This is a genomic window from Rhizobium sp. R693 (assembly GCF_002211315.1).
Classification (GTDB): domain Bacteria; phylum Pseudomonadota; class Alphaproteobacteria; order Rhizobiales; family Rhizobiaceae; genus Rhizobium.
This window is the reverse complement of record NZ_LOKY01000022.1, coordinates 1-42126: the sequence shown is the minus strand read 5'-3', so window position 1 is coordinate 42126 and position 42126 is coordinate 1. Positions and strand designations below refer to the sequence as shown.

The following is a 42126-nucleotide window of genomic DNA, read 5'->3' as shown; positions in this document are numbered from 1 at the left end:
GACTGGTACATGCAGGGCAAGATCGAGATCGATCCGATGATCACCCACACCCTGGCCCTCGAAGACATCAACAAGGGCTTCGAACTCATGCATTCCGGCGAAAGCATCAGAAGCGTGGTACTGTATTAGGCGTGTCGTAGTCTCGGTCCACAAAGACTGAGCTTCCCTCGCAGCACCAGAGCGCGCCTGCAGCAATGGCGCGCCCTGGCTATGCCACAACTCTCTCGCCGGCCCGGCCACTCCCGCCATCGCGGATGAAGTCTTTTCATCAGGAGCAGATCCCGTTCCGCATCCAGCTCTCCGAGGCACGCTATCGACACTTGAGGTTTTTTGATCATTTTTTCTACCGCGCGAAAGCGCGTTTTGGCCTAGCCTCAATCAAGCAATGCAAGCTTGGGAGGACCTGATGAGCGCGTGGATTAAGGCCTGTGGGATCGATGACATCGACAATGAGGACGTGATCCGTTTTGATCACGAAGGCAAGACCTTCGCCATCTACCGGAGTCCTGATGACAGCTTCTATGCGACCGATGGAATGTGCTCCCACGAAAAGGTGCATCTCGCCGACGGATTGGTGATGGACAACATCATCGAGTGTCCAAAACACAATGGCAGGTTTGACTACCGCACCGGCGAGGCGCGCGGGGCCCCTGTCTGTGTCAATCTCAGAATCTACCGAACAAAGGTGGAAGACGGCAGCGTCTACCTCGGCCTGGAGTGACGCGCCATGCAGGAGTTTGTCATTGTCGGCGGCGGTCAGTGTGGCGCCAGAGCAGCGCTCGCGCTACGCGATCACGGATTTGCCGGTCGCATCACCTTGATTGGCGAGGAACGGCACCTTCCCTATGAGCGTCCGCCCCTATCGAAAGAGCACCTGATGTCGTCGGAAGGCATCGAGCCTCCCTTCATCGTCAGCAGCGCCGTGCTCGCGGAGCGGTCGATCGAGATGATGACGGGTGACACCGCCGTCATATTGGAGCGCGAGAGCCGTTCGGTAGAACTGGCGAGCGGACGCCGCGTTGCCTATGATAAACTGCTGCTCGCGACAGGTTCGTCACCACGCAGGCTCCCCTCTCTGGAAGGCATGGAGCATGTCTTCTATCTGCGCACGCACGACGATGCACAGCGGCTGTCGCAGCGTCTTGTCCCCGGTGGACATCTGGCGATCATCGGCGCGGGCTTCATTGGTTTGGAGCTCGCTGCAGCGGCAAGGCAAAGAGGTCTCGAGGTCACGGTCATCGAAGCTCAGCCCCGCATCCTGATGCGGGCAGTACCGGAAGCGATCGCTTCGCGCGTTCATGCGCTCCACGAGAGCCATGGCGTGCGCATCCTTTGCGGTACAAGCGCCGGGCGAATCGCGGCGCACGCCGCTGGCATCACTCTATCCCTTAACGAGGGTGAAGTGCTGGACGCAACGACCCTGGTCGTCGGTATCGGCGCCGAACCTCGCTGCGAACTCGCGCAACAGGCGGGCCTTTCGGTCGAGAATGGTATCGCCGTCAACGCCGCGCTGCAGACGAGCGATCCGGCGATCTACGCCGCTGGAGATTGCTGCTCCTTCCCCTACGGAGACAAGAGGATCCGTCTGGAGGCGTGGCGCAACGCGCAGGATCAGGGGGCACATGCATCCGCCAATATGCTGGGCGCGGAAAAGCCTTATGAGATCATTCCCTGGTTCTGGTCGGACCAATACGATTTCTCGCTGCAGATCGCCGGCTTGGCCAATGAGGCAACGAGCACGATCACTCGGCAAATCGACGAGGAGGCGGTGATTTTATTTCACCTCGCCGATGATCATCGGATCCTTGCGGCGAGTGGCTGGGGACGCGGCAACCGGATTGCGCGGGACATCAAAGTGGCCGAGATGTTGATAGCGCAGCGCGCAAGGCCCGCGCCGGACGCGTTATCGTCGGCCGCAGTGAGCTTGAAATCTCTCCTGTCACGGTCATAGACTTGCCGATAGGCAGCGATTTTTCGAATGGGAGGGGCAATGAAAGAGGCCGGGATCGGCATCATCGGAACCGGCGTCATGGGTGCCGATCACGCCGCCATTCTCGCGGACGGCGTCGCAAACGCTAGGCTGGTCGCCGTGCAGGATTTCGATCGCGGTCGCGCCGAAAACATTGCCGCATCCCTGGGCGTGCGCGCAATCGCGAATGCAGATGCGTTGATCAGCGATCCCGACATCGATGCCGTGATGGTCTGCTCGCCTGATGGCACTCATGCAGCGCTGGCGCTGAGGGCGATTGCCGCGGGAAAGCCCGTCCTCGTCGAGAAGCCGCTGGCGGCAAGCCTGGAGGATGCCGAGGCGATCATTCGAGCGGAAGTCGCAGCCGGAAAGCGTCTCGTGCAGGTCGGTTTCATGCGGCGCTTTGATGCCGGTTACGTCGAGATGAAACAAGCGCTCGCCTCCGGTGAACTTGGGCGACCGCTTTTCCTCCATTGTGTTCACCGAAACGCCGTCGGCCCGGACTACCTCACATCGGAACTGGTGATTGCCAATTCTGCCGGCCACGAATTCGACATCGCTCGGTATCTTCTCGGTGAAGAGATCACCTCAGCGATCGTCGCCAGCCCACCGGCAACGCGAAACGCCCCGAACAGACAACCGCAGTTCATCTTGCTGCAAACTGCGTCCGGTGTCGTAGTCGACATCGAGGTCTTCACTGACGCGCAGTATGGCTACGACGTCCGGGCCGAACTCGTCTGCGAGGACGGAACCGTCGCTTTGGACCCCAGTCCGGCGACGACGCTCCGCGCCAAAGGCCACGATGGCTTTCGAACGCCTGCCGATTGGCGGCCACGGTTCCGGCAGGCCTATCGCGCGCAGTTGGAAGCCTGGACGGCGGGCATACTCACACGGACGCCCTCAGGCTCAAGTGCATGGGACGGCTACATGGCAATGCTGGTGACAAAGGCCTGCCTGCATGCCTGGAAGACGGGAAACCGTGCGGCCGTCGAGCTCCCAGAAAAGCCGTCCTTGTATCGATGAAACGAACAGCTGGGGGAGAGTCTAGCTTGCAGCTGGCTCCCGATCGGAGGGGCGGCAAGCTATCAAACGAGAAGTGCCTCGCTTTACGCGAGGCTGTTCCCTATTCGCAAACCGTTCTGTACCTGGTGATGTAGTGGTTATGACTCCGGTGCTGGTAAGGCACCCGCCAGCATACGTCGCGGTAAGCGTAACGCGGCCGATCGTAGTCACGGTATCTTGGACCGTATCGGTAATAGCGAGGTGGTGGCGGATCGTCATAGTACCTTGGGCCGCCGGAGCCGAATTCGAAATAAACACCTTGCGCGCCGGCAGGAGCACTCACCAGTACTGCTGCGAGGCCGGCCACTGCGATAATCAACCGTTTCATGGTCAGTCTCCTTTCTATGGAGACTTAACGCGTTGACGTGGCGGTAGTTCAGCATTTTTTGGTCTTGTAGGACCTAAGTCCTATCACCATCAGACATCTGAAACGCAAGAGAGCCCCGCGGTGTCGGCGGGGCTCTTGAAAATCGTGACATCTCAAAACGACGTGCCTAGGGCGGCACGGCCTGAACTGAAAACGTCCTCGTTCCGATTCGGTTCCCGAGGATCTTTCGTTGCCTATGCCGGCCGTGGCGTAAACCCACGCGCGGTATCGATTAATGCACGCAATTGCTTCTCGTCGCGGACACCCTGGCGGTAAAACTCAATGATGATCGAGGCGATCCGCTCGGATTCATCCGAAGAGGCGTCGATTTCCTGCTCGTTGCGGATGTGATCAAGCACGCGGTGGCAGACCGACAGGTCTGTCGAATGCAACGGCTCGTCGCGGCGACTGTAGCGCTTGTGAGACATAGTAGTTCCTCCCTCCTCCGGAGGCAGAAAGGAGCCCCGCAGGAAGCGGGGCAAATGACAGGGACGTTTGGAAAGGCCAACGGGTCGCCTTGGAACTCTACTGAGAACGCGACGCCGGACTGTTGGTTCCCATTGTCTTGCGACGTCTTTCTGCTAGCCTCCCCAATGCCGGCGACACCGTCGAGCGATTGACAGTTTGCGGATACATTTGATCGACCGGTTGGAGAACGAATTGAATGTCGCGATTGGCCTCATCCTGTCGAGAAAGATGGAGGCTGAGCGCCTCCAAACGACTGAGAAAGTCACACGCGGCGTTGAAGCGATGCCGTTGCGGCCCGAATCCGCCAGTTGTTCCAACTCTCATGAAACCCAACAGCGGAGAGCTCCGGCGCTATGGGACCGAGAGCAACGGCAGCGGCGTCACGTTGGTGATTTGGGAGGAAGCCGCGACTTGAGAGCTTCCTCTTAAATCTTTGATATATAAGAAAAATGGTGGGTGATGTAGGGCTCGAACCTACGACCCGCTGATTAAGAGTCAGCTGCTCTACCAACTGAGCTAATCACCCGTAACCGCCGTGTTGCGCGGTGTGAGGGGGCGTATAAACAGGATCGTTCGGCTTGTCTAGCACCTGCCCGAAAATTCTTTGGTTAAAGACGAAGATTTTTGCGCATGGCTGAAATGCAATGAAATCAAAGGTCCAGCGTTCCGCTGGCGATACGCACCGCCTGCCCACCAATCCGGGCATTCGAGATCGCTCCGCCTTCGACATCCATATGCAGATGGATCAAGGACGGCCGCCCCATTTCCACGCCCTGCTCGATCATCACCCCGTGGTGTCCGTCCGTCAGGCGGTCGAAATGGTGAATGGTGCCGGATAGTGCGGCCACTGCCGCCCCGGTTGCCGGGTCCTCAACGATCCCCATGCCGCTTGCAAACATCCGCGCATGGAACTTCGCGGCATGATTTACACCACCCCGACAGTAGATATAGGCCGAGGCAAGTGCGCCATCGACGAAAGGAACGGTCGCTTCCCAAAGTTGCGGGTCGAAATCCATTCGCTGCGCCGCGCCAACATCGTGAACGGGAATCATGAGGAACGGCACTCCCGCACTCCAAAGCGACGGTACGTGGTTCTCAAAGCCAATTTCCGTCGTCTTCAGCGACAACGCATTGGCGATCCCGAGCTTGTCGAGCGGCATGGTGATCTGCTGCGACTTCCGCGGCAGATCGAATTCGGCAAAACTCGCCTCCCCCTCCCGAAGCCGAACCGCGCAGCGCACCGGCCCGACATTTTCCTCCAGCACTGAAACGAGATCGATGGTCGACTTGCCGTGCGCATGCTCGGCAAGAGCAATCGCGGTGCCGACCGTCGGGTGTCCCGCAAAAGGCAACTCACGACCAGGCGTGAAAATACGAATCCGAGCCGTATAGGCTGGATTGTTTGCTGGTTGGACGAAGACCGTTTCAGAGAGGTTCATTTCCTTGGCGATCGCCTGCATGGCGTCGCCGCTGAGCTCGTCGCCATCGAAGATGACGGCGAGCGGATTTCCGGCGAGTCTGCGGTCGGTGAACACGTCATAGACGCTGTAGCTTCGCGCCACATCGGCCTCCTGTCTCGGTCCTCGTTTCGCCAAACTGCCCGACCGGGCGACCGAGCGCAAGGCGTTTAAGAGCCGTGCTTTTCTCCAAAGTACCAGTCGATCACGGGGAGCATTGCAATATTGTAGGGATGCGCTTTCGGATCGGCCGAACGGATCGCAACCGCGCCGGCAATCTCCTTGTCATCAGCAACCAGCATGTGTGCTTCGATCTTCTCAATCATCTCCTCGGCAGTCAGATCGAAGCGGAAGAGCCGCAGCACTGTCACCGTGCGCCTGACATGGCTTGCATAGTAGCGGTCACCGGCTTCGGCCTCGTTGAGGTCGAGGCCCGTTTCCTCCCTCACCTCGCGACGCATGTTCTCTTCGACGTCGCAGCGACCACCGGAGATGTCCTGAGGTTCCAGCGAGCCGGCGGCAAAATACACCTGACCCGGATTGGCCGTGTGGCTCCCCATGCGGATAGCCACGAGCGCACCATCGGAGGTTTCAAGGACGGGATAGGCGAACAGATGGATGCCCCCGCGCCTATCCGCTTGACGACGCCACCACATGAACGTCGAAAACGGTATGACGTGCCCCTCGCTCGCTATACCAGCATCGGTCAGCGCCAGGCGTTTTTGAAAAACCATCCGGCCATCGAACAGCGCCGAGTTTGCAGTTGTCTCCTTCTCCCAATTTTCCCGGATTGCTTCGCGCTCCGCGACATAGAAGGGGTGGTCCCCGGCCAGGACCCGAAGATCCAGCCCGGCAATCGGAAATACGGTTTGTTCCGGCGGCCAGCCGGCGAAATCCTCGGAAAAATGAAGGTTCATATCAAATCCAATGTCATGACAACGGGGCAATGGTCGGAAGCCTTCGGTCGATCCCAGCCAGTGCGGGGATAACGCTCGACCTCCTGGCCGGGTGGGAAGACCGTACGGTAAGGCTGTCCATGTCGAATGAGCTCGGGCAGGCGACCGCCATTCGCTCTGGCGAGGGCAGCCGAGAGCCAGATGTAATCAAGCTGGCACAGCCATTGCTCTTCGGGGCCGCGGGCGTGGTAGAGCGTCCAGCGATCGAGCGGATCACGGCGGCGGACGACGTTCTCCGCAAAGCCATCATGGCTGAAAACGTCGAGTGCGCTGATGCTCTCGTCCTGATGCTCGAAGCGGTATCCCGTGCGGCGGCGCCCGATGACGTCGACGCGCTCCTGATAGTCGTTCATGTCGCCACATATAACGAACCGCTTGTCATCGGTGTGACCGCCGAAGCGGTCTTCGATGATGCGGCGTACCGCCAACGCCTCGGCCCGCCGCACGGGCATCGTGCCAAGCCTACTGTCGACGCCATTCGTGCGCGGCCCGTCCATCGATTTGAAATGGACCAAGTAGAGCAACAGTGGGACGCCACCGATCTCGAGCTCGAGTTCCAGGCAGTCCCGCTTGAAGATCTTGTCGTCGATGCGGTTGGTCAGCGCCAGTTGGTCGTTGAAGAGCCCCAGATCGCGATAGGTGAGCATCGCATGGCTCTTGATCTGCTTGAGCTCGATCTTCTGCCCATCGCGTGTCTCTTCACGCATCAGGACCGCAACATCGATCCCGCGGCTGTCGTTGCCCTCGACGAGATACTTTTGCCGGTAGCCGTTACCGACCATCCTGAAGAGATAACCGTATTCGAAAGCCTGCAGCGCTTCCATGTTATCGACTTCCTGCAGGCAAAGAATGTCGGCATCGGCGTCGGCAATCGCCAGCGCCGTCATCTGTCGGGTATCATCTGTGGAAGCGATCACCCGCGCCTGCTCGAGCTGCTGATAGACGCCTTCGCTGCGCACTTCGAAAAGCTTGATCACCCGGTCTTGGCGCAGCTGGTTGCGGAAACCGGTAAAATCGAAACGCGTCATCAGATTTTCAACGTTGAAAGTAGCAAGGCGGAGCGACATCGAGCATTTCCGATTGGCGTTATGCCATTAGTAGTGGCTAAGTCCCGCTTCGGAAAGACGTTTCGCGATCAGAGACGCCAAGCGGCGTGCACCACGACCCGCACGGCTTCACCGACCTCAAGGCGCTTCCGGCTGAAAGCCCGAAGCGCCTGCCCGTCGGCAAGCAGCAGCCTCACTGCATAGCGCTCGCCTTCATAGAGGATGCCGTCGACGCGGGCAGGAATGCCCTCCCCTACGATCAGGACATCCTCCTGACGAACCAGTATGTCTGCCTTCGGAAGATGGTCGGGCTCTCTGGCGAACAACGGTTCGAGTGCGCTCCAGTCGAATTGCCTGATGTCACCAGCCGGAGATGGAAGCGAGAGAATTGCACCGCGGCCAATCAACCCGCCAACCAGTCGCCCCTCCGGATGGGCATAGATTTCCGCCGGCGGTGCAGCTTGCAGAAGGCGGCCTTCGGACATGACAGCGACATCGGTTGCCAACGCCATTGCTTCGCTCTGATCGTGCGTGACGTAGATCATCGTCGCGCCCGAGCGCTGGTGAAACTCGCGAAACGTTTCCTCCATCTCCTGCTTCAGGTGACGGTCGAGATTGGCGAGCGGCTCGTCGAGCAGCACGACGTCAGGTGCCGAGATAAGGCAGCGTGCCAGCGCCACGCGCTGTCGCTGGCCACCCGAGAGATCGGCGGGGCGGCGCTCGGCGTAATCGGCAAGTCTTACCGTCGCCAGCGCCTCGCCTACTTTCTGTCTGTAAGTTTCGCCGGAGATACCGCGCACCTTCAGGGGATAGCCGACGTTGTCCGCGACACTCATATGCGGCCAAAGCGCATAGGATTGGAACACCATCGCCATGTTGCGCCGTTCCGGCGGCAGCGAGCGGGAAGCGTCGGCGAGCAGCCGCTCCCCGAGATGGATGGAACCGTCCGTCGGCGCCTCGAAACCGGCGATCATGCGCAGTACCGTCGTCTTGCCACAACCCGACGGTCCGAGCAGTGCCAGAAAGCCGCCGTGCCGCACCCTCAGGGAAAAATCGGCCACCGCCGCACGACCGGTCCCGAAATCCTTCGCTAGGTGGTTGAGGATCAGTTCCGCCATGGGACGACCCCTCTCGGCAAGCGCTTTGCCATCAGTTCCAGAAGCAGCATCATGAGCACGACCATAAGGACCACGAGCACAGACAGGGCCGATGCCAAATCGGAACTGCCGCTGTCGTCGAGATTGTAGATCGCCACGCCAAGCGTCTGTGTTCCCGCAGACCAGAGGAGTGCGGAAATCGTGAGCTCATTGCAGGCAATGAGGAAAACCAGAATGACCGACGCTCCCGCAGCCGGAGCAATCAACGGCACGGCAATATCGAAGAGCCGCCGGAAGAAGCCTGCCCCAGAGAGCCTTGCCGCCTCCTCAAGCGCAGGGTCGAGCTGGTGAAACGCACTGACGATCGGCTTCAGGCTCACGGCGAAGAAACTGGAAAGATAGGCGATCAAGATGATCCAGATCGTCCCGTAAAGGGTCACGTGCAGGATAGGAATCGGCGCGGCAAACACGAGAATGAAGGACACGGCCATGACGATGCCGGGCAGTGAATAGGGAATCTCGATCAGGCTTGAAACAATGCGGCTGAAAAGGTCTTTACGTCGCGTCAGCGCGTAGGCCGCAAGCACAGTCACCACAAGGAGACACAGCGCCGTCCCGGCAGCAAGAGAAAGAGAATTGACAAAGGCCGTACGCGTAACAGCTTGCCGAAAGAGGATTTCATGGAAGGCATTTGCCGACATCGTCTTGAAGGTGAGCGGCACACCATAAGCGGGGACGAGCGCACCAGCGAGGAGCGCAAAGAACGGTGCTGCCAACATGAAGAAAAGGCAGAGCCAGAGCAGCGGCTGCCCGACAAACTTCCAACCTCCCAACTCGAAGGCCGTGGTCGGGCCCAAAAGCCCAAGCACGCGGTAGTCGCGACCACGCAAGGCACGGTCCTGAATGGCAAGTCCGGCAACGGAAATGATAGCGATGATCGCCGAAAGCACCGCCACGTCGCCGAAAGTCCGGCTTGTGAAGGAAGAAAACTTGATGAAGATCAGCGTTGGAAGCGTGTAGATCGAGGCTGGTATGCCGAGAATGGCAGGAATGCCGAAGTTGCCCGTGCAGGAAACGAAAGAGATTGCGGCGCCGGCAATGATGCCCGGCAGCGAGAGCGGCAGAATGATATCGCGGAAAACCCGAAAGCTGCCGGCGCCGGCAAGACGGGCAGCCTCGACGCCATCGCGGGGTAACGCCATCAAGCCGGCGCGAAGCGCGAGATAGACGAGTGGCGCATGCTGCACTCCATAGAGCAGCGAAATGCCGCCAACCGAGTAGAGAGGCTGCGGGGATCCGAGCGGAGGCGCAATGTGCAATGCCTTAAGCAGCGGGCTTGAAGGCCCGGACATTTGCACCCATGCCAGCGCTGTCACCTGCGGCGGTATCATCATCGGCAGCACGAACAGGAAACTCAGCACGCCCTTGCCACGGATATCCGTCAGCGTCAGCAGGAACGCGAAGGTGCAGCCGATCGCAAGCGAAATCAGTGTGCCGAAGACGGCCGTGACAAGTGTGTAGTAGGTGGCCGACCAGAGCGCAGGATCGCTCAGCACGGCGCCAATACCATCATTTGAGAGTGCGGCGATGCCTGTCATCGCAAGCCGTGCCAGCGGCAGCACGCTCAGGATCAGGACAATGATAACAACAAAAGGAAACAGCCAGCCGGGCTGGCTGCTTCCGGAACGAACATATCCGTGCATCAGCAACGATCAGTTCGAGCTGTAAATGCCGGAGAAGGTCTTGAGGTCCTGATCGGTGTTCTTCAGTGCCTGGACGGCATTGATCGGCAGCACTTTGATGCTGTCGCGTGCCGGGAAACCCTCCGGCAGCTTCATCCCGTTGCGAGCCGGGATATAGCCGAGCTTGAGGAAACCTTCCTGTCCCTTTTCAGAGAGGACGTAATCAACGAATTTCTTTGCAGCTTCGACATTCCTGGAGCTGGCGAGAATGCCGACCGGCTCCGTTACTGCGGAGACGCCTTCCGTCGGGAATACGAACTCGACCGGCGCGCCCTTGGCCTTTTCGCGGATCGGCATGTAGTCGACGATCATGCCGAATGCCTTTTCGCCCGAAGCGACCGACTTAAGGACCGCACCGTTGCCGCCGGCAGCCGTCGCGCCGTTGGCGGCGAGATCCTTGTAGAAGTCCCAGCCGAGGCCGTCGACGCCGGCCAGCGTCTGCGCGTGAATGAGGGCGGCGCCCGACGTCAGCGGGCTTGGCATGGTCATGAGACCCTTGGCTTCAGCCTTCGTCAGATCCTTCCAACTGGTCGGCTTGAACGCAGCCGATGTGTTGTAAACAATGCCGGTGGTGATCAGCTTCGTGGAATAATAGTAGCCGTCAGTATCATAAAGCGAAGCGTCGTAGCTCGCCGCTTCCGGCGACTTGTATGCAAGCAATTTGCCGGCTTCCTTCAGGCGCTCGAGCGTCACCGTGTCGGCAATCAGCAGGACGTCGGCAACGGGATTGCCGGCTTCGATTTCCGCCTGCAGCTTTGCCATGATCTTCGGCGTGCCATCACGTACCCAGTCCACCTTGATGCCGGGATTGGCGGCCATGAAGCCATCGACGGTCGCCTGCGCATCTTCGTTCGGCTGGCTCGTGTAGAGAACGAGATTGGCGGCGGATGCCGGAATTGCAAGCAAGCTCGCTGCGAGCAGCGCGGCGGCGGAAACGATCGTCTTCATGGCGGATCCTCGATGGTGGGAGAGCTGTTCCTTAGCCATCGCGGATAACATGATTGTGACAGTCGGCTTCGCGACGCTAACGTGCAATCGTGCTCTTGACCCGCCTACCCCGCCCCTATCTTCTACCACACGTTTTGACTCATGCATTTTTGGAGGACGCAAATGGAATACCGGCTTCTCGGTCGCTCCGGCCTCAAGGTTTCGACTGTGACGATGGGCACGATGACGTTCGGCGGCCAAGGCTGGGCGAAGATGGTGGGCGATCTCGGGGTCACCGAAGCGCGCAGGCTCGTCGACATCTGCCTCGACGCCGGCGTCAACCTCATCGATACGGCTGACGTCTACTCACAGGGCGTCTGCGAGGAAATCCTGGGCGAGATCATTGGCGGGCCGCGAAAGAATGGCGTGCTGATCGCGACCAAGGCCCGCTTCCCGATGGGAGAAGGACCGAACGACGTTGGTTCCTCCCGCTACCATCTCATCAATGCTTGCGAAGCCAGCCTGCGACGCATGAAGACTGACGTCATTGATCTTTACCAGCTTCACGAATGGGATGGCCAAACGCCCCTCGAAGAAACCATGGAGGCGCTAGACACGCTCGTCCGTCAGGGCAAGGTCCGTTATGTCGGCTGCTCGAATTTCTCAGGCTGGCATATCATGAAGGCCCTTGGCGTCAGCGAGAGGGAAAAGCGCGAACGCTTCGTCAGCCAGCAGATCCACTACACGCTCGAAGCGCGCGATGCCGAGTACGAGCTACTCCCGATCAGCATCGACCAGGGGCTCGGCGTGCTCGTCTGGAGCCCGCTCGCGGCCGGCCTGCTTTCCGGCAAGCATCGCCGCAACCAGGCAGCACCGGAAGGCTCGCGTCAGTTCGCAGGTTGGACCGAGCCCCCGATCCGCGACGAAAACCGTCTCTGGAATATCGTGGAAACGCTGGTGGCGATCGCCGACGACCGTGCTGTGTCGGCAGCCCAGGTGGCGCTTGCCTGGTTGATAGGCCGCAAGGCTGTCACGTCAGTCATCATCGGTGGCCGCACCGAAGCCCAGTTCAAGGACAATCTGGCAGCCGCCGAGCTGAAGCTGACCGAAGACGAGCGCAAGCGCCTCGATGCGGTCAGCCTGCCACCTGTGCTTTATCCGTATTGGCACCAGCTCAACACCGCAAAAGACCGGCTGAGTGAGGCCGATCTGGAATTGTTCGGCCCGCACTTGAATCGTTAGTTGGTTCTGAAAAGTCGGCGGCCAATCAGCCGCCGATTTCACCGGCGATCAGCGCACCAAGGCGGCTGATCCCCTCCTCGATCATCTGATCATTGGCGCAGGAGAAGCTGACGCGGAACGTGTTCTCGCCGGAGCCATCGGCGAAGAATGCTTTGCCGGGGACGAAAGCGACCTTGGCCGTTTCAAGCGACTTGGCGAGCAGCGTGGCACCATCCATGCCATCAGGCAGCGTCACCCAGATGAACATGCCGCCTTCCGGCTTGGTCCAGCTCGTACCGGCAGGCATGTACTTCTCAAGCGCAGCCAGCATGACATTCCGGCGATGACTGTAGACAGACTTGATCTTCGCGACCTGAGCATCAAAACCGCGTTCCGCGACGTGCGCAATCGCCATCTGATTGATCGTCGAGGAGTGCAGGTCGGCCGCCTGCTTCATCAGCACCAGCTTACGGATGACGGGAGCATTGGCAACGATGAAGCCGACGCGAAGACCTGGAGCCAGCGTCTTCGAGAAGCTGCCGCAATAGATCGTGCGGGTATCGTTGATGTGACCCTTCTTGGCAATTTCGGTCGCAAGGATCGGCGCGATCGGCGTCCCGTCGTAACGCAGTGACTGATAGGCTGCGTCTTCAATGACCGCGATATCGAGATCTTCTGCCAGGGCGAGGACGTTCTCTCGACCCGCCTGATCGACTGTCTCGCCAGTTGGGTTGGCAAAATCGGCCGAGAGATAGGCGAATTTCACCTTGCCGCCTACAGCCGACGCCTGCGCCTTATAGGAGTCCGGCGTGCGGTTGCCGTTCGGCGTCAGCTGGTCGTAGCTCGGCTCGTAGGCGTTGAAGGCCTGGAGGGCGCCGAGATACGTCGGGCAGGTGACAAGTGCCGTATCATTGGGCGACAGGAAAAGCTTGCCGAGATAGTCCAAGCCCTGCTGCGAACCGGACACGACGAAGACGTTCTCAAGCTCGCACGGAATGTTGAGCGCGGCCATTTGCTTGACCAGCCATTCACGAAGCGGCTTGTAGCCTTCGCTGACCGAATACTGCAGCGCCGAGTTCACGGCTGAACTGTTGAAGATATCGGCGTAAGCCGCCTTGAATTCCTGATCGGGGAAAAGTGCCGGATCCGGAATTCCACCTGCAAAGGAAATGATGTCAGGGCGGTCAAGAAGCTTCAGGAGTTCGCGAATCTCCGATGCGCGCATACGTGAAGAACGCGTCGCGTATATGCTTTCCCAATTCAACATGGGCATTTCCTCGTAATTTTTCGTGTTTACGCGACAGAACCACGCAACAAAAGATAAGTCAACATTGCTGACCTATTTGTTTGCTACCGTGAGAATTTCAGGAAGAACCGGCCGAAATCGATCTTTTCAAGACCCACTCTGTGGCGGTAGTGTCGCCGCCACTATCCAACATGCTATGAAGGTGCCAGTAATGCCCGCGTCGTTGAACACTCCTGAAATCAAGATCGAATTCCACACGTCGCCGGTCTCGGAGGCCGATCGAACTCAGGCCCTGGAGTCGCCCGGCTTTGGAAAGGTCTTCACGGATCACATGGTTCTGGCACGGTGGACTCCCGAGCACGGCTGGCACGATGCGAAGGTTACGCCCAGACGGCCTTTGGAACTCGATCCTGCCAGCGCGGTGCTGCACTATGCTCAGGAAATCTTTGAGGGCATGAAAGCCTACAGGGCGGACGATGGTCGCATTCTGCTCTTCCGGCCTGAAGAGAACGCCCGCCGTTTTGCGCAGTCGGCGGCCAGGATGGCGATGCCCGCCGTTCCGACAGAGCTTTTCCTCAAGGCGGTCGAAGAACTTGTCCGTGTCGACAAGGAATGGATTCCATCAGGCGACGGCAGCCTCTACCTGCGCCCATTCATGTTCGCCAACGAGGCATTCCTCGGCGTCCGCCCCGCCCAGGAGTATATCTTCTGTATCATTGCCTCCCCTGTGGGCGCTTACTTCAAAGGTGGAGCGAAGGCGGTCTCCCTGTGGGTCGAGACTGAATATACCCGTGCAGCGGCCGGCGGCACCGGTGCCGCCAAATGTGGCGGAAACTACGCCGCCAGCCTCGTGGCACAGGCCGAAGCGGCGAAGAAGGACTGCGACCAGGTTGTGTTCCTTGATGCAGCGGAACATCGCTGGGTCGAAGAACTCGGCGGGATGAACGTATTCTTCGTCATGAACGACGGATCTGTCGTAACCCCGCCTCTCGGCGGCACGATCCTGCCGGGCATCACGCGCGCCTCGGTGATCGTTCTCGCCGAAGAAAGGGGCTTGCGCGTCGAGCAGCGTCCCTACTCGTTCGCGGAATGGCAGAACGATGCGGCCAGTGGCAAGCTCGTGGAAGCCTTCGCTTGCGGAACCGCAGCAGTACTCGCGGGCATCGGCCTGGTGCGGCACGCGGGCGGCGAATTCCTGATCGGAGACGGACAGACCGGCAAGCTGACTAGCGAGCTGCGTCAGGAGCTCGTTGGCCTGCAGAAGGGCGTAACGAACGATGAGCGCGGCTGGACACGTCGCATCCTGGCCTGAGGTCAACGGGGCGGCGAGCAGCCGACCACCAGTAAATTCAGAGATTTAGAAACCGGGCGGCGCCCGGTTTTTTTGGCAGGACGGGAGCAAAGGTCATGGCTTGCGCCGATAGGCGCTATGCTTCAGCCGTTGGCAAAATCAAGGAGTTTCGGGGTGGTATGGGGAAAACACTCCTTCACCCCCGCTTCCCGACGGGAAACGGGGAAGATCTTTTCCGAGACCGCAGCTCGAACGTGCCGAGCTCAGGAATGGAACAGGGCCGCGATCTGCTCTTGCGTCGGCAGCTGGCCGCGCGGCGTCAGCTTGTCGACCACTCCAGGCAGAACGGTCGACAATTGGTTCAGTAGCTCCTGCTCACTGATTCCCGCCTGACGTGCGAGATCGCTGATCGTCTTGGAGCCCAGCGCATCATTGAGACTGCCAGGTGCGATCGGCCTGTTCTGCCCAGGCTGGACCCAGGAGTCGACCGTATCGCCCTGCCCGGCTTCCGTCAGCTTGCCGAGAAGGCCGCCGAGACCCCCGAGCCCACCGAGAAGCCCGCCGTCACCGGTCTGCGGGTTGGCCTGCTGAGCGGCTGGATCCGTCTGGCTTCCTCCGCCGCCGAGGAGCTTCCCCACCAGCAACGCGCCAAGTGCGATCATGATCGGCTTCGATATATTTCCGCCTGGAACAGCGTCGTCGAAGATACCCATGCCATCCTCCTTTTCGATTTCTTCATTTCCATGAACAACAACTGTAGAATGAAAGCATAAGGTTCTCGCGAACCTTGAATTCCCCGACGAGCTCTTTAGCTTAAACGGGAAGATGGTCTGAATATTCAACCAATCAAGGAGGGGAATGGCAGATGTCAGTAATCGGTTGGATTATCCTTGGACTGATCGCCGGGTTCATCGGCAGCAAGATCGTCAACAAGTCGGGCGCGGGCATGTTGATGGACATCGTCCTCGGGATCGTCGGAGCGATCGTCGGCGGCGTCATCTTCAGCTTCTTCGGCGCATCCGGCATAACGGGCTTCAATATCTACAGCCTCGTTGTCGCCGTCATCGGTGCCGTCGTCGTTCTCTGGCTGTACCACGCCGTCAGCGGGCGCCGTTCCATCTAGCTCTGTTTTTATGTCGACGGGATGAGCGCCGCCTCAAAGGCGGCGACTTTGTGCGTGTAACTCCGGCCTTGGGTCATCGGGCGAACGATCATGGCAAACGAGAGTACATCTTCATTCTACCACGACAACGCGGCCACCTATGCCGCGCGGCAACGCACGCTGCCGGTTCGACGGCTGGACGCCTTTTTGTCGCTGCTGCCGCCAGGTGCAGCCATTCTCGATCTGGGCTGCGGCGGCGGCCAGGACAGCGCCTACATGCTATCGAAGGGCTTCGACGTGACGCCATCAGATGGATCGCCGGCGATCGCGCAGCAGGCGGAAACCCTTCTGAAGCGTCCTGTCGCCGTTCTGCACTTCGAGGATTTGGATGAGGAAGAAGCCTTCGACGGAGTATGGGCCGAGGCGAGCCTCTTGCACGTCCCGCGAGCAGCCCTCCCTGATGTGCTGGAACGTATCCGCACCGCGCTGAGGCCCGGCGGCACCTTTCACGCCACCTTCAAGGCGGGCGAGGCCGAAGGGCATGACGGCTTTGGACGCTACTACAACTACCCTTCGGCGGAACTGCTCTCGGAAATGCTGAGCAACGGCGGCTGGCACAACATCGTCATCAGCGAGGGTGATGGCACGGGCTACGACGGAAAGCCGACCCGGTGGCTCGCGGTACGGACGCAAAAATAAAGGCCGGAGCTTTCGCCCCGGCCTCGTGAGCCAGCAGTTTGAAACCGCTTAGTTGACGGACTTGTCGACCAGCTTGTTCTTGCCAATCCAGGGCATCATGCCGCGCAGCTTGGCACCGACTTCTTCGATCTGGTGGCTGTCGTTCATGCGGCGGATCCCCTTGAAGCGCGAACCACCTGCCTTGTATTCCTGCATCCAGTCGGACGTGAACTTGCCGGTCTGGATGTCGTGCAGGACGCGCTTCATTTCAGCCTTGGTTTCAGCGGTGATGATGCGCGGACCGGTGACGTATTCGCCCCACTCTGCCGTGTTCGAGATCGAGTAGTTCATGTTGGCGATACCGCCTTCATAGATCAGGTCGACGATGAGCTTCACTTCGTGCAGGCACTCGAAGTAGGCCATTTCAGGCGCGTAGCCAGCCTCAACCAGCGTTTCGAAGCCGGCGCGGATTAGCTCGACGAGACCGCCGCAGAGAACGACCTGTTCGCCGAAGAGGTCGGTTTCGCACTCTTCGCGGAAGTTGGTTTCGATGATGCCCGAACGGCCGCCGCCGACGCCGCAAGCGTAGGAGAGAGCGAGTTCGAGAGCGTTGCCCGAAGCGTTCTGGTGAACGGCAACGAGGCAAGGAACGCCGCCGCCCTTCTGGTATTCGCCGCGAACCGTGTGGCCCGGGCCCTTCGGCGCGATCATGACGACGTCGAGCGAAGCCTTCGGCTCGATCAGGCCAAAGTGAACGTTGAGGCCGTGTGCGAAGGCGATTGCAGCGCCGTCACGGATGTTGCCGGCGATATCAGCCTTGTAGATGTCGGCCTGCAGCTCGTCAGGCGTCGCCATCATGATGAGGTCGCCCCACTTGGCGGCGTCGGCAACGGTCATGACCTTGAAGCCGTCGGCTTCCGCCTTCTTGATGGTTGCCGAACCGGCCTTGAGAGCGATCGCCACGTTGGCATGGCCGCTGTCCTTGAGGTTCAGGGCGTGTGCGCGACCCTGGGAACCGTAGCCGACGATGACGACGTTCTTCGACTTGATGAGGTTGAGATCTGCATCACGATCGTAATAGACGCGCATTTGAATGTCCTTCCCTTTGCTTGTCCTGTGACTGTTGTAAGTGGGATTAGCCGACCAGCGGCATCTCCACCAAAACCTTTTCCGTGCCATACAGGCGCAGGAAGGCGGAAACGGCCCTCTCCGCCTGACGCGCGGTATCCTTGAGGCCCGGCTCGCCGAGCAGCATGCGAACATGCAGATCGGAAACGATCAGGCCGTAAAGCGTGTGATATGCCTCGTCGGCATCATGGAAACGAAGCAACCCGGCGCGCTTGCCGGAATCGATCAGCCCCATGGCGCGGCGATCGATCTGGCGGCGACCCCGCTCCAGAAGCAGTTTGCCGAGCTTGGAGCCGTCGCGATGCGACTGACCGATGGCAAGACGGTTGAGCGCCAGTGAGACGTCGCCGGCGAGAACTTCCAGCAGATCCTTCGAGAAGATGACGAGGTGGTCGTGGAGGCTCGCCGAGGTCAGCCGCTCGCCATTTCGCTCGAAGGTGCGTACCTTACTCGCCTGGTAGGCGATCATGGCAGATAGCAGCCCGTCGCGGTCACCGAACCACTTGTAGAGGCTTTCCTTGGAGCAGTTCGCCGCACGGGCAACGCCCGATGTCGTCAGCGCCTTCTCGCCGCCATCGACAAGCAGCTGCAACGCTTGCTCTAGAACGGCATTTTGGCGCGGCGAAAACTCGCTGGGCTCCAAATTATCGACGGACACGGCCTCACTCCCGATAAGTACCGTACGGTACGGTTCGCAAGCTTTATGGTGCAAACCACTATGCGCGTCAAGCGGCACAAAGGGAAAATTTCATGCTGCAGGGCAGCGCCGAATCTCAATACAACTCCTGCCCCGACCAAATCCAACAACGCCGACAGGCGCCTCACGCACCATCAAGCGGTTCGCGTGCCGCCTCGACGTCTCGCACGGGCGACAGACCGTAGACCCGGCTGTATTCGCGACTGAACTGCGAAGGACTTTGATAGCCGACCCGATGCCCGGCCGTGCCGGCATCCAGCCGCTCGACTAGCATCAGACGACGTGCCTCATGCAGCCGCAGCTGCTTCTGGAACTGCACCGGCGTCATCGCCGTGATGGATTTGAAATGATGATGGAAGGACGACACGCTCATATTGACCTGCTCGGCGAGGTCCTCGATGCGCAGCGGGCGCGCGAAGTTCTGCCGCAGCCAGGCAATGGCCCGTGCGATGCGGTTGCCATGACTATCGGCGACCGCGATGTTGATAAGCCGGCCGCCATCGGGGCCTGTAAGCACGCGGTAGAGGATTTCCTGTTCGATCAGCGGCGCCATCGCAGCGATATCCTTCGGACTATCGAGCAAGCGCAAGAGCCGCACGGTCGCGTCCAGAAGCTCCGGTGTCGCGACATTAACTGCAATCCCACGGCCTCTCCCCGGCATAACCGGCCGCGGCATATCGGCCCGGCTCAGCAATTCAAGGACCTTTTCGCTGTTGATCGCAAGCGTCAGACAGATATGCGGAACCTCCGCGCTCGCCTCGACCACCCGCCAGATGACAGGCAGATCGAGCGACGTCAGAAGGTAGTCGCCGGCGCCGTAGTTGATGACATCGGTGCCGAGACGAAGGCTCTTGGCGCCCTGGATGACAATGGCGATGCAAGGTCGATAGCTGCCATGGCAAGGCGCGCTCGGCGTATGTCGGCGGCTGATCCCCAAACTCTCGATAGCAGTGCGGAATTCGCCCTCGGCGCCGGCATATCGAGCGGCGATCGAAGCGATCTCCTGATAGGGATTGAACGGCAGGGTCATGCGAAAGAAACCTTCATCTGCGGCGCCGGCGGGATGTGGACTATCTAGGATAGGTTCGAGCCCCCGAGAATAGCCCTTCCCCTCAATTTTGCAGGATCGTGCAAAAAGCTCGGAGGATCGCTCTACCGCACCGAAGACGTTCCGATGCATTTTCGGCCATCCGCCCAGCAACCCGAAAGGAAGTCCCGGATGCCTATTGCAAAAGGCTATGCCGCCACTGATGCATCTAAGCCGCTCACGCCCTTCACCTTCGAGCGTCGCGATCCCAATCCTGATGATGTCGTGATCGACATCAAGTTCGCCGGCATCTGCCATTCGGACATCCACACCGTCCGCAACGAGTGGAAGAATGCCGTTTACCCGATCGTACCGGGCCATGAAATCTCCGGTATCGTCTCGGCTGTCGGCTCGGCTGTGACCAAGTTCAAAGTCGGCGACCGCGTTGGCGTCGGCTGCTTCGTTGACAGCTGCGTCGGCTGCGCGACCCGCGACGTTGACCGCGAACAGTACATGCCCGGTCTCGTCGGCACCTACAATAGCGTGGAAGCCGACGGCAAGACGGCGACCCAAGGCGGCTATTCCGACTCGATCGTCGTCAAGGAAGGCTACGTCATGTCCATTCCGGACAACCTTCCACTCGACGCTTCGGCTCCGCTGCTCTGCGCCGGCATCACGCTCTACTCGCCGCTTCGCCACTGGAATGCCGGCCCCGGCAAGAAGGTCGCGATCGTTGGCATGGGCGGTCTCGGCCACATGGGCGTCAAGCTCGGCGCTGCCATGGGTGCTGACATTACCGTCCTCTCCCAGAGCCTTTCCAAGAAGGAAGACGGCCTGAAGCTCGGCGCCAAGGAATATTACGCAACCAGCGACGAGGAAACCTTCAAGAGGCTTGCCGGCGCTTTCGACCTGGTGATCTGCACGGTCAGCGCTGAAATCGACTGGAATGCCTATCTCGGCCTGGTCAAGGTCGACGGCGCCTTCGTCGTGGTTGGCGCTCCGGAAAACCCCATCCCGGTCGCTGCCTTCGCGCTGATCCCGGGCCGCAAGAGCATTTCCGGCTCGATGATCGGCTCGATCAAGGAAACTCAGGAAATGCTCGACTTCTGCGGCGAACACAACATCGTCTCGGAGATCGAGAAGATCAACATCCAGCAGGTCAACGAGGCCTACGAACGCGTTCTGAAGAGCGACGTGCGCTACCGCTTCGTCATCGATATCGCCTCGCTGGCGGCGTAACCAACGCAAAGGGCGGCTTCGAGCCGCTGCGCCTTCGGGCCGCCCTTTTTATTACGCGCGATTGTCGTCTCGCATTGTTTCCTTCTGGGTGATCAGCCGCGCGCTATGTTGGCCGCTGAGGTAAATCCAAAGCCAACTCCAGGCCACCGCAAAACGCGACCGTGTCCCGATCAGGAAGTAGATGTGGGCAATGCCCCATATCCACCAGGCGATCCAGCCTTTCAGCTTGATACGGCCAAAATCGATAATGGCTGCACTTTGCCCGATCGTCGCAAGGCTGCCCTGATGGCGATAGCGGAACGGTGGTGGCGCTGGTTTCCCCGCAAGGCGTGCCCGGATCACCTTCGCAGCATAGGCGCCCTGTTGTTTGGCAGCGGGCGCGATCCCCGGTACTGGTGCCCCTCCGTCCTGCGTAACGGCAGCCGTATCCCCGATGACAAAAACATCCGGATACCCCGGAGCCGTCAAATCTTTCTCGACGACAACGCGCCCGGCCCTATCAGCCGCAACATCGAGCCACTTGGCGGCGGGCGACGCCTGAACACCGGCAGCCCAGACAATCGTACGGCTCGGGATAAACCCCTCGCTCGTCTCGACGCCTTCTGTCGTGCACTCCACGACGCGCTCGCCGATGTGCAGATCGACGCCGAGCTCCTGAAGTGCCTTGCTGGCATAGGCGGAAAGCTCCTCGGCAAAGGTCGGAAGCACGCACGGCCCCGCCTCGACGAGCACCACACGTGTCTTGCGCGTATCGATATTGCGGAATTCGCGCGGCAGCGTCTTGCGCGCAAGTTCGGCAATAATCCCGGCAAGTTCGACACCGGTCGGACCGGCCCCAACGATTGTGAACGTCAGGAGAGCGTCGCGGACAGCGGCATCGGTTTCCGTCTCGGCCCGCTCGAAAGCCAGCAACACACGCCGGCGGATTGTCGTCGCATCCTCCAGTGTCTTCAACCCGGGCGCGACCGGTTCCCACTCATCTCGCCCGAAATAGGCGTGGGTTGCCCCCGTGGCGAGCACGAGCGTGTCATAACGCAACGTCATTCCGCTGCGTAAAGAGACTTCCTTCATGGCGGTATCGATACCAACCACCTCGCCTAGCAGCGTCGTCACATCCGGGCGGTCGCTATAGAGGTGTCGGATGGGCCAGGCGATTTCGGAGGTGGAAAGAATTGTCGTCGCTACCTGATACAGCAGCGGTTGGAAGAAATGATGATTGCGCCGATCGACCAGGGTGATGCGTACGCCAGCTCCCTTCAGACTGTCGACCAACTGCAATCCGCCGAAGCCGCCGCCTGCAACGACAACATGGTGTTCGCTCATGACGACCTGCCTTTCCGTGCCATTTCGCTGTAGCGAATGTCGTTGATTGCAGGCAGCTTTCAACCGCTGTTTCAGCATAGCTCGCCTGCTTCCGGCGGTTGTCGTGCGCGTCCAATTCGACGTTGAGGTCACTCAATGTGCATAGGCAACGGGTATCGATGTTCCGCTTTTCAACAATTCCATCGATATCGACGCGGACACGTCGAAAAGTTCGATCTTGCGGACAATCTGCTTGTAGATCACATCATAGTGCTCGACGCGCGGGAGTACGATCTTCAGAATGTAGTCGTGGTTCCCGGTAAGCCGGTGCGCTTCCACGATCTCCGGAATGCTGCCGATCACCCGGCGAAACGCGTCAATCCATTCGTCGGTGTGGTGCGCGGTCTTGATCAACGCAAATACCGTCGTCGGCACTCCCATCTTCTCTCGATCAAGCACCACGATCCGCCGTGCGATATGGCCGGTTTCCTCCAGCCGCTGGATGCGGCGAGAACACGCAGAGACCGATAGCGCGACCTTTTCGGAAAGCTCCGTCACCGAAATGCCCGCATCGGCTTGCAACAATTCCAGGATTCGTCGATCGCGATCGTCCAGCATCGGCCCCCATAGATCTCGAGATACAATTTTGCACAGTATCGGATATTTGCGCAAAACTACAGCGCAATCAGAGAGTTTCATACAAACAATGCAAACCATTTGCGCGATGATCAATGCATGATTTCGCCAATAGGAAATTCCAGACGGGAGCATGACAATAATGCAGACAATCGGATTGATTGGCGGGATGAGCTTCGAAAGCTCGGCGGTCTATTATCGCTTGATCAATGAGATGGTGCGCGAGCGCCTCGGCGGACTCACTTCGGCGGACCTGCTGATGCACTCGGTCAATTTCGAGGAGATCGTCGCTATGCAAAAGGCGGGCGACTGGGGCGCCGCCGCAAACCGGCTCGGCGATGTAGGTCTGCGTCTGCAGATCGCTGGCGCGCGCTGCGTACTCATCTGCACCAACACGATGCATCTCATTGCCGACCAGGTGGCCGCGCGTATCTCCGTGCCGCTGGTCCACATTATCGACGAGACCGCGAAATCGCTGAAGGCCTCCGGTCGCAAACGACCGCTGTTGCTTGCCACGCGATACACGATGGAGCACGGCTTCTATGCTAGCCGTATGAAGAGCTTCGGCATCGACATCGTTGTTCCTGAAGCCGGCGACCGAACTGTCGTACACGACATCATCTTCAACGAGCTCTGCGCCGGCAAAGTGCTCAACAGCTCGCGTGACAAGCTTATGCAGATTATCGAACGCGAGCGCGCCAAGGGCGCCGACAGCATCATTCTCGGCTGCACGGAAATCTGCCTGATCCTCGACCCGAAGCATCTGCCCCTACCCGGTTTCGACACGACGGAGATCCACGCGAGAGCCGCTGTCGAGTTCGCACTTAGTGATGAGGCGGTCCAGGAGGTCGTCGCCGCCTGAGCGATTAAAGTAGTTGACTCAGTCCAATAAAAGCGGGACAAAATCTTCTATCAGGAGATTTTGTCCATGCCCGACTCTGGCTTGATTGACACCGCGCGCGAGTTCAATCGCTTCTACACGAACTTCCTTGGGGTCCTTAACCGCGCCTATCTCGATACCGAGTTCACGCTGACCGACGCGCGCGTCCTCTTCGAGATCGGCTCCCGCAAGGGCGTCAGCGCCGGCGCACTTGCGCGCGATCTGCAACTCGACCCTGCCTATCTCAGCAGAATCCTGAAGCGTTTCCGCGCAGACGACCTGATCGAGACGAAGGCCGATCCCGGCGATCTGCGCAGTCAAATCATCACAGTCACCACCAAGGGACACAGCCAATTCGAGGAACTTGGCCGGCGCTCCAACGCTCAGATAGCGGAACGCTTCTCAAACCTCATTGACGGCGAGCCCCAAAGCGTGGTGTCGGCAATGGCTGCCATTCGGGCGCTTCTGGATCCCGAGGCCGCGCCGCCTCCGCTGATCATTCGGGCCTATCGCCCCGGCGATATCGGCTGGATCGTCCAGAGTCAGGGCAAGGCCTATACCGAAGAATACGGCTGGGATATGCGCTTCGAGGGCCTTGTTGCTGAGGTAGCGGGCAAGTTCCTGGCGAACTTCGATCCATCGATGGAGTATTGCTGGATCGCCGAGCGTGGCGGCATCAACGTCGGCTCGATCCTTGTCACGAACGGTGGAGACGGTGTTGCGAAGCTCCGCCTGCTCTATGTCGACAAAGCGGCGCGCGGTCTTGGCCTCGGAAAAATGCTGGTCGACGAATGCATCCGCTTTGCCAGGGCAAAGAAATATCGACAGATAACGCTCTGGACGAACGATGTCCTGCACGCGGCGCGCGGCATTTACTTGAAGGCCGGCTTCCGCCTTGTCTCCGAGGAGCGACACCGGATGTTCGGGCCGGAGGAAAACGGGCAGACCTGGGTTCTTGATCTCTGATCTGCGGCATCGAAAAAGTTTCGCTTGATTTGGAAACGATCATTTCCTAATTAGGTCGCTATGACCACGGCGACCCTTTCAACCCGGACACGCGGCAGACCGCGCGAATTCGATCGCGACGTAGCGCTCGACAAGGCGCTGCAGGTGTTTTCCGAGCGTGGCTATCATGCCGCGTCAATCAGCGAACTCACCGAGGCCATGGGCCTTGCCTCGGGCAGCGTCTACAAGGCTTTCAAAGACAAGCGCGGCATATTCCTCGCAGCCTTCGACAGATATCGCACCGTGCGTCGCGGCCTGCTGGACGCACGCATGGCGAAGGTTGGAACCGGCCGTGAGAAAATCCGTGAGGTCCTGGCCCACTATGCGCTCTCGTCACATGGCGCCTCCGGCCGTTGCGGCTGCCTTGTCGTTAGCAGCGCGAACGACCTTGCACTCTTCGACGAGGAGGCAGCCGAACGTGTCGCGGCGGCCTTTATGGCCAACGAAAAACTGATCATCGACCTCCTCCGCCTCGGCCAAAGCGACGGCTCGATCGCAGCCGAGATTAACGTCGCGGCCACCGCCCGTACGCTCCTTTGCGTCACCAAGGGAATGCGCGTGGTGGGCAAAACGGGACGACGCAAGGAGGACATGGTCGCCGTCGCCGACACTGCAATGAAGCTTATTACGTGAATCGGGTTGAGATCGACCTGCCTAAACGCGCAACCTTTCAATTATCCGATAGTCCCACCGGAGCCTACTATGAGTCTTTCGACCACCACGCGGGAAACCGTCGCGCCACAGACGCTCTCGCCGTTGATGACATTTCTTTTCGCGGCCACCTGCGGGCTCGTCGCGGCCAATCTCTATTACGGCCAGCCGCTTGCAGGCCCGATTAGCGCATCCCTTGGCTTCACACCGGCGGCAACCGGCCTGATCGTCACCCTGACGCAGATCGGCTACGGGCTTGGCCTGTTGTTGATCGTTCCGCTCGGCGACCTGCTTGAAAATCGCCGACTCGTGCTGACACTCATTGCCATCTCAGCTGTCGCTTTGGTCGGCGCGGGCCTTTCGTCGACACCCGCGATGTTTCTTCTGGCCTCGCTATGCATCGGCCTTTCCTCGGTTGCCGTCCAGGTCCTTGTTCCCTTTGCTGCCCACATGGCGCCGGACGCAACGCGTGGCCGTGTCGTCGGCAATGTCATGAGCGGGCTGCTCTGTGGCATCATGCTCGCGCGGCCCTTCGCCAGTTTCGTTGCCGAGGCAACGTCCTGGCATATGGTCTACTTCCTGACTGCCGCTCTCATGATCGCGCTCGTCGTCATCCTGAGGGCCAACCTGCCGGTCCGGGTTCCCCACACGAGGCTCAGTTACGGCAAACTGCTCGCCTCGATGGCAGATCTTGCTCTTCATTCGCGTGTTCTCCAGCGACGTGCACTTTACCAGGCCGGCATGTTCGGCGCCTTCAGCCTGTTCTGGACCACAACGCCCCTACTGCTCGCGAGCCCTGAATTTGGGTTGACGCAGAACGGCATCGCACTGTTCGCGCTGGCCGGCGCAGCAGGTGCCATTGCCTCGCCAATCGCCGGACGCCTCGCCGACCGCGGGTTGACGAAAGCTGCCTCCACCCTGGCGATGCTGCTTGGAATGTCGGCCTTCCTGATCAGCCAATTCGCGACGGACGGCTCGCTGACAGCCCTCTCATTGCTGACGGTAGCGGCGATCCTGCTTGATTTCGGCGTGACGACCAATCTGGTCTGCGGTCAGCGCGCCATCTACGCGATCAGCGCCGAACATCGCGGCCGCCTGAACGGTCTCTACATGGCGACGTTCTTTACCGGCGGGGCGATCGGATCAGCGGTGGGCGGCTGGGCATACGCCAGCGGCGGTTGGACGATGACTGCGTGGATCGGCTTCTGTTTCCCGGCCCTCGCGTTCCTTCTTTTCTTGACTGAAGCCCGCGGCCGGCAGCCAATCTCAGACGCCGGCTGAATCGAACCTGAGCCGGGCGGCGCGAACCAAATCATGGTTTTCTTCCGCCCAGTTCAGTAGCAAGGCCAGGGTGCCGTAGAGGGAGTGGCCTAGATCGGTCATGCGATACTCGACACTCGGCGGCTTGGTCGGAAACACCTCCCGCTCGATATAGCCGTCGCGTTGCAAATCCCGCAGCGTCTGCGTCAGCATGCGCTGCGAGATGTCGGGGATCATCCGCCGCAGTTCGCCGAACCGATACGGACGATTAGACAGAGCCTCGAGCATCAGCGTCGACCACTTGCCACCAATCTGCTGCATCATGTCCCGCACCGGGCAATTGTTGAAATCAAGGTTGCTGAGATCGACGTCACGACGAACGCTGGAGGTCTTCTTCTTCAGGTTGACGACGGCGCCTTTCATCCCTTGGTTCCTTTTTGGTAACGTAGAGCGGAAAAACTGCCTTCTTTACAGCTCGCAGTCAATTCCTAATCTATAGTTAGTCTCTTTTTGAGACCTCAACGAACCTAAAGGAAAGACATGAGCGAGACCATTCTCATCACCGGCGCCGCCGGCCAGCTCGGCCAGCGGGTCATTCATCACCTGCTCGAGACCGAAAAGGTTCCTGCTGCAAAGATCATCGCCGCGACGCGCGATCCCGCCAAGCTCGCAGACCTCGCCGCCAAGGGTGTCGTCACCCGCAAGGCGGATTTCGATGACACCGCCTCGCTAGAATCTGCCTTCACGGGCGTCGATCGGTTGCTGATCATCAGCACCGACGCGCTTGCAGTCCCCGGTCAGAGGCTCAAGCAGCACAAGTCGGCGGTGGATGCCGCCATCAAGGCGGGCGTCAAGCACATCGCCTACACGTCGATGCCATCGCCAGACAAATCGCTGGTGACTTTCGCACCGGACCACCTCGGCACCGAAAATGCCATCAAGGCGACGGGTATCCCTTACACCATCATTCGCAATGCCTGGTACATGGACAACTATCTCCACGGCATGCCGCACAATCTCCAGTCCGGAAGCTGGTACACGGGCAGCGGCGACGGCAAGGTTTCGAACATCTCTCGCGAAGACTGCGCGCGGGCGATCGCAGCGTCCCTCGCCTCGGGCACCAAACAGAGCGCGACCTATACGCTGACGGGAGCCGAATCCCTGAGCCCCGGCCAGATCGCCGCCGTCCTGGCCGATGCGGTTGGAAAGCCGTTGAAGGCGGTCAGTGTCACGGACGAACAACTCGGCCAGGGCATGCGCGGCGCCGGCCTACCCGACTTCGTCGCAGACATGCTGGTTTCTGCCGACGCTAACATCCGCGCCGGCAACTTTGATCTGGTAACAGCCGATTACGAAACGCTGACCGGCAAGAAGCCCGAAACGCTCAAGGACTTCTTCGTCGCACACAAGACCGCTCTCATTGCCTGAGTCGGTCAAGGAAGCCCGCCTCGCACCACCGGAGCGGGCTTCCAGCTACTGGCGGTCTAAATATCTTGGCCGCACGCCCGGCAGAACCGTCGCACCGTTTCCGCCATGCCGAATTCGAGCGCGTCCGCCGTCAATCCGTGTCCAATCGATACCTCGGCGAGCTTCGGAATGCGCCTTACGAGCGGCGGCAAATTAGCCACTGTCAGATCGTGTCCCGCATTGACGCCCAAGCCGATCGCCAGCGCCGCATCCGCCGTCTTGCCGAGCGCCTCCAGGATCGGCTCCGCCCGTTCGGGCGCGTCATAGCAGCCGCCATAGGGTCCTGTATAAAGCTCGATCCGGTCAGCGCCGACCGCCTTGGCGATCGCCACAGCCTCGGCGTCGCCGTCGCCGTCGGCGAACAGTGATACGCGCGTACCCATCTTCTTCAGCCGCGCAGTGACGTCTGTCAGGAAGTCGCGGTGCTTGCGGAAGTCCCAGCCATGATCGGAGGTTGCCTGCGAGGGATCGTCCGGAACCAGCGTGACCTGTTCGGGTGCCACGCCAGCGCAGAGGTCCAGGAACTCATCGGTCGGGTAGCCCTCTATATTGAATTCGGCGTTCGGGAATTCGTCGTCGATCAGGTTACGGATGACGGGCAGGTCCGAGAAACGGATGTGCCTTTGGTCGGGCCGTGGATGAACAGTCAATCCGCTCGCTCCGGATTGCAGGGCGATCCACCCTAGCCCCTCGACACTCGGCCACGGAAGGTCACGGCGGTTGCGCAGCATCGCGATGGCATTGAGATTGACGGAAAGCGTGGTCGGCATGACAGGATTCCACTGAAGCAAAAAGATGATCGTTTCTAAGCCAATGAGTCGCTACGGGCCAACGAGATTCGTACATGAATGCATGTGAATCTGTGATGAAGCGCCTGGTTCACCCATCGGCGCGACGCCTGAAGTACAACGGTTCGATCTTCGCGCTTTAAGCGAGCAAAGCGTTTCTCCAACGTTGATTTTTCGCGAGAACCCCCATCGCCAAAGACAGCGTCCCAGCCAGATTGCGCTGCAAATTAAAAGTCACTAATTTTGATACTAACAAATTACGTCGATCACGAGTAACGTAAGCCCATGATATCGAAGCGAACGCCGCCAGGTGCTTCGATGCCCGAACCGGAAACGATAAGAGGGAACCCACTCAACCACACCCTTTTGCAATTTGCAGACGCACAATGAGCGCAATGGGAGGGACCATGGCAGAAGGTTACAAGCACGGGTTCACGCCAGACCTAGCGACAAAAACGCGACCACGGCACCGTTTCCTCCCTTCAGCGGCCCTCCCCGCCGACTTGCCCCGCGGAAGAGTAGCGATCGCCGACATGGCCAATGCCTTCGGTGTCACCCATCGAACCCTCCATTTCTACGAGGAAAAAGGGCTGATTTCGGCGAGTCGAATCGGCCTGATGCGCGTCTATGAACCGGGCGACGTCATGCGCATGGCGGTCATCAACGCTTGCCGCGAGACCGGCATGGCGGTGGCTGTGATCCAGGACCTGATGACTGACCTCGTGGAGGCCGACTCGCAGGAGGCTGCCGAGGCTTTATTTCGCGATGCGCTGGTGACCCGCAAACGCGAACTCAGCGCGGAAATGTCCACATTGCATCGGCAGATGCAGCAGGTCAGCGAGCTTCTCGATCGCGAAGCAACCGAGGATCCGCCGCTCAACGACAATCAGAGCGGATCAACCCTCACGGATCAGGAGCTACGGTGCCTGGCGCTGATGGCGGCGGGGCTTTCGACCCAACGCATTGCGCGCACGCTCGACCTTCGAGATGACGCGGCTCAATCACTTGAAGCCGGCATTATCCAGAAATTTCACGCCAACAATCGCTTTCAGGCGATAGCCAAGGCGGTCATGCTCGGTGTCGTCCAGGTCTGACGCCTAGGCAAATGGCCTAACGTACGATCGTCAGCGTCTCTGCTGCGCGCGTAATCGCGGTGTAGAGCCAGCGCTCGCGCGTATCGCGGAAGGCCCAGCTTTCGTCGAACAGAACGACATTGTTCCACTGCGAACCCTGCGCTTTATGAACCGTCAGCGCATAGCCGTAATCGAACTCGTCGTAGCGCTTGCGCGTGTTCCAAGGGATCTCGCCTTCGACATCCTCGAAAGCCTGCTTCAACAGTTTGATCTTCGCCGCGCCGCGATCCATGTCGTCGTCTTCGGGCCGGATCAACAGGTTTATACCCGGCTTCGTCGTCTCCTTGGACGACGTCATCACCTGCCAGAGCGAACCGTTGAGCAAACCCTTTGCCGGATCGTTGCGCAGGCAGACGAGTTTGTCCCCCGTTTGCGGATACTCGGCCGCAAAGCCCTTCAATTCGCGAAGGCGCTGATTGTACCGGCGTCGCGTTCGATTGGTGCCGACGAGCACCTGATCGGCATCGAGGACCAGCGACTGGTTCACTTCGTTCTTCGAAATCACCTGCGCGGCGCCGTAATCGCCGTGCATGATCTCGTTGCCTTCGCGAACCTGCATGGCGAGCTTGATGATCGGATTGTCTCGCGCCTGCCGGTGAATGTCGGTCAGCAGATAGTCCGGCTCCTGATTGGTAAAATAACCGCCGCCGGAGACAGGCGGCAACTGGCCGGGATCCCCCAAAACGAGGATCGGCGTGCCGAAGCTCATTAGGTCTCTGCCGAGCGCTTCATCCACCATTGAGCATTCGTCGACGATGATCAGCGCCGCCTTCGCAACGGGGCTTTGACGGTTGATCGTGAACATCGGAGCGATGGAAGTCTTCCCCGTCTCCTCATCCTCGACTGCTTCTTCTCCGCGCGGACGATAGATCAGCGAGTGGATCGTCTTGGCATTGCTGGCACCGCGCGATCGCAACACCTGTGCCGCCTTTCCCGTAAAAGCGGCAAACAGCACATCGCCGTCCACATGCTCGGCGAAATGGCGCGCAAGCGTCGTCTTCCCCGTACCGGCATAGCCAAACAGGCGGAAAAGCGGTGTCCGCCCCTCCTTCAGCCATTGGGAAACGGCCTTTAGGGCTTCATCTTGTTGCGGAGCAAATTGCATCGTGAGCCGACTTGGCAGGATTCGCCTGACATAGGCAACCCCGAAAAATCTGGACGAACAGCGGATCGCAAGGGAATAAAACCGCCGTCGAAGGTGTCTCATGTCCGGCAACGCAATCAAGCGTGCCCAACACGTGAGGAGAGAGCCCATGAAATCCGTAAAGATCCTGATCGCCTTTGCCATTGCATCCGCCGCCGCGACGTCCGCTTTTGCGGCCCCGCCGGTCAAGGCCGTAAAATCCAGCAAGGGCGACGTTCTCGCCGGCGACAACGGCATGACTCTTTACACCTTCAAGAAGGACAAGATGGGCGTTTCCAATTGCTACGACGATTGCGCCAAGAATTGGCCGCCGCTGAAGGCCGCTAGCGGCGCGAAGCCAGAGGGGGCATACTCGATTGTCGAACGGAAGGACGGCACCAAGCAGTGGGCCAAGGACGGCATGCCGCTCTATTTCTGGGTCAAGGACAAGACGATGGGCGATATCACCGGTGACGGCGTCGGCGGCAACTGGGATCTCGTCAAGCCGTGAGCGAACCGATTTGAAGACACCAGGGCAAGATAGCTTCGAGGGCAAGATCCTGGCCCTCCTTCCTTCGTTGAGACGCTACTCTCGCAGCCTCACCCGCTCCGACGCGGATGGGGAGGATTTGCTGCAGGACTGCGTCGAGAAGGTGCTGGCTCGTCGCGGACAATGGCGGGGTTTGAATCTGCGCGGCTGGGTGCTGACGATCATGACGAACCTCTATCGCAATGGCCGCCGCCAGACGGGTCGCGCGCCGTTCGTGGAACTCGACAGCTCTGAGGACATCGTGTCGATGGATCCGCCCCCCGATCCGCTGGAGCATTCGCGTCTGGAGGACGCGCTGAACAGCCTTTCGGAGCAAAGTCGTTCGGTGCTGATGCTGGTCGTCGTCGAAGGCTATACCTATCAGGAGGTCGCCACCGCCCTCGACATCCCGATCGGCACGGTTATGTCGCGCCTGTCACGCGCACGCCAACGGATAGGAGAGCGCATGAAGGCTGACAATGTCATTACGCTTCGGAGACCGAAATGAACGAGATCAACCAGACCGTGACCGAAGCGGATCTTCATGCCTATGCCGACGGACAGCTTCCCGAGCAGGCACGCGCGCGCATCGAGGCATGGCTCAATGACAATCCGGATGATGCCGCCAAGGTGGCGGAATGGTCCATGCAAAATGCCGAGATCCGATCGCTCTTTGCACCTTATGAAAGATCCGCGGACGGTGACGCAGCGCTTGTCACCGGCAGCAGACAACCTGCAAACTGGCCGAAGCGCCTGGCGGCGGCGGCCGTGGTCATAGTGGTTTTCGGTCTTGGCGCGGTGAGCGGCTATTACGGCTCGACGCTGTTTGAAAAGCCGGATTTGCAACTGACGGAACTCGAAACACTTCCCAACGAAGCCCGCAACGCCTTCCTGATTTACGCCGGTGAAGTCCGCCATCCCGTCGAGGTCTTTGCCGACGAGGAAGCCCATTTGGCGACCTGGCTCGGCAAGCGGCTCGCCATCCAGAACCTCCGGGTTCCGAACCTGCAGGAGCTCGGCTTCAAGCTGGTCGGGGGACGCCTGTTGCCCGTCGACGGCAGGCCGGGCGCGATGTTCATGTACGAGGATCAGGCCGGCGAACGCCTGACAGTCCTGGTCGGCCGCAACGCGAATAACGGATCGACCAGTTTCCGGTTCGCCTCGTCCGGCAATGTCGAAACCTTCTATTGGATCGACGGCGAACTCGGCTACGCCGTGACCGGCGAGGTCTCACGCGATGTACTGAGAAAAGTGGCGGAGGAATGCTACAGGCAGTTTCCGTCCTGAGTGTCAGCGCAGCGGATCGTTGGCAAGCTCGATTGGCTTACCGTGCGGCGTCGCCTCTGCCGCCCGCTGCCAGCTTTTCTGCAGATCGAGGATGATGTCGGCATCAGCGACGCCATGTTTGACGAGAATCGCCGAAAGGGCCGCCACCCAGCAATCGAAATAGTCACCGCCGTCTTCGGCGCGGCCGGGCTCGTGCAACTCCCGAGACAGGGTCTCCGCCCATTCGCTCCAGGTGAACAGGCCTCGCTCGTGCAGGTGCACGGTCATGGCGAAGGCTTCCGCAGCCCAAGGCTCCGGAAAAACCGGCTCGCCATCGGACGACTTCGGCAGTTGCGGCGATTGCGCGAGCGGTGAACGCGTCTCACACTGACTCAAGATAGCTCTCCCACGCATCGATCGAAACGCTGAGCGTCGGGTCCGCACCCTCGCCCCAGATCTCGCTGCCATCGAACACGACCGTATAGACCCATTGCGAACCCATTGTGGGTGAATAAAAGCGGTCTATCACATTGATTTTCCTACGATTTAGCTTCTGGTTGAGTGGATTGTACATGTTTTTGTTAACTTTCGGAAACGCTAATAAGCCAAGTAATAAAAGTCGTTTTGAAAATGAATTCTCTACAATTTCCGAATTTAGACTTTGTAGTTGACCGAACGACTTAGAAATGCTTAAAGGCGGACATTCCCCAAAACTATTGTTTTGATCAATCCGCCGCCGCAACGCGAAAGGAGACGTTTTACTATGGCTGCAACTTATGGCGACAACCTTATTCAAAGAAACGGAACATATTATTTCCTTTACACCGTTCCACGAGACTACTGGACCCGGCGCGGGGGTAAGCGACAGATCGTCAAGACCCTGAAGACGGGCGACTACCAGTTGGCAAAGAAGAAAGCTCTTCTTCTGAAGGCTGAACATACCGTTCAGTACGAGTCGCACGATTTCAACGACATCAAAGAAATCTTCATCGACATCGCCAAGAAGACCGCAGGACGGCACGGCTATATCTACAATGACCCCAAGGTAATAGCCCACTCCACCGAAGAGTCCTTCGTTGAACTGATGTCCGCTCCGGTGGAGGCAATGGAAGACAATCCAAAGCCGAACAGGGCAGAAATCGCGACGTTCGGTTCTGCGGTTGAAATCCCCGGCTTACCAATGAGCAAGGTCTTCCCCCGCTTCAAGCAGCTTTCCCCGGAAAAAACGAAGCTCATGAACGAAGTGGACGCCCGTAGCTTCTGGCGGAAGTACGAGCGCTTCACCGAAGACTTCGTCAAGCAAATGGGCGACCTCGACGCCCTGAAGATCACAGAAACGACCGTCGAAGAATATCGTGACACTCTCGTTGAACGCGTCATGAATGACGAATTCAAATCAGAATATGCCAATAGGACAATGCGGGGCATCCGTGCCATGCTGAAGACGGTATTGAAACGCGATCACAAGGGCGTGGAAAATCCGTTCCGGGAGATTGATTCCATCAATGTTGATGACGCTGGAAAGCGCGAACAACTGGAAGAAGCCGAAGTCCGGTTGCTCCGCGAAAAGGCAGCGGACGACAGTCACCTTCCAGATGCTGCAAAAGCCATCCTTCTCGTGTCGCAGAACACCGGGCTTGGCATCAAGGAATTGGCGCAAATGGCACCCGGGGATGTGGTGCTTGATGGCGAATACCCTCACCTGAAAATCAGGAAAAACGAGTTCAGAAACTATCTCAAAACGAAGGAGCGAGAACGCGAAATTCCGCTCATTGGTCATGCCTTGGAGGCAATGAAGGCGTTTCCGAATGGCTTTACCGAGTTTACTGACGCTCGGGGACCACGACGACTTTACAGGCACATTTCGCCATTCATCCGGGCGACTGTTCCCGGCAAGACCTTCGTTGGATATCGCCACCGCATCGCTTATCTGATGCGCAATAGCGAGCATAAAGACCAGTGGCAAAACGCGGTAATGGGGCACGCAACCAGTGGACAAACCGGCTACTATGGCGGTCCTGTTTGGCTGTCAAAGATGCACAAACTTCTTACGGAGGCGCTACCCGAAGACAATAGATAGACCCAAAAATACGAACCAACCCTACTAATTTTATATGACGAAAGTGAAAGCAGAAATGCGCTATATTATGAAGAAAACGTCATATCCATTGACGGATATGAAACTTGCAGAAACAACCGAAATACACCTTCGATATTCTCATTCGAAGCGAGACCAAGCGTAAGACATTTTTCAAACAGCTAAACCGCATCATCTCGGGTTTGCGTGATGAAGGCTTCTATGATGCCGCATCCAGCATGATCGACCAGAGAGACAAATTACAGGCGAAGATTAATAGGCTCATAGCCGCATAAGAGACAGGGAACCTTAGAAAGCACCAACCACCAGAAGTAGATGTGGAAAACCGCGCAACCTAGCGCGCCCACCACTACCATGCCTTTACTGGAAGCGGTGTTCGGATAGCCTAGCAACGTCGCAAGGAGACCGAACAATTTATGTCTGAATTTTCTTCGTGGGAATTCGATGATCTTACGAACACCCTGTTCGTTCACTTCGACGTGGAAGAACACCACATCAAGCTTGATACGTTTATCCGAACCGCCGACAGCGCACGCAGGATACTTTCGTCCCTCGATCAAGCCTTGTTCGACGGTCGTCTGAAGTACGAACTGGTGGTTTTACCACCAGAAGAAGGTTCATTCTTACAGTGTCTAAAGGTTCTCATCCCCCTTGCGGCTGCGACGGTGTTATTTTTTGACAGCGATACTCCTGCAGCTTTCATTGAAGGCTTAACGGGAAAGCCGCCATCAGAATGGGGGAAAGAGCTAGGTCAGGTCACCGCGAGTGGATTGAAGGAAGTATATTCTGCTGAAGATGAAGATGCCCCTGATGAGGAGCCACCCGAGACTCCCCCCATTTCTGATGAAAAAGCTTGTCGCGCGGGTGAGCGGTTACTGACCGCGATGACGCGCGCCGTTCTCGAATTGGAAAACGAGCAGTTGAGGCGGTTAGGTATGGAAGATGGGGAGTTAGTGGAGGCCCTTGAAGCCCGCGCTGACTTTTACGCTGCCTGTTACAATGACCATGATGTCAAACGGATCGGCTTCACGGCAGGTGATGAGTTCCCAATTCCGCGTAACTCTTTTGCGAGTCGTGCGCAGCCACCAGCCAGAAAGAAAGACGAAGAAGAGCCGCCAGAGTGGTCGGTCGCCGTTGAGAACATCAGCGTTTCGTCGCCCAATTGGGTCGAGGAGGATCAGCGAACACGTCAATGGAAGGGCAAAGACGCCAACCGCCGAGACTGTTATTTTGTCATAGAAGACGCGGAATTTTGGCGGCTCGTAAAGAAACAAGACCTTCATGTGGAGGTCTGGGACACCCTCAAAGTTCAGTGGGCGTACCGCCTCGTGGACGGAAAGGCAAAGCAGCGGCGCGTGTTGCGGGTTCTTGAGTTCAATGGCTCAAAGCTAGCGAACCCCCTGTCTCCCGATGCGGTGAATGCGATCCTGGGAAGCCACAAACCCACGGCTGGCGCATCGGCGGCACCAACGCTGTTTGACTTATAAGCCGGGAGCGCCCCGCTTCACTATGGCTTCGATCCGACTGCAACACGACCGGTCTTCGGCATCCCGAGACGTTCCCGGAAAGCGCTCGAATAGTAGCTTGCCGCTTCCTCACCAAGCCGTTTGAACTCGGCATTGACGATGTCGTCACCCTTCACAATCTGAGACACCCGGGGCTTTTCCAGCCGGGGCATCGTGCCCAATCCCGTATCACAATCGCCAGAGGTGTTGTTGCGGGCGATTTCGAAGAACTCGTTTGTTTCGAAATTGAAGCTCAGTTGGTTCGTGCGGCAAGCCGTATTCTCGTAAGGAACCGCATCGATTTGCTTTTCGTCCCATCGGGTAATTTTGTAATATTCATCCGCAACCGTCAAAACGCTGTACGATTGCGCCCATGAGTTTTCGTCCGGGAGCATCAGAGCTACCTGCCGGTAGGTGCAGTAGCTCTCATCCCGAAAACATTTCACCACCACATTATTGATCGGATAGGCGATCCTTTCATCTATGATCTTCACCGTACCTTTGACTGTCGCATAGTCTTTGGTGATAGACCCGCCGAAATCGTAGGAAAAGAAGTTGACGTATGTCAGGTGCAATCGGGACGCCCGATAGCCAAGCTTATGAAGTTGTCCGACCGTTAATTTGCCCGTTGGTTGCTCGCCAAGGTCTTGTTGAAAGGCCCGCTTCGCCCCTTCGAAATCAGCAAAGCCATCGTACATCAGCGAATTCAAGGCAGATTGAATGTACACCGGACCGTTTTTGGACAACGCGCTAGTGGCTTCCCCGATGTACATCATGGGTACACTGGACTTCCGCTCTTCCTCCGGCAGCTGCATGATTTGTTCAGGCAGATAGTCCTTGTACCGGGCAACAGCGGCATCATCGGCTTGTGCCGCTCCGAACCAGCCAAGCGCAACGGAAAAAACTGCAAGCTTTGTGATGTTCATGAAGGTCGCCCCCTGACCCGTTCGGCATTGCCTTTAAGTGGCTGGCCCGATCATGGCAGCGACACTCGAACGCAACAAGCCCAAATAGTAAAGGTTCTCCTCCGCAACCTCATGCGGGTTAGGTCACTCCCCGGTGACAGTCATCCGATTTCGATCTTCCTTGGATTGATGTTCGTCGGTCGATACAGCGGCAGGCCCTTTGGACGCGGTTCAAGCTTCCGGGCGTTCTTATCGATGTTCAGGGAGAACTTGCCTGTATCCAGAAAGTGTTGCTCCGCATCTAGCCGTTGCTCCTCGTCCTCGATTTCCACGATCAGATAGCATTCAAAGGCGGATGGCGAATGAAGATCGTAGAGGCGCTGAACATGCCAGACGTGAACGCCATCAGCCAGACAGGCGAAATGGTCCCTTAGACACCGAATGATGTCATCGGAGGAACCAACCCACTTATCCCCGGTGGGTTTGCAGACGATGGAATAAACACCGGAGAGCGGATAGGCAGTCATTTGCTTACAGCGCCATCTCGACGGCAGCAGCAGACTTTGCTGCCCTGCTCTTGCGCTTCCGTTCAGCAGCTTCCGCGCGCAACTGTTCTTTGCTCTTCTGAACACGGGGACGACCGCGCTTAGGCTGCTTACCGAAATCAATCCCCAGCGGGGTGGATGCCGAACAACCAAGCATGAGCGCAACGGCATCGGCGGAACCCTCATCAGGGAGCACCAGAACGACCTTCTTCTTAGTCTGCCCAATGCTTTCCTCATCCCGGATCATCGTCCGCCCGATGAACTGATAAACCATCTGATAGCAGAGCGCGTCCTTAGCCTGCTTCTGCGTGATGCCGTAGAAGGCATACAGGCGCTCGATTGTGTCGGGATCGTAATTGATAGCAGCGAGGAACACTGCCATATCGCAGTGCTGCAAACTATTCCAACCGAACGGGTTGGTGATGACACGTTGACCGCCTTTGTCCCCATCCAGCAGCCATCTGAATTCCTTGTTGTCGGATCGCTTGTTCGAACAGTAAATGTGCTCGCGACCGGGGAACATCTGCCCTACACAGCCAGCAACCGCGTCAAGGAACTGTTGTGTCCCGGTTTCCTCATCACCTTTGCCAAGCCGCTTCAGGAACGTCTTCGACAGATTTTTGACAGGGGCATGATAGAGTTCAACCTTATCGGCAACGTGCTTCATGTCCTGATAGCGAAGTCGGGATTGAATCTCTTCGTTCGTCTGAAATTCAACGTCCTTCGACCACATCATTGACAACAGCGTTTTGTCGAAGTTCGCACTGATCATCAGAACGTCTTTGTAGGCACCAGCAATAGACGGCTGCATGAAGATAGTGAACTGAAGCCAAGCACGGGTTTCGCCGACTACGTTGCCGTTCTCGTCGTGCTTAAGGAACGCTTCACCCGATGCTGCCTTGTCATAGCTGGATTGGTCAATGACGACGCGGTAGTGTTCGTTATGTGTGTAATCGTTCAGCTTCTTTACATGCGCTCCGTAACCCTTGAAACGCTCTTCCACATCGTAGCCTTTCAGAGCGGCGTTCAACTTTTCAGACGGAACCACTTCATACATTGGGGCGGCATCTGGAAGGGTGTCTTTCGCCTCGACAACGTGAATTTCATGAACGTCTTCGGCGCTCTCGAATTCAATCCTGATCGTCTCGACAGGCATAAAAGCTTCATCGAGCACAAGCAGCCGGTTTGAGGTATTTGCCCGGGCGTTCAGTGCAACCATATTGTTTGGGATTAGAACGCCTGCATAGCCTTCATCACAGTAGCGGACGTACGCTTCAGTTGATCTACGAAAGCCAGCATCTTGCGAGATGACCATAGACGGGATGCCAAGTTTTTCGAATTCGGCATGATGCTCATTGCTCAATCCGTTCGTGGGAGTGGCAAATGTTGCCGGAACTGTATTTCCGCCGTCTTTGGCGATCAATTCACTGTACCATTCGCGTGTTCGATAGGATTTGCCTGAACCAATATGACCGTCGACTTTCTGAATTATTCTCTTCATAAATTTGTCCTCAATAAAAAATTTTCAACGAAAAAAGGTCTCTGCGTGTCGGGCGAGGAACACAGAGACCTTCAGAGATTCGTTTGCACTTTTCTTGAGGATGTTGTGATGCCGAAGCCGTTCGAATGACCTATTGAAAATAAGCCATTTCGCCCGACTTCGTTTTCAACAATAGTATTTAGTAACCCACTCCCGTTATATCGTGTCTAATCGTGTAATATATTCGCGTTTTACATCGCGAACCTGAAAAATCGTTTCGCCAATTCTCAATTGTGAAAGCCGATATAGAACACGGTTTCCAGCGGAAAAGGCGACAATTTCAATTTTCGGGAGAGAGCGTATTATAGCGGAATTCGGCAGGCAAAGCAAGTAAGCCGCTGAATTTATTATTCAAAACCAAAACGAATTACAGCCCATGATGTCACACTTGCGCCACTCAATCTAACAGCTTGTCACACTAAATTCCCTTAGAGTATCTATAGGAATAAAACGTGACATCGATAGTGAATCAATCAAAGAATCTCAAATCACTAGCAAGGGATGACCACGAGCGTAGCGAGTGGGCAATCCCAGTTCACGAGCGAAGCGAAGGGAACTGTCTCTAATCCAATGGCTATCGGTAAGGTTTGATTTTCAAATGGATTTACTACCAATTGCCATTTCGACCGACAGAGTTTCCTACCTTCTTGAAGATTCTTTATCGAATGGATTTTCCACCAATCGCCATTGTTCGTCATGAACACTCGCTTCGCTCGTGTGTTCGCTTCGCTCACATAACTGGTAAAATAGAGATTTTTCGATCAACCTTTACCAACTTGTTCGCCTGATGAACCCTGTTGGAAAACTGCCTTTACCCTGTAGCAGCTGACCTGCCACTGAACCTTCATCCAGCGGCGACTAGAGCCCCGGCGGTTTTGAATACGCCAAGTGGCGCGGTGTGAGCAACCGGCGGAAACGCGAAGCTTTCATCTTGCGCAGCGTTGGAGCCGGTTGCGGCGATGGTCCCGGCAAAGTCTGCCGGGGTTTTGTATCCGAGCGATGAGTGCGGCCGGAAATGGTTGTAATCGTCCGCCCATTCAGCAATGGCGCTTCGGGCATGATCGAGGCCGAAGAACAGGCTTTCGTTGAGCAACTCGTCGCGCATGCGCCCGTTGAAACTCTCGACATAGCCATTCTGCATCGGCTTTCCCGGCGCGATGTAGTGCCATTCGACCCTGTGATCTTTCGACCAGGCGAGGATGGCATTCGACGTTAGTTCGGTGCCGTTGTCGGAGACAATCATTCCTGGCTTGCCGCGTCGTTCGATCAGCGTCGTCAGTTCTCGGGCGACACGTCGACCGGAGATAGAGGTGTCCGGGATCGCTGCCAGGCATTCGCGCGTGACGTCATCGACAATGTTGAGCACGCGGAAGCGTCTGCCACAGGCAAACTGGTCATGCACGAAGTCCAGCGACCAGCGGGCATTGGCCTTCGCTTCAACCAGGATCGGTGCACGCGTGCCGACAGCACGCCGCCTGGCTTTCCGCTTGCGAACGGAAAGACCTTCCTCGCGATACAGCCGGTAGATGCGATTGACGCCCGACGGCTCTCCGTCCCGCCGAAGCAGGACGAACAGCCGCCGATAACCGAAGCGCCGTCGCTCATTGGCCAAGTCGCGCAGCTTTGCTCTCAGCGCCACCTCCGGCGGTCGGCGCGACCGGTAGCGGATCATCTTGCGGTCAGCAGATATGATCTGGCAGGCCCGCCGTTCCGAAAGACCCATCACGGCCTTCAGATGCGCGACGGCGTCACGCTTGGCGGCAGGCCCTACCATTTTTTTGCAAGAAGCTCGCGAAGTGCGGCTGCATCCAGCATCTGTTCGGCCAGCAGCTTCTTCAGCCTCGCGTTCTCGTCCTCAAGCGCCTTCAGCCGCTTCGCCTCGGAGACTTCCATGCCGCCGTATTTGGCTTTCCAATTATAAAACGTCGCTTCGGAAATTCCATGCTTGCGGCAAAGGTCGGCCACCTTCGCGCCAGCCTCCTGCTCCTTCAGCACCGCAATAATCTGCTCTTCCGTAAATCTCTGCTTCTTCATGCGTCCGTCCTTTAATGGGCCGGACTCTAATCCATCCTGGAGGAAATTCTCAGTGGCAGGTCACATCCTGCCAATGGTAATGGATCGCTAGTCGCTCACTGGATTTAACTGGTTTCGACTGCACTCCGCTGGTGTATCTCTGCCGACATCTGGAAAGGGGACTAGTGTTCAACCCATACCGTGGGGTTTCCAACCGACATCGATGGAATGGCTACGATCCGATTGAGTGGCGCAAGCGTGACCGATGAAGCTATTCGTTCGCCTTCTCAACGATCCGGTTCTTCACGTCGTCAATGCGATTTCCGACCCGTCGCTTACCCCGGATCAACCGAGCGACACCATTTACAAAGGCGTCTTCTAGCGCCGCCCTCTTCCGATAGAGCAGCCATCCAACCACAAGGACAACGATGCCAACACGAATGGCGGTCCAATTATGATCTATCTCCCATTGGATGCCTTTGACGACGTGGCAGTCAAAAATGTCATTGCTAGCAAGTCGGCATGACTCAGAGACCCACCATTGCTTCGTTGTTGCGGAGTAAGCGCCCTCTAACGACGGCTCTGCCATTTCGTCCCCCTTCAGCCAATAAGCGACGATAGCGAGGTAATCGATGACCTTGCCCCGTTGAAATAATCCATTTTGAAGTAAGCTCTGGCCCATTGAGAGGACCAGAGAATGAAGCGCAACCGTTTCACAGACGAACAGATCATTGGCATCCTGAAGGAGCACGAGGCGGGC

At 58.1% G+C, this 42126-nt stretch carries 43 protein-coding genes, 1 tRNA gene and 2 pseudogenes; 20 read left to right on the top strand and 26 right to left on the bottom strand.

The window, feature by feature from the left end; translation table 11 throughout:
• From ATY79_RS30575 to ATY79_RS17680, 4 genes and pseudogenes are all read left to right on the top strand, one after another.
• A pseudogene (locus ATY79_RS30575) lies at positions 1-129 on the top strand (S-(hydroxymethyl)glutathione dehydrogenase); the annotation flags it as partial.
• Between the two features lie 277 nt (positions 130-406).
• Positions 407-721, top strand: a complete 315-nt coding sequence (locus ATY79_RS17690; RefSeq protein WP_088692051.1) for a MocE family 2Fe-2S type ferredoxin — start codon at positions 407-409, stop codon at positions 719-721.
• 6 nt (positions 722-727) lie between these two features.
• Positions 728-1951, top strand: a complete 1224-nt coding sequence (locus ATY79_RS17685) for an FAD-dependent oxidoreductase (protein ID WP_088704526.1) — start codon at positions 728-730, stop codon at positions 1949-1951.
• Between the two features lie 39 nt (positions 1952-1990).
• Positions 1991-2992: a Gfo/Idh/MocA family oxidoreductase gene (locus ATY79_RS17680; protein WP_088704525.1), complete on the top strand. Its 1002-nt coding sequence runs from the start codon at positions 1991-1993 to the stop codon at positions 2990-2992.
• Positions 2993-3092: 100 nt separating this feature from the next.
• Here ATY79_RS17680 and ATY79_RS17675 read toward each other — a convergent pair whose 3' ends face one another.
• The 9 genes from ATY79_RS17675 to ATY79_RS17635 form a co-directional block, all read right to left on the bottom strand.
• A complete protein-coding gene (locus ATY79_RS17675) occupies positions 3093-3359 on the bottom strand; it encodes a hypothetical protein (protein WP_088692048.1) in 267 nt (88 codons plus the stop codon).
• A gap of 233 nt (positions 3360-3592) precedes the next feature.
• Positions 3593-3826 carry a hypothetical protein gene (locus ATY79_RS17670; protein WP_088692047.1) on the bottom strand — a complete coding sequence of 78 codons (234 nt, stop codon included), beginning with the start codon at positions 3824-3826 and terminating at the stop codon, positions 3593-3595.
• 490 nt (positions 3827-4316) lie between these two features.
• Positions 4317-4392 (bottom strand) — tRNA-Lys (locus ATY79_RS17665).
• A gap of 124 nt (positions 4393-4516) precedes the next feature.
• The gene (locus tag ATY79_RS17660) at positions 4517-5428 is read right to left on the bottom strand and encodes a PhzF family phenazine biosynthesis protein (RefSeq protein WP_088692046.1); all 912 of its coding nucleotides are present in this window, start codon (positions 5426-5428) and stop codon (positions 4517-4519) included.
• Between the two features lie 65 nt (positions 5429-5493).
• On the bottom strand, positions 5494-6240 hold the full coding sequence (locus ATY79_RS17655; protein ID WP_088692045.1) for an NUDIX domain-containing protein: 747 nt from the start codon (positions 6238-6240) through the stop codon (positions 5494-5496).
• Entirely contained in the window at positions 6237-7346 is a 1110-nt protein-coding gene (locus ATY79_RS17650; RefSeq protein ID WP_088692044.1) for an endonuclease/exonuclease/phosphatase family protein, read from the bottom strand. The genes ATY79_RS17655 and ATY79_RS17650 overlap by 4 nt, the downstream gene beginning before the upstream one ends.
• Before the next feature lie 68 nt (positions 7347-7414).
• Positions 7415-8443 carry an ABC transporter ATP-binding protein gene (locus tag ATY79_RS17645; protein WP_088692043.1) on the bottom strand — a complete coding sequence of 343 codons (1029 nt, stop codon included), beginning with the start codon at positions 8441-8443 and terminating at the stop codon, positions 7415-7417.
• Complete coding sequence (locus ATY79_RS17640) at positions 8431-10125, bottom strand: iron ABC transporter permease (protein WP_088704528.1); 1695 nt, start codon at positions 10123-10125, stop codon at positions 8431-8433. The genes ATY79_RS17645 and ATY79_RS17640 overlap by 13 nt, the downstream gene beginning before the upstream one ends.
• A 9-nt stretch (positions 10126-10134) precedes the next feature.
• On the bottom strand, positions 10135-11112 hold the full coding sequence (locus ATY79_RS17635; protein ID WP_088692041.1) for an ABC transporter substrate-binding protein: 978 nt from the start codon (positions 11110-11112) through the stop codon (positions 10135-10137).
• Between the two features lie 162 nt (positions 11113-11274).
• On the opposite strand from ATY79_RS17635, the gene ATY79_RS17630 reads away from it, so the two are divergent.
• Positions 11275-12333 (top strand): aldo/keto reductase, encoded by a 1059-nt coding sequence (locus ATY79_RS17630; protein ID WP_088692040.1) that lies wholly within the window; start codon positions 11275-11277, stop codon positions 12331-12333.
• Between the two features lie 25 nt (positions 12334-12358).
• Here the strand turns inward: ATY79_RS17630 and ATY79_RS17625 are convergent, their stop codons facing one another.
• Positions 12359-13579: a PLP-dependent aminotransferase family protein gene (locus ATY79_RS17625; RefSeq protein ID WP_088692039.1), complete on the bottom strand. Its 1221-nt coding sequence runs from the start codon at positions 13577-13579 to the stop codon at positions 12359-12361.
• Positions 13580-13769: 190 nt separating this feature from the next.
• Between ATY79_RS17625 and ATY79_RS17620 the strand changes: the two genes are divergently transcribed.
• A complete protein-coding gene (locus tag ATY79_RS17620) occupies positions 13770-14870 on the top strand; it encodes a branched-chain amino acid aminotransferase (protein ID WP_088692038.1) in 1101 nt (366 codons plus the stop codon).
• A 242-nt stretch (positions 14871-15112) separates the two neighbouring features.
• On the opposite strand, the gene ATY79_RS17615 is transcribed toward ATY79_RS17620, so the two are convergent.
• A complete protein-coding gene (locus ATY79_RS17615; RefSeq protein WP_088692037.1) occupies positions 15113-15562 on the bottom strand; it encodes a YidB family protein in 450 nt (149 codons plus the stop codon).
• A 152-nt stretch (positions 15563-15714) separates the two neighbouring features.
• On the opposite strand from ATY79_RS17615, the gene ATY79_RS17610 reads away from it, so the two are divergent.
• Together ATY79_RS17610 and ATY79_RS17605 are read left to right on the top strand one after the other, a co-directional pair.
• Complete coding sequence (locus tag ATY79_RS17610) at positions 15715-15972, top strand: GlsB/YeaQ/YmgE family stress response membrane protein (RefSeq protein ID WP_088692036.1); 258 nt, start codon at positions 15715-15717, stop codon at positions 15970-15972.
• A gap of 90 nt (positions 15973-16062) precedes the next feature.
• Complete coding sequence (locus ATY79_RS17605; protein WP_088692035.1) at positions 16063-16650, top strand: class I SAM-dependent methyltransferase; 588 nt, start codon at positions 16063-16065, stop codon at positions 16648-16650.
• Positions 16651-16698: 48 nt separating this feature from the next.
• Here the strand turns inward: ATY79_RS17605 and ilvC are convergent, their stop codons facing one another.
• The 3 genes from ilvC to ATY79_RS17590 form a co-directional block, all read right to left on the bottom strand.
• Positions 16699-17718 (bottom strand): ketol-acid reductoisomerase, encoded by a 1020-nt coding sequence (gene ilvC, locus ATY79_RS17600; RefSeq protein WP_088692034.1) that lies wholly within the window; start codon positions 17716-17718, stop codon positions 16699-16701.
• Between the two features lie 46 nt (positions 17719-17764).
• Complete coding sequence (locus ATY79_RS17595) at positions 17765-18430, bottom strand: TetR/AcrR family transcriptional regulator (RefSeq protein WP_189637111.1); 666 nt, start codon at positions 18428-18430, stop codon at positions 17765-17767.
• 148 nt (positions 18431-18578) lie between these two features.
• Positions 18579-19484, bottom strand: a complete 906-nt coding sequence (locus ATY79_RS17590; RefSeq protein WP_088692032.1) for an AraC family transcriptional regulator — start codon at positions 19482-19484, stop codon at positions 18579-18581.
• A 189-nt stretch (positions 19485-19673) separates the two neighbouring features.
• On the opposite strand from ATY79_RS17590, the gene ATY79_RS17585 reads away from it, so the two are divergent.
• A complete protein-coding gene (locus tag ATY79_RS17585; protein ID WP_088692031.1) occupies positions 19674-20720 on the top strand; it encodes an NAD(P)-dependent alcohol dehydrogenase in 1047 nt (348 codons plus the stop codon).
• A gap of 51 nt (positions 20721-20771) precedes the next feature.
• On the opposite strand, the gene ATY79_RS17580 is transcribed toward ATY79_RS17585, so the two are convergent.
• Positions 20772-22043: an NAD(P)/FAD-dependent oxidoreductase gene (locus ATY79_RS17580; protein ID WP_088704527.1), complete on the bottom strand. Its 1272-nt coding sequence runs from the start codon at positions 22041-22043 to the stop codon at positions 20772-20774.
• 132 nt (positions 22044-22175) lie between these two features.
• Positions 22176-22640 (bottom strand): Lrp/AsnC family transcriptional regulator, encoded by a 465-nt coding sequence (locus tag ATY79_RS17575; protein ID WP_088692029.1) that lies wholly within the window; start codon positions 22638-22640, stop codon positions 22176-22178.
• Between the two features lie 160 nt (positions 22641-22800).
• Between ATY79_RS17575 and ATY79_RS17570 the strand changes: the two genes are divergently transcribed.
• The 4 genes from ATY79_RS17570 to ATY79_RS17555 all read left to right on the top strand — a co-directional run bounded on the left by ATY79_RS17570 (position 22801) and on the right by ATY79_RS17555 (position 26475).
• Positions 22801-23520 carry an aspartate/glutamate racemase family protein gene (locus tag ATY79_RS17570; RefSeq protein ID WP_088692028.1) on the top strand — a complete coding sequence of 240 codons (720 nt, stop codon included), beginning with the start codon at positions 22801-22803 and terminating at the stop codon, positions 23518-23520.
• A 66-nt stretch (positions 23521-23586) separates the two neighbouring features.
• Complete coding sequence (locus ATY79_RS17565) at positions 23587-24504, top strand: bifunctional helix-turn-helix transcriptional regulator/GNAT family N-acetyltransferase (RefSeq protein ID WP_088704524.1); 918 nt, start codon at positions 23587-23589, stop codon at positions 24502-24504.
• 60 nt (positions 24505-24564) lie between these two features.
• On the top strand, positions 24565-25176 hold the full coding sequence (locus tag ATY79_RS17560) for a TetR/AcrR family transcriptional regulator (protein ID WP_088692026.1): 612 nt from the start codon (positions 24565-24567) through the stop codon (positions 25174-25176).
• Positions 25177-25245: 69 nt separating this feature from the next.
• The gene (locus ATY79_RS17555) at positions 25246-26475 is read left to right on the top strand and encodes an MFS transporter (protein ID WP_088704523.1); all 1230 of its coding nucleotides are present in this window, start codon (positions 25246-25248) and stop codon (positions 26473-26475) included.
• On the opposite strand, the gene ATY79_RS17550 is transcribed toward ATY79_RS17555, so the two are convergent.
• Positions 26461-26877 carry a helix-turn-helix domain-containing protein gene (locus ATY79_RS17550; protein ID WP_088692024.1) on the bottom strand — a complete coding sequence of 139 codons (417 nt, stop codon included), beginning with the start codon at positions 26875-26877 and terminating at the stop codon, positions 26461-26463. The two genes, ATY79_RS17555 and ATY79_RS17550, sit on opposite strands and share 15 nt — an antisense overlap.
• Positions 26878-26994: 117 nt before the next feature.
• On the opposite strand from ATY79_RS17550, the gene ATY79_RS17545 reads away from it, so the two are divergent.
• Complete coding sequence (locus ATY79_RS17545) at positions 26995-27882, top strand: SDR family oxidoreductase (protein WP_088692023.1); 888 nt, start codon at positions 26995-26997, stop codon at positions 27880-27882.
• A 56-nt stretch (positions 27883-27938) separates the two neighbouring features.
• Here the strand turns inward: ATY79_RS17545 and ATY79_RS17540 are convergent, their stop codons facing one another.
• On the bottom strand, positions 27939-28691 hold the full coding sequence (locus tag ATY79_RS17540; RefSeq protein WP_088704522.1) for a pyridoxine 5'-phosphate synthase: 753 nt from the start codon (positions 28689-28691) through the stop codon (positions 27939-27941).
• 425 nt (positions 28692-29116) lie between these two features.
• On the opposite strand from ATY79_RS17540, the gene ATY79_RS17535 reads away from it, so the two are divergent.
• Positions 29117-29803 carry a MerR family transcriptional regulator gene (locus ATY79_RS17535; protein WP_088692021.1) on the top strand — a complete coding sequence of 229 codons (687 nt, stop codon included), beginning with the start codon at positions 29117-29119 and terminating at the stop codon, positions 29801-29803.
• 16 nt (positions 29804-29819) lie between these two features.
• On the opposite strand, the gene ATY79_RS17530 is transcribed toward ATY79_RS17535, so the two are convergent.
• Positions 29820-30947, bottom strand: a complete 1128-nt coding sequence (locus tag ATY79_RS17530) for an ATP-dependent RecD-like DNA helicase (protein WP_088692020.1) — start codon at positions 30945-30947, stop codon at positions 29820-29822.
• Positions 30948-31095: 148 nt separating this feature from the next.
• Between ATY79_RS17530 and ATY79_RS17525 the strand changes: the two genes are divergently transcribed.
• The 3 genes from ATY79_RS17525 to ATY79_RS17515 are packed head-to-tail and all read left to right on the top strand — an operon-like array spanning position 31096 to position 32781.
• Positions 31096-31476 carry a hypothetical protein gene (locus tag ATY79_RS17525; RefSeq protein ID WP_088704521.1) on the top strand — a complete coding sequence of 127 codons (381 nt, stop codon included), beginning with the start codon at positions 31096-31098 and terminating at the stop codon, positions 31474-31476.
• 10 nt (positions 31477-31486) lie between these two features.
• Positions 31487-32002, top strand: a complete 516-nt coding sequence (locus tag ATY79_RS17520; protein ID WP_088704520.1) for an RNA polymerase sigma factor — start codon at positions 31487-31489, stop codon at positions 32000-32002.
• Positions 31999-32781 carry an anti-sigma factor gene (locus ATY79_RS17515; RefSeq protein ID WP_088704519.1) on the top strand — a complete coding sequence of 261 codons (783 nt, stop codon included), beginning with the start codon at positions 31999-32001 and terminating at the stop codon, positions 32779-32781. The genes ATY79_RS17520 and ATY79_RS17515 overlap by 4 nt, the downstream gene beginning before the upstream one ends.
• A gap of 3 nt (positions 32782-32784) precedes the next feature.
• Here the strand turns inward: ATY79_RS17515 and ATY79_RS17510 are convergent, their stop codons facing one another.
• Positions 32785-33156 (bottom strand): nitrile hydratase accessory protein, encoded by a 372-nt coding sequence (locus ATY79_RS17510; protein WP_088692016.1) that lies wholly within the window; start codon positions 33154-33156, stop codon positions 32785-32787.
• A pseudogene (locus ATY79_RS17505) lies at positions 33143-33253 on the bottom strand (SH3-like domain-containing protein); the annotation flags it as partial. The pseudogene ATY79_RS17505 and the gene ATY79_RS17510, both read right to left, overlap by 14 nt.
• Positions 33254-33523: 270 nt before the next feature.
• Here ATY79_RS17505 and ATY79_RS17500 point away from each other — a divergent pair.
• Both ATY79_RS17500 and ATY79_RS17490 read left to right on the top strand, forming a co-directional pair.
• A complete protein-coding gene (locus ATY79_RS17500) occupies positions 33524-34840 on the top strand; it encodes a DUF6538 domain-containing protein (RefSeq protein ID WP_088704518.1) in 1317 nt (438 codons plus the stop codon).
• A gap of 434 nt (positions 34841-35274) precedes the next feature.
• Positions 35275-36345, top strand: a complete 1071-nt coding sequence (locus ATY79_RS17490; protein ID WP_088704516.1) for a hypothetical protein — start codon at positions 35275-35277, stop codon at positions 36343-36345.
• A gap of 20 nt (positions 36346-36365) precedes the next feature.
• Here the strand turns inward: ATY79_RS17490 and ATY79_RS17485 are convergent, their stop codons facing one another.
• The 5 genes from ATY79_RS17485 to ATY79_RS30930 form a co-directional block, all read right to left on the bottom strand.
• Positions 36366-37289 carry a hypothetical protein gene (locus tag ATY79_RS17485; RefSeq protein WP_088704515.1) on the bottom strand — a complete coding sequence of 308 codons (924 nt, stop codon included), beginning with the start codon at positions 37287-37289 and terminating at the stop codon, positions 36366-36368.
• Positions 37290-37429: 140 nt separating this feature from the next.
• Positions 37430-37795, bottom strand: a complete 366-nt coding sequence (locus tag ATY79_RS17480; protein ID WP_088704514.1) for a hypothetical protein — start codon at positions 37793-37795, stop codon at positions 37430-37432.
• A gap of 4 nt (positions 37796-37799) precedes the next feature.
• A complete protein-coding gene (locus tag ATY79_RS17475; protein WP_088704513.1) occupies positions 37800-39314 on the bottom strand; it encodes a hypothetical protein in 1515 nt (504 codons plus the stop codon).
• Between the two features lie 883 nt (positions 39315-40197).
• Positions 40198-41387 (bottom strand): IS3 family transposase gene (locus tag ATY79_RS17470; RefSeq protein ID WP_088704512.1). Its coding sequence is split into 2 segments (ribosomal slippage): positions 40198-41135 and positions 41135-41387, totalling 1191 coding nucleotides; the frame shifts between segments, so codons are not numbered across the junction.
• A gap of 250 nt (positions 41388-41637) precedes the next feature.
• The coding region (locus ATY79_RS30930; RefSeq protein ID WP_189638041.1) for a hypothetical protein at positions 41638-42126 on the bottom strand (489 nt) is incomplete at its 5' end.

Coding starts and splice junctions, on each gene's coding strand:
- ATY79_RS17625 (WP_088692039.1), bottom strand. CDS start 13,579: ATGTTGAATTGGGAAAGCATATACGCGACGCGTTCTTCACGTATGCGC.
- ATY79_RS17530 (WP_088692020.1), bottom strand. CDS start 30,947: ATGCAATTTGCTCCGCAACAAGATGAAGCCCTAAAGGCCGTTTCCCAA.
- ATY79_RS17620 (WP_088692038.1), top strand. CDS start 13,770: ATGCCCGCGTCGTTGAACACTCCTGAAATCAAGATCGAATTCCACACG.
- ATY79_RS17615 (WP_088692037.1), bottom strand. CDS start 15,562: ATGGGTATCTTCGACGACGCTGTTCCAGGCGGAAATATATCGAAGCCG.
- ATY79_RS17690 (WP_088692051.1), top strand. CDS start 407: ATGAGCGCGTGGATTAAGGCCTGTGGGATCGATGACATCGACAATGAG.
- ATY79_RS17480 (WP_088704514.1), bottom strand. CDS start 37,795: ATGACTGCCTATCCGCTCTCCGGTGTTTATTCCATCGTCTGCAAACCC.
- ATY79_RS17555 (WP_088704523.1), top strand. CDS start 25,246: ATGAGTCTTTCGACCACCACGCGGGAAACCGTCGCGCCACAGACGCTC.
- ATY79_RS17640 (WP_088704528.1), bottom strand. CDS start 10,125: ATGCACGGATATGTTCGTTCCGGAAGCAGCCAGCCCGGCTGGCTGTTT.
- ATY79_RS17545 (WP_088692023.1), top strand. CDS start 26,995: ATGAGCGAGACCATTCTCATCACCGGCGCCGCCGGCCAGCTCGGCCAG.
- ATY79_RS17585 (WP_088692031.1), top strand. CDS start 19,674: ATGCCTATTGCAAAAGGCTATGCCGCCACTGATGCATCTAAGCCGCTC.
- ATY79_RS17535 (WP_088692021.1), top strand. CDS start 29,117: ATGGCAGAAGGTTACAAGCACGGGTTCACGCCAGACCTAGCGACAAAA.
- ATY79_RS17475 (WP_088704513.1), bottom strand. CDS start 39,314: ATGAAGAGAATAATTCAGAAAGTCGACGGTCATATTGGTTCAGGCAAA.
- ATY79_RS17525 (WP_088704521.1), top strand. CDS start 31,096: ATGAAATCCGTAAAGATCCTGATCGCCTTTGCCATTGCATCCGCCGCC.
- ATY79_RS17540 (WP_088704522.1), bottom strand. CDS start 28,691: ATGCCGACCACGCTTTCCGTCAATCTCAATGCCATCGCGATGCTGCGC.
- ATY79_RS17580 (WP_088704527.1), bottom strand. CDS start 22,043: ATGAGCGAACACCATGTTGTCGTTGCAGGCGGCGGCTTCGGCGGATTG.
- ATY79_RS17605 (WP_088692035.1), top strand. CDS start 16,063: ATGGCAAACGAGAGTACATCTTCATTCTACCACGACAACGCGGCCACC.
- ATY79_RS17570 (WP_088692028.1), top strand. CDS start 22,801: ATGCAGACAATCGGATTGATTGGCGGGATGAGCTTCGAAAGCTCGGCG.
- ATY79_RS17490 (WP_088704516.1), top strand. CDS start 35,275: ATGTCTGAATTTTCTTCGTGGGAATTCGATGATCTTACGAACACCCTG.
- ATY79_RS17550 (WP_088692024.1), bottom strand. CDS start 26,877: ATGAAAGGCGCCGTCGTCAACCTGAAGAAGAAGACCTCCAGCGTTCGT.
- ATY79_RS17560 (WP_088692026.1), top strand. CDS start 24,565: ATGACCACGGCGACCCTTTCAACCCGGACACGCGGCAGACCGCGCGAA.
- ATY79_RS17515 (WP_088704519.1), top strand. CDS start 31,999: ATGAACGAGATCAACCAGACCGTGACCGAAGCGGATCTTCATGCCTAT.
- ATY79_RS17610 (WP_088692036.1), top strand. CDS start 15,715: ATGTCAGTAATCGGTTGGATTATCCTTGGACTGATCGCCGGGTTCATC.
- ATY79_RS17575 (WP_088692029.1), bottom strand. CDS start 22,640: ATGCTGGACGATCGCGATCGACGAATCCTGGAATTGTTGCAAGCCGAT.
- ATY79_RS17685 (WP_088704526.1), top strand. CDS start 728: ATGCAGGAGTTTGTCATTGTCGGCGGCGGTCAGTGTGGCGCCAGAGCA.
- ATY79_RS17645 (WP_088692043.1), bottom strand. CDS start 8,443: ATGGCGGAACTGATCCTCAACCACCTAGCGAAGGATTTCGGGACCGGT.
- ATY79_RS17675 (WP_088692048.1), bottom strand. CDS start 3,359: ATGAAACGGTTGATTATCGCAGTGGCCGGCCTCGCAGCAGTACTGGTG.
- ATY79_RS17565 (WP_088704524.1), top strand. CDS start 23,587: ATGCCCGACTCTGGCTTGATTGACACCGCGCGCGAGTTCAATCGCTTC.
- ATY79_RS17655 (WP_088692045.1), bottom strand. CDS start 6,240: ATGAACCTTCATTTTTCCGAGGATTTCGCCGGCTGGCCGCCGGAACAA.
- ATY79_RS17670 (WP_088692047.1), bottom strand. CDS start 3,826: ATGTCTCACAAGCGCTACAGTCGCCGCGACGAGCCGTTGCATTCGACA.
- ATY79_RS17630 (WP_088692040.1), top strand. CDS start 11,275: ATGGAATACCGGCTTCTCGGTCGCTCCGGCCTCAAGGTTTCGACTGTG.
- ilvC (WP_088692034.1), bottom strand. CDS start 17,718: ATGCGCGTCTATTACGATCGTGATGCAGATCTCAACCTCATCAAGTCG.
- ATY79_RS17590 (WP_088692032.1), bottom strand. CDS start 19,484: ATGACCCTGCCGTTCAATCCCTATCAGGAGATCGCTTCGATCGCCGCT.
- ATY79_RS17650 (WP_088692044.1), bottom strand. CDS start 7,346: ATGTCGCTCCGCCTTGCTACTTTCAACGTTGAAAATCTGATGACGCGT.
- ATY79_RS17635 (WP_088692041.1), bottom strand. CDS start 11,112: ATGAAGACGATCGTTTCCGCCGCCGCGCTGCTCGCAGCGAGCTTGCTT.
- ATY79_RS17680 (WP_088704525.1), top strand. CDS start 1,991: ATGAAAGAGGCCGGGATCGGCATCATCGGAACCGGCGTCATGGGTGCC.
- ATY79_RS17500 (WP_088704518.1), top strand. CDS start 33,524: ATGGCTGCAACTTATGGCGACAACCTTATTCAAAGAAACGGAACATAT.
- ATY79_RS17485 (WP_088704515.1), bottom strand. CDS start 37,289: ATGAACATCACAAAGCTTGCAGTTTTTTCCGTTGCGCTTGGCTGGTTC.